Here is a 46756-nt window from a genome sequence, read left to right as displayed (position 1 = left end):
AGCAAGTCATGGAACGCCACCACGCCGACAAAATGCTCATCCCCGCCCTGCTCAACGCATCCCGGCCATAATCAACCGACTTTGCTTTGGCTCTGGTCCGGGAGGGCTGGTAGTCCCTTGTTCTGCAAGGGTAGCCGCTGGTCGGTTCGGTCCTGGACGGCCTGACATGGCCCTGGTGGCACCCGCTTGTGGCCCGTGGGGTGGCCCGGCAGCCTTGACTGTCAGTGGCAGAAGTGGCTCAGCGACGGTTACGAGATCGGCGGACTGCCCAGACCCCGCCAACAATCGCCGCAGCAGTTGGCAAGAGACAGAAGAGCGTCAGGACCAACAGGTGCCACGGCTTGAGAGCTCCCATGGCCGAGAGGATAGGCAGGGCTCCCCAACGCCGCTGCCCCTGCTGCGTGCCGGAGCGAGCGAGGTCGCAGCTGCTGCACCAGTCTGTGGAGCGCGTGTGACTAGTCGCGCGTGAGTCCTGGCGGAAGGGCGTCTTCGTCGGTCCCGACCCGGCGAGCGTTGACCAGCGGATTGCGGTGCAGGGCGGTAATCAGGGCGGCCGTGCCGCCGATGTCGGTCCATAGGTCGTCCCAGAGGGCGGAGACGAGCCAGGAGTGATCTGCAGGGAAGAACAGATCGGGCAATGGTCCTTCGCCGCGCATGTGACCGGTCCGCCAGGTGAGGGCTTGTTCGGGTCCTGCTTCGACCAGCAGGTAGGGCCAGTTCCAGTAGAGGGACACCTTCGGAGCGAGGGGGAAGACGATGTCGTGGGCGCCCGTGTCGAGATAGCCCAGCCACCAGGGCTGGTCAGGGGGTGTGCTGGGTGAGTACGTCGATCACAGCGCGTTCATGGGCTTGGACACTCACGCCGTCGGGCGGGTAGAAGGTGGCGTAGGCGTCGAACACCGGCGGTATCGCTGTGGTGATCGAGATACCTTCCGTGGTTTTACCAGCAATCCAGGCGACGTCGCCAGCCGTACCGATCCGCCAGCTTCGTCCGTCCTTGGTGACCTCCATGGGACCCATATAAGCCGATACGCCGATCGAGTGGGCCAATGTTCGGTAGGGACGGGCTGCTGGAATCGATCCCGACACCTTCGCGCCGCTTTCGCCCTGAGCGCCAGTTCAGCAGCCAAACGAGCGTCGCTGCCGGGCACTGTCCATGCCGTGCCCGGCAGCAGGCGACGGATCAGCCTCAGGTTGTGACGGCCAGACCCTGGCCTAACCGCCCGGCGGCCGCCAGTTCGTCGACGCCGAGGAAGCCTCCGACGATCTGCCGGACCGGTTCGTGGTGCCGGCGGGTCGCGTGCACGTACACGTTCATCGTCGTGGTCACGCTCGCATGCCCGGCCATCGTCCGCAGCGCCGCCAGGTCGACGCCCTCCGTGGCCAGCAGCGTCAGCAGCGAGTGCCGCAGCCCGGTGCATCGTCATCCGGCGCGGCAGACCCTTCTCGCGCGCCAGATCGCGGATCTTCACCCACCGGTCCGTGTAGAAGTCCTCGTACCGCCAGTGGTTGCCGCGCGGCGCCACGAACACGAACTGCCGCCCCGCCTCCCGGCTGGCGGCCGCCACCCGGTCGGCGACCATCCGCATCACCGACGCCGGCAGCGGCACCTCCCGGTAGCCCTGCTTCGTCTTCGGCTTGGGCTCGACCACCCACCGCCGGTTCACCTTTCGCAGGACCTGCACGATGGACACCGTGGAGCGGGCGACGTTCACCGCCCGGGGCGGCAGCGCTGACACCTCACCCCAGCGCAGACCGGTCGCCAGCTTGCACAGCAGCAGGTCCGCCGCCTCCGGGTCCACCTGGTACGCCGCCTCCAGGAACAGCCGGGCCTCGTCCGGGCTCTCCAGGATGTCCCGCTCGGCGCGCGGGCCCTCCGGCAGCGGCAGCCCGTCCATCGGGTTCGACGTCCGCATGGCGGGCTCGCCGTCCTCGCCGGGCCGGCACGCCGCCTTGAAGATCGGCACCACCGTCTCACCCCGGATGTTGGCGATCGTCTTCGCCGAGAGGCCAGCGTCGCGCAGGCCCTGCTGCCACTCGCGCATCTCCCGCCGGGTGATCTCGGCGATCGGCCGGTCGCCCTGCCGCGGGAAGACGTGCTTCTCCAGGCGCTCCCGGTACTTGCGCACCGTCTCCGGGTGCGGTTTCACCAGCTGGCCCAGCCACTCCTCGGCGTACGCCCGGAATGTCAGCACGCCCTCGGCCGGCTCGGGCGCCGGGGCGGCCACGCCGGCGGGCACCAGGTGCGCGAACCCGTGCTCGGCCAGCTGCTCCGGCGTCGGCCGATGGTTGCCGGCGGCGTCGACGAGTGCCTTGAACCGCTTGGCGTCCACCTGGTAGTCGAACTGCTGGCCGTCCCACTTGCCCGTGCCGCCGATGCGCCACTTCACCCGCCAGCGGGTGACCTTGCCGCCCTCGTACTGCCTCTTCTCGATCTGCGCCACCGTTCCTCCACGTGAACGCGGCGGCCTCGACCCGGTGTCCTGCGGGCTCCGCCGCCGACGCACCTATATGCGTAACGGTGGGACCGCAACCGGATCGCACGCCGGACACAAGATCGCGCCGTCCGCTGCAGCGGACGGCACGGTTCAGGGCCCGTGATCCCGTGGTGATCCCCTGGCGGCAAACAGCCCGAAAAACGATCAAGGCCGCTAACCTGAGTTCTGCCAGGTCAGCGGCCCAAAGCCTGTGTCGTTCGTACTGGTGTCCGAGGGGGGATTCGTACACGAATTTGCGGCACCCATGCTCAGCATGGGTGCTCATGCCGTGAGACTAGCAGCCGGCCCTTTGTGGAGAAGGGCCTTGGTCCACGCCTCCATTGTGTCGCCACATGATTCGCGTCAGCTGCCATCAGCTCGGCTGGTCACGGCGGAAGACCGAGGCGCTCGGCTGACCCCTTTCGCGTCACGTCACGCCACGGGAGCGGGGCGCGCCGAGACCGAGCGTGAGCCCCAACGACGTCCTTAGCCGGGAGGGTTCACAAAGCAGATCCAAACGTGCGGTCGGCCCACTCCGCGAAGCTGGTCCAACCAACCTCGGGGTGGGCGGCATGCAGCGCGGCGATGTCCACCTGATAGCCCGACCCATTCAAGAACGTCCACATCGCGTGCATGTCCGGATTGCCGATCTCGGCCAGCGGCACCCTCTCATGGCGCACTTCCCGTCCCAGCGCCGCGCTCAGCGCGGCCGCCATCTGGGCCGGCGTAGGGGCATCGCTGGCCAGCTCGATGCGCCGCCCGACATAGGGGGCGGGGTCGAGAAGCACCTGCGCGGCGAAGACGCCGAGGTCGGTGCGGGCAAGCTGCTGCAGCGGCCGATCCGCCGGCAGCGGCAGGTCGAGCAGCCCACTGCGAATGCGGTCCGCCCCGCCGAGGGCGTTGTCGAAGAAGTACACCGGCCCCAAGATCGTGTACGGGACGTCACCAGCAGCCCTCCAGCACGAGTCCCAGCTGGCTGAGTACCTGCCAGTACCGGTTGACCCAGTGCGGGTCGTACGCGGCGTGCGTGGTGTCCTCGGCGAACGGGATGCTGTCGGTCAGATCGTAGGGCTTGCCAGCGATGTGAGCGCGGATGCCGAAGTGCGACAGCGCGGTGAACAGTTGCTCGTGGAACGCGGCGACGGACAGGCCGGGCAGCGGGAAGGAGGCCGTCTGGCCGGCGAGGGTGTTGATGACAAGGCGGTGGTCGACGAAGTCGAAGTCGATGGCGAACATCAGGTCCCGGCCCATGGGTCGGGAGGTGATGCCGCGGCCGGTCAGATGGAACGGCACATGCCACCAGTGGTTGCGCGGTGGTGCCTGGTCCAGCCGGATCTTGCCGACGATCTGTGTGAACCGGTGGACGGTTTCCTTCGAGTCCGCCCAGGCGGACAGCGGGATCGGCGGGAACAACTCGGTCATCCGGACTCCTCCGACAGCTTGCCTTGCAGCACGGCCAATGCCGGCATCCTCCCCGATCCGATGGCCGTGCGGGCGCTAACCTTGCGTCTTGACGTCGCGCGCAATGTCGATGAACCCGCTTGTTCCGGGCTGGCCTAGGCCGACGCGCCGGACATGGCGCTGTCCTGTCGGCCGGCCGAAGCGCCGATGCTCGGCAACGTCAGACCGCGGCACCTTCCGCCCGGTAGGGCGCTGTTGGGCACTTGACGTGGCGGACGACAGATCCAGGCGGTACGCCATGGACAAGTGACGGAGGCGGGCTCGGTATCCGGCGGTTGGAGTTCCCGTGCGGGGCCCTGAGGAGGACAGGGCCCCGCATCTCATGGCTGGTTCTAGACGGATCGGAGGGTCAGCGGGTGCCTCTGTCGGCGTCGACGATGAGCTGTATCACGAGATCCGGGTGGCTGACCATGGCCACGTGGGAGGCGGCGACCTCGTCGGTCTGTGAGCCGGCCCGCTGGTATTCGTAGCGCTGCAGCGCGGGTGGAATGGCTTTGTCATCGGTGGCGATCAAGCCCCACGAAGGGATGGTGTGCCAGGCGGCGGCCTGGGTCAGGTCGGTGAAGCAGGCGGCGCTGAACGGCCGCTGCGTCGTCGCCATGATCTTGGTGGTCGATGCCGGCAGGTCGGCGGCGAAGACCTGGCGAAGCTTGTCGGCCTGGAGGTACAGGTCGGTGCCGGTGGTGCCGTCCGGGTTCGGGTACGGGACCGGGTTGAGGGCGGCCTGGATCTCGCTGCCGGGGTACTTGGTGATGAGCTGGCCGAGGGCCTCGCCGGTGTCGGGGACGAACGCGGCAACGTAGACGAGGGCTTTGACATTGGGGGCGCTGGCGGCGGCGTTGGTGATGACCGCGCCGCCGTAGGAGTGACCGACCAGGATGACCGGACCGTTGATGCTGTGCAGCAGGCTGGCGATGTAGGCGGCGTCGGTGGGCAGGCTGCGCAGCGGGGTCGCTGGTGCGATCACCGGGTAGCCACGCTCTTGCAGCCGTTCGACGACGCCGGCCCAGCTGGCGGTGGCGTCGGCGAAACCGCCGTGGACGAGCACGACGGTGGGTTTGGGGGGACGGGTGCGGTCGGCGGCGGCCGGGCTGGCCGCCATGGCCATCGCGGAGGTGGCGACCGCGGCGCTGACGCCGGCGACGAACGTACGCCGGGAGACGTTGGCGGGCATGAAGGCTCCTGACGTGGTGGTGATCAGTAGGTGGCCGATGCGACGGCTTGGCGGATGAGGTCGGCGACCGCGGCCGGCTGGGAGGCGTAGATGGCGTGGCTGCCGATCGCCTCGGCGGTGACGGCGCCGGCGCGGGTGGCCATCGCCCGCTGCGCGGCCGGCGGGATCATGTGGTCCTCGGTGGCGACCAGGTACCAGCTCGGCTTGTGCCGCCACGCCGGTTCGGTGACCGCACCGGCCAGTGCCTCGACGCCCCACGGCACCTGGGAGTCGGCCAGGAAGGCAGCCTCGTCGGCGGGCAGGTCACCGGCGAACGACGCGGGGAACTTGTCCCGGTCGAGGAACAGGAATCCGTCGCGGGGCGGCAGGATCGGCGGGACCGGGGCGCCGGGCGGCGGGTCGGCGATCAGGGTGTTGACCGACTCGCCCTTGTCTGGGGCGAACGCCGCGATGTAGACGAGTGCGGCTACCCGTTCATGAGCGCCCGCTTCGCTGATGACCGCGCCGCCGTAGGAGTGGCCGACCAGCACGGCCGGGCCGTCGAGCCCGTCGAGGATGTAGCGGGTCGCGGCGACGTCGCCTTCGAGTGAGAGGGTGGGGTTCTGCACGATCTTGACGGTGAAGCCGTCCCGGGTCAGCAGGCGATGCACGCCCTGCCAGCCTGATCCGTCGACGAAGCCGCCATGGACCAAGACCACATTGCGGATGGTTGGTGTGCTCATGGAATGCTCCCGAGTACCGGGGCGGGCGGATCGCCCGCCGCTTCGCATCCCATGCAAGCCGTAGCGCAGGTGCCGGAACAGGCAGAGCAGCAGGCAGAACTACTCGCCGCTGCCTGCTCCTATCGCTGCGGCTCTGGCCCGGCAGTGGTTGGCGCGGTCGTGCTGCGCGACCGACTCGTACAGGTCAGCCGCCTGTAGCAGGCTGGCTCGCGCTTGGGCGGCGTGGTCCTCGTCGTAGAGTTCCTCGCCGAGTATCCGCAACCACGCCGCCTGCCCCATGAAGACCTGCAGGCGGCCGAAGAGATCCACTGCGCGCAGCATCATCGGTATGGCTTCGTCGCGGCGGCCGACGCGTCCAAGGGCCCGGGCGGTGAGGCCGAGGACGTGCGGGAGTTCCGCTTCGGCGATCTCCGCTGACATGCCGGAGGCGGGATCTTCCACCAGTGCCAACGCACGCTGGTAGGCGGCAAGTGCTTCTGCCACGTCACCGAGGTCGAAGGCGATGGTGCCGCTGGCCAGCAGTGCCTGGTTGACGTCCCGCACGTTGCCAGCCTGATCGAGCAGAACGGCTGCTTGGCGTACCGCGGTCAGCGCGGCCTCGAGGTCGCCCACCCCGCGGTGGGCGGCCGCGATGTACGTCAGGGCCCATCCCTCCTGCCGGAGGTTGCCGGCCTGGCGGGCCAAGCTCAGCGCCCGCTGCGCATAACCCAGTGCGGTTGGCATGTCCTTGCGCCATGGCAAGGTGTGGGCCCAGGCAATGTGGTTGAGGAATTCGGCCTGAAGTCCGGCGTCGCCGAGCGCGACCGCCGAGTCGAATGCGAGCGTGAACACCTCGAGCCAGCGGGGCCAATGCACCCAGTGTTCGGCGAACCAGTGCAAGGCACTGGCGGCGCGAACCACGGCGTGGTGGTCCCCGTCGACCGCAGCGGCGCCGAGCGCCGGGAACCAGTGTTCCGCCTCGATGCGTATCCAGGCCTTGGCGTCCTCGGCCGAGGCGAAAACGGGACCCGCGGACTGGCCTGCGTCCGGACCGAACCATCGCCCGGCTGCGGTAACGGTCGCCAGCAGCCAAGAGACCATCTGCCGGCGGACGGCGATCACCATGTCGGCTGAGTCCTCTTGCTCAAGCCGCTGCTGCGCGTACAGCCGCACCAGGTCGTGGAAGCGATACCGGTCGCCCTCCGCGATCTCCATCAGGCCCAGATCGACCAGATCGTCGAGCTGGTCCTCGGCAACCGGCACGGCGACGCCGCCGAGCACCGCCGCCAGGGCTGCGCTGAAATCCGGGCCGGACACCAGCGCGGCGCGGCGAAACAACTGCCGCGCCGCGTCCGGCATTTGCTCGTACGACATGTCGAAGGCCGCCGCGACCTTCAGGTCACCCGCGCTGAGCTGATCCAGCCGCCGCTGATCGACCGACAACCGCGCGACCAGATCGCCCGTACTCCAGATCGGCCGCGATACCAGCCGGTTTCCCACGATGCGTACCGCCAGAGGCAGCCCACCCAGCAAATCCACCAGGCTCTGCACGTCGTGGTCATCCGGCACGTCCGCCCGCTCGGCGAGGATCCGCCTGAGCAACTCGGACGCGTCAGCCGCCGGCATCGGATCCAGATGAAGCCGGTGTACGCCTTCCAGCCCGGCCAGCAGACGGCGGCTGGTCACCAGGAGCTGGCTCTGCCCACCACCGGGTATCAGCGGGCGCACCTGTGCCTCTGACGTCGCATCGTCCACCACCACGAGCACACGCTTTTGCCGTAGCAACTGCCGGTAACGCCCAGCACGCTCGGCCGCATCCTCCGGAAGCTGCTGATCCCGCACGCCCAGCGCCCGAAGCACACGCGCCAGCATCTCGTCACTGCCGACCGGGCGCGCACTCATCCCCAGCGCATCGAGGAAGTACACCCCGCCGGGGAACCGGTCGCGCAGACGGTCCGCGGCCCGTACCACCAGGGTTGTCTTACCCAGCCCGGCGCCGCCGGAGATCACCCCGACATTGGACCGGCCACCCGACTCGTCCAACGCATCCACCAACCGGAAGATCCACGCCAGCTCGGCCGCCCGGCCGGTGAAATCCCCGATCGATCCCGGCAACTCGCACAGGCCAGGCGCGGCGGTCATGTACGCAGGCCGCGTACGCCCGACCTTGGCGAGCGCGACGAATTCGTCCCGGCGGACGCCGCCAAGCTTGAGCGCGTCGGCGATCAGCGCCACCGTCCGCCGCTGTGGCCCAAGCGCCCGCCCGCGTTCCATGTTGCTCAACGCCCGCACGCTCACACCAGATGCCTCAGCCAACTCCTCCAACGTCAGTCCGGCGGCGTGACGCGCCACACGAAGCGCCACCGCGAACGAACCCTCGCCACTCATTCCACCGTCATACACCGCCCGGTCACCCAAGGGGGCAGTCGCACGGTCAGATAACTGGTGCCCCTGACCGTTCAGGGTCAGCCAGACCGTCCGGTTCCACTTGGCCGCCGGTGATCCGTACGGTCCCGCAGCTCAAGTCCGCCTCCACGTGAGATGATCGAGAGAGGATCTGGTATTTCCCGCGTCCGAGCGCTCGGAAGCTTGGCGGCCCCTTCAGGGATGCAGCACCGCTTTGATCACGTCGTCGCGGCGGTCGAAGCGCTGGTAGAGCTGGGGCGCGTCGGTGAGGGCACCGTGGTGGGTGACGATGACACCGGGCCGGGCTCGTCCGGAGACGACGAGGTCGCGAAGGAGCAGGGTGTAACGGCGGTCGTGGGTACGGCCGAACCGGACGGCGACGCCTTTGCTGAACAGCGTTCCCCATGGCGCGACCAGGTCTTCGTGGGCGGTCGCGCCAGAGCGGGGCTGCAGGTCGGTATCCGGGTACACCCCGGCGACGCCGATCGAACCGGTTGGGTTCACCAGCCGGGCGGCGTCCGCGATCACCTGGTTGGGGCGTTCCTGGTCAGGGTGTTCGCGGTCGCGGGCCTGGAATCCGACCGCGTCGATGACCTTGTCGATCCCGTTCAGTTTTTCCTCGCCGAGCGGCAGCCCGGCCCGTGCCCGGTGTTCGCGGATCTGTTCGACGGGGTCGCCACGGCGAAAGTCGATCGGGACTGCGCCGACCTCGCCGGCCTTGTCGAGCCGGGCGTCCACCCCGTCCACGCAGTACACGACGCGGGCACCGAGGAGCAGCGCTGAGTACGCGCTGAGCAGCCCGATGGCGCCGGCGCCGAACACGGCCGCCGTGTCCCCGGCTTCGATCCCAGCGAGGGTGGCGGCGGCGTGCCAGCCGGTGACGAACGCGTCGGCGAGCAGGACGAAGTCGTCCTCGTGCGCGTCGCCAGGGTCGCCGGGCATCGGTACGCAGTTCGCATCCGCCCACGGCACGCGGAGTAGGTCGGCCTGGGCACCCGGGTAGGGGCCCATCCCGGCGTAGCCGTACGCGGCACCCACCCCTTCCGGTCGGGCCCGCAGGCAGGCCGCGGAGAGCCCTCGGGCGCACATTGCGCACGTGCCGCAGAACAGGTGCGTGGGGATCACCACCCGCATGCCCGGCCGGATCGTCTGCACGGCGTTGCCCACCTGCTCGACCACGCCCAGCGGTTCGTGGCCGAGCACCAGTCCGGGCGTGGCGCCCGTCCGCCCGTCGTACATGTGTAGATCCGTGCCGCACAGGGCGCTGGAGCTGATCCGCACCAGCGCGTCGGTCTCCGCCTCCAGCCCCGCGTCCGGCACCTCGCGTACGCCGACAGTCCGGACGTCCTCGTACACCACCGCTTTCACGTCTGCTTGCTCCAGTTCGTGATCCCGACCATCCGCCCCAACAAGATGGCGGCGACAATGACAACACCCACAGCGCGCGGCGGCGGGTAGGACTTCAGGCCGTGATCGGCTCCCGGTGGGGCTCGCTGATCATCATCATCATGTGCGCGGTCCACGGGGCGATGAGGCGTTTGTCGATCTCGCCCCGCACGTGCGGTAGAAGTTGGAGGTGTTCATGTGTTTGTCGAGGGCCGCCTGCTCAGTCCAGTTCTCGTACAGGAACATGACCGACGGGTCCTCGACCGACTGGTAGAGGTCGTAGCCCAGGCACCCGGGCTCGGCGCGGGTGATCGCGACCATCTCCAGGTGGCAGTCGCCAACCGCGGCCTCCTCGTCAGCCTTGATCGTGAAGAACGGCACGAGGGTCACCTGCGCCGGCGAGTTCCCGACCGGCCGTGGGCGGTCGAGCCGGGTGTCGGGTTCCGACAGCATCTGCATGCGCCACTGCGTGTACGGGGCGACGATCTCGCCCGCGACGGTCTCCGTGAGGCACTGCCGCACGTGTGTACTCGCCAGATGCGCGTCCAGGGCCTGCTCGTCCGCCCAGTTGCCGAGCACGTAGAACGCGGCCGGGTTGTTCTTCAGCGGTTGATAAGGCGGGAGCCCTGGCCGTTTACGGCCGGGAGGAACGCCGTCACGGACCGGGACGTTTCTGGTTCTCGATGTACTTTTTGACCACCGTGAGGGGCGCGCCGCCGCATGATCCGGCGAAGTACGAGGGCGACCACAGATGCTCGCCCCACAGGTACTTGCGCAGGTGTCCGGCGAACTCGCGGCGCAGGTATCGAGATGAGACGCCCTTGAGACTGTTGACCAGCCGCGACAGGGCGACGCTCGGCGGGTAGTGGACGAGCAGATGCACGTGGTCGTCCTCGCCGTTGAACTCCCGCAGTTCGGCGCCGAAGTCCCGGCACACCTCGGCCATGACCTGCTGGCAGCGGGTGAGGATCGGATCGGTGAGCGCCCCGCGCCGGTACTTCGTGGTAAAGACCAAGTGCGCGTGAAGGTTGTAGACAACCGAGCGTCCCCGGCGAACCTCCGGGTCTGGGGTCCATCGTGGTGACATAGACCAAAAGGTACGATGATGGTGTGAAGTTGGTGGTGCAGGTGAAACTCCTGCCGACGCCCGACGAGGCTGCGGCGCTGGAGGCGACCCTGGGCGCCTGCAACACGGCAGCATCCGACGTCGCAGTGATGGCACGGGAGATCGGCTGCTACCGCAACTACGACCTGCGCCGGCACGCCTACCACGGCATCAAGGACGACTACGGGCTCGGCGCGCAGGCCGCCCAGCACGTCATCAAGAAGGTCGCCGACGTCTACAAGACGCTCGCAGGCAACCTCAAGGCCGGCAACTATGGCAAGCCCGGATCGAAGCGCCGCCGCAAGGTCGAGACCAACCCGATCATGTTCCGCTGGGACGCCGCCCAGCCCTACGACGCAAGGATGCTGTCGTGGCGGCACGACGCCCGCGTCGTCTCCATCTGGACCGTGCAAGGGCGGCTCAAACAGGTCGCGTTCACCGGTTCCCCCGACCAGATTAAGGCCGTCGAAACCCATCCGGTCGGCGAGTCCGACCTGGTGCACCGGGACGGCATGTGGTTCCTGTACGCCACGGTTGAGGTGGACGAGCCGCAGGTCTATGAGCCGGACGGATTCCTCGGTGTCGACATGGGGATCGCGAACATCGCCTACGACTCCGACGACACCCGTTACGCCGGAACCAAGCTCAACGGCTACCGGCGCCGCCAGCAGCGGCTCAGGAAGCGGTTGCAGGAGAAAGACACCAAGTCGGCGAAACGGCTCCTGGCCCGCCGCCGCCGGAAGGAAACGCGGCACACCGCGAACATCAACCACACCATCGCCAAGAGCATCGTGACCGAGGCTGCACGCACCGGCCGCGGAATCGCCGTCGAGAAACTGACGGGGATCCGCGACCGGGTCCGGCTGAGGAAGCCCCAACGGGTCACGCTGCACTCGTGGGCGTTCCAGCAACTCGGCGCGTTCCTGGTCTACAAGGCGCGCCGGGCGGGTGTACCGCTGGTCCAGGTCGACCCCCGGTACACCTCCCAGACCTGTGCAGCTTGCGGGTATCGGGACAAACGGAACCGACCCAACCAGGAAACCTTCATCTGTCGGTCGTGTGGGGTCGTTGCCCACGCCGACCACAATGCGGCTCGCAACATCGCTTCGCGTGGTGTCGTGAGCTGGGGCGCAGTCAATCGCCCGCACGCGGCCTAGCCTGGCAGCCGGCGAGGACAGTGATCCGCAAGCCCGCCCATTCATGGGCGTGTAGTTGACCTGATGCACGTCGTAACTGACGTTGCCGCCCTCCTGCCGGGTCGCCTGCGTCAGCCGAAGAAGGGCGTCCTGGACGGCATCCGCGCGCCCGGGACCGGCGATCAACTGAGTCAGGACCGCCGCTTGGCGGGGCGATGCGGACGGCAACATACCCTCGCTTCGTCCGCGTTCGTTTCCGATCGCCATCGTCCCCCGTTTCCCGCCAGAGCATGCCCTCAGCGATATGGATCTCGTCGCACCGTACTGCCCCTTCTTGCCCGCGTTCGGGACTTTCCTCCAACGAAGCCCTTTGCGGCCAGCGTCCCGCCAGCGATCCGTCCATGGTTGAGTTTCTCCGGTCTCACCGGTCCGACGACGGGTGCCGTCATCCGTGGCCGGCGGATCACCCCTGTGGGGGCGAGACGAAGTCCTTGGAGCGGATCATGCCGAAGGACAGCACCCCGGCGACGATGGTGACAATCGCCGCGAGGAGCAGGATCTCGTTCAGGGCGCTGGCAAAACTGCCGCGCGCGATCTCGACGAGCAGGCCGCGCTGCTGTGGCGGGACGGTGGCGAACAATCGGCTCACGCTGCCGTTGCGCAGTGCCGCCGCGATGTCGGCGCTGTGTGGGGCGAGCGGGGTTCCAGCGACCTGGGTCTGCACCACGGTGGTCAGCCGGTTGGCGAACAGGGTGCCCAAGAGCCCGACGCCGGTAGCAAGGCCGACCTGCCGGAACGTCAGGTTGATACCCGAGGCCATCCCCGATCGACGTGTCTCCACGACCCCGACCGCGGTGGAGGCCAGCGGTGGGTTGACGAACCCGACGCCCACGCCGGCCATGATCAGCCCCGGGATCAGGTGTGTCCACGACGAGGCCGCGGTCAAGCCGCGCATGAGCAGCAGCCCGACGCCGACCAGCACCAGCCCTGGGCCGACGATGGTGCGGATCGGCACCTTCTCGCTCAGCCACCCCGCCACTGTGCTGGCGACCAGGACGCCGGCGGAGAGGACGAGCAGCCGCACGCCGGTCTGAAGCGCGCTGTAACCGAGCACGTTCTGCAGGTAGAGGACCACGTAGAGCAGCATGGCGAAGATGCTGAAGGAAAGGCCGAACGCGGCGATGTCGCCACCGACGAAGGTGGGCACCCGGAACAGCCGTAGCTCGAACATCGGGTGCGAACTGCGAGCCTCGACCAGCAGGAAGGCGATGAGCAGCACTGCGGCCGCGGCGAAGCATGCGATGACCTCCGCCCCCGTGAAACCACTGCGTCCCGCTTCGATGAGCGCGTAGATCAAGGCGGCCAGTGCCCCGGAGAAGATCGCAAAGCCCGGCCAGTCCGGGCGCTTGGCCTGCTCGTCGCGTGACTCGGCAACCCTCAGCATGGTCAGGGCCAGGGCGATGACACCGATGGGCACGTTGACGAAGAAGATCCACCGCCAGGACAGGCTCGACACCAGCACGCCGCCGATGATGGGACCGACGGCTGCGGCGAGCCCGGCCAGGGCGCCCCAGACGCCGAAGGCCACGCCGCGCTCGGGACCGCGGAACGCGTTGGCCAGCAGGGCCAGTGAGACGGAGAACATGATGGCCCCACCGACGCCCTGCAGGCCACGGGCCAGTTCGAGCATGAGCGGGGACTGCGCGATGCCGCAGAGCGCGGACGCGGCGGTGAAGACGACCACGCCGACCAGGTAGATGCGGCGGCGGCCGTACAGGTCCGCCAGGGACCCTGCGGTCAGCAGGAGTGCGGCCAGGGTCAGCGCGTAGGCGTCCACGACCCACTGCACGTCGGAGAAGGACGCCCCCAGCGACGCCTGGATGTCGGGCAGTGCCACGTTCACGATCGTCAGGTCGATCAACAGCATGAACGTGCCCACGCAGACCGCCGTGAGAGTCCACCATTTCGGGTCGGCTCCTGGATGTGGCGACCCGTGTGCCCCTGCGCTGGCGGCGCCGGTCCGGCTCGGCTCGGTCATAGCCGGGAGAGTACCGAGACCTGTAGCACTATATGCATCTTGGTGGGTATTTGGCCGCTTCGGGTGGTAGGCCCGGATAGAGTCCCCGCTGGCACGCTGTCCGCAAGCAGCACCTCCTGGTGAGGGACGAACTCCCTCACCAGGGGGTAGTAGAGGATGGCCCACGGTTGCCCTCAGTAGGCGGGCCAGGCCCGAGAGGAATGTGAGGAAGTAGGTGGCGACGCGGCACCCCGGATCCGCCATGAAACACCGGGAGCCCGTTGGCGGTTACGTCCTCTCGGAGGAGCCACTGGAACTCAATGCGGGCCGACCCACCATGCGGATTGAGGTCCGCAACACCGGCGACCGGCCGATCCAGATCGGCTCAGACTTCCACTTCTTCGATACGAACCGGAACCTTCCGTTCGACCGGGCGGCGCCCTTCGGTTGGCGGCTGGACATCCCCACCGGTACGCCGATCCGGTTCGAGCCGGGCGACCGGAAGACCGTCCAGCTCGTGCCGTACGCGGGCCGGCAACGGGCGTACAGATTCAACGGCCTGGTGAACGGCTGGACCGGCGTCGGCCCGGTCCCTGGTTATCAGCCGGACCACCCAGCGGCAATCCGGCGGGCCTGCAGTCGCGGCTTCAATTTCACCGCTGAGGCCGGCGGGGAGAAGCAGCCAGGCCTGGGCGGCGGGTCGGCATGGACCTCTACATCGAAATCGAGCGGGACCTATGCACCCTCAGCGACGAGGCCGTGTTCGGCGGCGGCAGCCTTTCGTCTTCACCAACTGCAAGACTGGTGCGGGGATCGACAAACTGATCTCGCTCATCCGATACCACGCCCTCTTCGACCTGCCCCAACCGGCCGACCTCGGCCAGCTGTCCGCCGGGCCACCGCCGGACGCCCCGGTCCACGCCTGATCTCCTTGGACGACATGCCGGAGCTGGCGCCGTACCGCGGCGAGCCGACCCAACTACCCAGCGCCGGAGTCAATCGGCTGCCAAATGACGCGGGGCTGACCTACCGGGTGCTAGGGCTGGAAACCGAACCGGTCCGTGCCCAGATGGGCAAATTCAGGGCGAGGGCCGTTCACACAACGCACAGCAGCAGGGGGCGGGCCCCGGCCGGAACGGTCGGCCAGGGCGTCCCGCCGGCAACTTAAGTGACGAACGAGTCGCGGTTTTTTCGTCTGGTCGAGCGCCTGGGACTCCGCGCGCCAGCCCGACGACGTCAGGAGGGCGAACGTCACGCGACCTGGCTGGAACTCTTCTTCGACCTGGTGTTCGTGCTGGCCCTGGCTGCCGTCGCCGGCCGGCTCGGATCCCACGCCTCACCCCGCACGCAGGATGCCGCCATCACGTTCGGCCTCTTCGCACTGGTGCAGTGGGCCTGGGTCGGCCAGGTCTTCCACGACAGCCGATACGACCCGGACGACGGCCCGCACCGGCTGATCGTGCTGGCTGCCATGGCCGGCGCCGGAGCGATCGCGGCCGGTGTCGGCGACGCTCCCGACACGCTGCTGCTGCCAGTCGGCTACCTCGTCGTGCGCGGGTCGCTGCTGGTGCAGTACCTGAGGGCACGAATAAGTAGCAGATCGGCCGGAGAGCTGACGACCGTCTACTTCACCGGCTTCGGCCTGGCCTGCCTGATGTGGCTCGCCTCGCTCGCCGCGCCCGCCCACATCCGGCCCGCGATCTGGATCACCGCATTCGGCATCGAACTGGTCACGCCCTGGCTCGGCATCCGCCGCCTCGCCCGGTTCCCGGTGGACACCTCTCACCTGCCGGAACGGATCGGGCAATTCACGATCATCCTGCTCGGCGTATCGCTGACTGACATGCTGGCGGCGCTGCGTGATCATCCACCGCCGCGCGCCATCGCAGCCGCGCTCGTCGCGTTCGTCATGCCAGCCTCGATCTGGTGGATCTACACCACCTTCGTCACGACCCGGCTGGCGCTGCCCCGACTACGCGGGGGTCAGGCCTACGCCTACCTGCACCTACCGTACGGCGCCGCTCTGCTCTTCCTCGGCTGGTCACTCGGCCAGATAGTACGACTGGCCGCATCTGGCGCACCGGTGCTCCCCCTCACCCTGCGGCTGCTGCTCGCCGCAGCGATCATCATCTGGATCCTCAGCGGCCTGGCACTGGGCTGGGTATCGCTGCGGTCCCTGCCCCGCCGACGGTTAGCTGCCGCACTGCCATGCGTCGCACTCGTCGCCGTCATTGTCGCCACGATCACCAGACCGGTAATCCTCCTAATCCTGCTCGCCGCCACCCTCGCCAGCTACGCCATCATCACCAACCGCCAGATCCGTGCCGCTGCCTCTTCCGTCCGAGAGCAACGCCCGTGAACGTCCAGCCGTCGGCGGACCTACCATGCCGTCAGCGTTGGCTGCTCTGCCTGCACGCGGCGGCAGCCCGTCGAGGACAACACGCACCTGTCTGGGGCGCGTGGCTGCGCCGCCGGCGCCGCGCCGCCGAGGCCAGGGCGCCGCTGCGCGGCGGCCGAGCGTTCGACACGCGGAGGTCGGGCACGGCGGTGCTGACGCCCGTGGCACGTACGGTCGCCACAGGCCCGTGGCGGAGAGCTCCACGGCGGTGGGCCGGATGGTGCGCTGCTGCCAGGCGTTGCCGCCGCGGGGCTGGGTCGCCGAGGCGTAAGGCTGGTTGATCCAGCCCGGGCTGGTCAAGGTGTCCGAGCGCAGCCAGGTCCAATGGCTTGCCGACGGTGACTTCGGACAGTTGCGGATCGTGGGTGCCGGCGGAGACGGCCACGGCCAGCAGGTCGGTGCCCCTGAGACTGGGGTCCGGGGAAGGGTTCGACCAGTGCCTGTCCCGGGCGCTGCTGGTTGCAGCGACAGGTCGAGTTTGGTCGGTGTGCCCTGGACTCCAGCAGGACCTTTGGTAGCTCGCGCCGATCGCGGTGCCATCGCTGTCACGTCGAGCAACGAGCGTGGTTACGCATTTGGGTCGGTTCTTTGCAATACTCAGTCGAAACCTTGCGACCATCAGTCGCCATCGCTACAGTGACGACTCACGCCACGCCTCCACGCCACCGGGGTCGACCTCGTCCTTGGGTGACTCGGGAAGCAGCACCACACCGCCGCGGTGACGGCCATCGCGGGACCCACCACTACGAACGCCCGTTCCCGAAGGGATGGACAGATGTCGCTACCGCACTACCGAAGGGCCGCGGTGGTAGCCCTCGCGGCCGGCCTGGGGCTCAGCCTCGCGGCGTGCTCCACCAAGAGCGACGACGGGTCGACCGACGCCAAGGGCAAAGTCACCATCACGGTCGACTGCATGCCGGTCGGCTCGCAGAAGGACCTGGTGAAGAACTGGAACGACGACGTAGCCGAGTTCCAGCGGCAGAACCCGACCATCACCATCAAGAGCGTGAGCGTCGGCGAGCAGTGCAACAACCCGCCGGACTTCACCGCCCGCCTCGCCGGCGGTACGGTGACGGACCTGTTCTACGGGTACATGACCGACCTGCAGCAGGTGCTCGACTCCGGCCAGGCGATGGACGTCACCGACTACGCCAACAAGAACACGGTCCCGACCTGGGACAGCATCGACCCGGCGCTCAAGGACGTCTTCACCGACAACGGCAAGCTCTACGCCATCCCGACGAAGAACTACTCGATGGGGCTGCTCTACAACAAGGCCTTGTTCCAGCAGGCCGGGCTCGACGTGAACAACCCGCCGAAGACCTGGTCCGACGTCCGGGCGGCCGCCAAGAAGATCGCCGCCCTCGGCAACGGCATCGCCGGGTACGCCGACTACAGCGCCGGCAACACCGGCGGCTGGCACTTCACCGCCGAGATGTACGCGCAGGGCGGCCAGATAGTGACGGCCGACGGCAAGAAGGCCGACTTCAACAACCCGATGGGCAAGCAGGTCCTGCAGAACCTCAAGGACATGCGGTACGGCGACAACAGCATGGGTCAGCGGCAGCTGCTCGGCTGGGGAGACCTGTTGACCCTCGCCGGCGCGGGCAAAGTCGGCATGTTCGTGGGCGCACCGGACGCCACCACCGCGATCGTGACCCAGTTCCAGGGCAAGTACCAGGACTGGGCGATGGCCCCGATGCCCGGCCAGGACGGCCCGGCGAAGGGGACCCTCGGCGGCGGCGAGGGCTACTTCTTCAAGAAGGGCCTGACCAAGGAGCAGGCCGAGGCCGGCCTGAAGTGGCTGGCGTTCGAGAAGCTGACCCCGGGCAAGGGCCAGTTCGACTACCTACGGGCCAAGCCGCAGAACCAGCCGGTCGGTCTCCCCCAGCCGACGCTGTTCGCCGTCGGCAGCGACGCGCAAAAGCAGGAACTGGAGCTCCGCAAGGCGAACGCGAACGTCCCGGTCGAGAACTTCACGGCCTTCGAGGCGAGCCCGGCCCCGATCAAGGGCGAGCCCCGCAACGCGCAGGCGATCTACGCGGTACTCGACGCCGCGATGTCAGGGGTGCTGACGAACCCGAACGCCAACGTCGACGCGCTGCTCAAGACGGCCGAATCCAAGGTCAACCAGCTCCTGGCCAGCAACGGATGAGCATACGGACGGGGCCGGCTCCCGGCCCCGCCCGTCGTCCGCAGGCCAACCGCCCCCACGTCCAGGAGCTCGCACATGGCTCTCACCACCGTTGCCGGCACCAGCCAGCAGCCCGGCAGCCGGCAGCCGCCTCCCGGTCGTCGCGCGCGTGCCCGCCTCGGTCGAAAGGTGCGGGACAACCTCACCGGACCCGCGTTCCTGATCGGGGCGATGCTCTGCTTCGCCCTCTTCGCCTGGTACCCGATGATCCGCGGCGTCGTCATGAGCTTCCAGCGGACCCGGCGGGGCGAGACCACCTGGGTCGGCTGGGACAACTACGTCCGCGTCGTCAACGACCCCAGCTTCTGGACGGCGTGGAAGAACACCCTCTACTTCACCCTGCTCGCGCTCATCCTCGGGTACGTGGTGCCGTTCGCCGTGGCGATCATGCTCAACGAGTTTCGCCACGCAAAGGGCTACCTGCGGGTTCTGGTCTACCTGCCGGTGATGCTGCCACCCGCGTCGGCGCTGTTCCTGTTCAAGTTCTACGTGTACGACCCGAGCGACGCCGGCCTGTTCAACGCCATCCTCGCGGCGCTGCACCTGCCGACGTCGGAGTGGATGCAGTCGTCGACGATGACCATGCCGGCGATGGTGATCGCGTCGACCTGGATGAACATGGGCGGCGCCGTGCTGATCTACCTGGCTGCGCTGCAGAACATCCCCGGTGAGCTGTACGAGGCGGCGGAGCTCGACGGGGCCGGGGTCTGGCGCCGGATCGTCAACGTGACCATCCCCCAGACCCGGCTGATCCTCACCCTGATGGCGATGCTGCAGATCGTCGCCACGATGCAGTTGTTCATCGAGCCGCTGATCCTCGCCAACGGCGCCGGCACGCAGGACTCCGCGACCTCGGTGGCGTACCTCATCTACCAGCACGGGTTCTTCCAGAACGACCTCAACGGCGCTGCGGCGCTCGGCGTGCTCATGCTGGTGGCGTTGGGCGGCTTCTCCGCCGTCTACGCGCGGCTGGCCGCACGACAGGACTAGGACGGGGTGACCATGGCACAGGACTCCGGGGGCCGTACCCTCATCTCCCCCGCCCAGCTGCGGCGGGGCCGCGGTAAGGTCGTCTACTGGATCTTGCTGGTCGCCGTCGTCGTGGGCTTCACGCTCGTCTTCCTCGGGCCGCTCTACTGGATGATGACGGGCGCGCTGAAGTCGGGCCAGGAGATCGCCCAGACTCCCCCGACACTGTTCCCCGAGGATCCGCGGCCGCAGAACTACGCCGACGCGTGGACCAACCTGAACCTCGCCAAGCTGCTGTTCAACACGTTCTACTACGCCACCGGGGCGCTGCTGTTCCAGCTCGTGCTCGACACCGCGGCGGCGTACGCCCTGTCGAAGCTGCGACCGGTGCTCGGCAACCTGATCCTCGGCCTGATGCTGGCCACGCTGATGATCCCGGCGATGGTGCTCATCGTCCCGCAGTACGTGACCGTGATCGAGCTGCCGATCCTGCACCTCAACCTGCTCGACTCGCCCTTCGCGATCTGGCTGCCGGCGGTGGCGAACGCCTTCAACATCTTCCTGCTGAAGCGCTTCTTCGACGCCATCCCCGAGGACCTGATGGCGGCGGCCACCATCGACGGCGCGGGGCCACTGCGGACGCTGTGGTCGATCGTCCTGCCGATCTCCCGTCCGATCCTGGGCGTGGTCTCCATCTTCGCGGTGACCGCGGTCTGGAAGGACTTCCTGTGGCCGAAACTGGTCATGCCCTCACCCGAAACCCGCACGGTGAGCGTCGGCATCTACGCGTTCTCCGCGGGCACCCCGATGAACGTGGTGGTCGCCGCCGCGGTCATCGCCGCCGTCCCCACGATCGTGTTCTTCCTGATCTTCCAGAAGAACATCATGTCCGGCCTCACCAGCGGCAGCCTCAAGGGCTGACCCAGGTCCGCGTCCCCTCGACGTGATGCCCGGCCACCACCACCCGACGTGGCGGCGGCCGACAGCACCGTACGCACGAGAAAGCAGGTAGTCCGTGGCGGAAATCCACGCCCCTCAAGCCACCAGGGCACGCGCACTTCCCACCGAATGGTGGCGTTCTGCCGTCATCTACCAGATCTACCCCCGCAGCTTCGCCGACAGCAACGGCGACGGCATCGGCGACCTCGGCGGCGTACGCGCGCACCTGGACCACCTCGAGGCGCTCGGGGTCGACGCCGTGTGGTTCAACCCCTGGTACGCGTCACCGCAGGCGGACGCTGGCTACGACGTGGCCGACTACCGGGCCATCGACCCGGTCTTCGGCACCCTGGCCGAGGCCGAGGAGCTGATCCGGGAGGCGCACGAGCGGGGCATCCGGATCATCGTCGACGTGGTGCCCAACCACTCCTCCACCGCCAGTCCCTGGTTCCTCGAGGCGCTGCGCATCGGACCGGGATCCGCCTCCCGCGACCTGTTCTGCTTCCGAGCAGGGCGGGGCGAGGACGGCGAACTGCCGCCGAACGAGTGGCAGTCCATCTTCGGCGGCCCCGCGTGGACCAGGACCAGCAACCCGGACGGCTCGCCCGGCGAGTGGTACCTGCACCTGTTCGCCGCCGAGCAACCCGACCTCAACTGGGAGAACCCCAAGGTCCGCGAGGAGTTCGAGGACGTCCTGCGGTTCTGGTTCGACCGCAGCGCCGACGGCATACGCATCGACTCCGCCGCGCTGCTGATGAAGGATCCGGCGCTGACCGACTTCGATCACACCGACCCACCGTTCCCCCACCCCTACACCGACCGGGACGAGGTGCACGCGGTGTACCGGTCGTGGCGGGCGATCGCGGACAGCTACCCCGAGCCGCGCGCCCTGATCGGCGAGGTGTGGCTGCCCGACGCGGACCGGTTCGCAGCCTACCTGCGCCCCGACGAGCTGCACACCGCCTTCAACTTCGCCTTCCTCGGCTGCCCGTGGGAACCGGACGCGCTGCGCCAGGTCATCGACGAGACGCTGGCCGTGCACGCCCCGGTCGGCGCGCCGCCGACCTGGGTGCTGTCCAACCACGACGTGCCACGGCACGTCACCCGCTACGGTCGCGCCGACACGTCGTTCAACCTCGAATACCGGCAGCTCGGCGCACCCACCGACCGGACGCTGGGCCTGCGCCGGGCCCGCGCCGCCATCCTGCTCACCCTCGCCCTGCCCGGCTCGGCCTACCTCTACCAGGGCGAGGAGCTCGGCCTGGAAGAGGTGGAGGACATTCCCGAGGCGCTGCGGCAGGATCCGATGTTCCTGCGCACCCAGGGCGAGAACCTCGGCCGCGACGGCTGCCGGGTGCCGGTCCCCTGGTCGGGCCAGGAGCCACCCTTCGGCTTCAGCCCACCCGACGCGCGGGAGCCCTGGCTGCCGCAACCGCCGGCGTGGCGGGACCGGACGGTCGCGGCGCAGACCGGCGATCCGGACTCGATGCTGGAGCTGTATCGGCGGGCGCTGGCCTGCCGGCGCGGCGAACCGGCGCTCGGGGACGGTCCGTTCACATGGTTACCGGCGCCCGAGTCCGTCCTCGCCTTCAGCCGGGGCCCGCAGGGCCGCTTCGTCTGCGTCGTCAACCTGTCGGACCGGGCCACCGAACTGCCCATGGCCGGGACGGTGCTGCTCAGCAGCGGTCCCTTGGACGGAACCCAGCTGCCCCCGGACACCGCCGCCTGGGTATCGAATTGCTGAACTGCCATGAGGGTGTCGCCAGGACTCCTGGCGGCACCCTCATGAACCCCATTACGCGGAGTAGATCTCGACCTCGGACAGCTGGCCCGCCGGCCAGCCGCTGTTGGCCGTCACGTTCAGCCGCACGTACCGGACGATGGTGTTGGCGAAGGTCACGGTGACGGTGTTGGCGGTGGCCGGGTTGAACGTGTACCCGGCCGAGCCGACGATCGTGTCGAAGGCCGAGCCGTCAGTGCTGGCGAGGATCGAGAGCGTCCGGGTGCGCGTCGCCCAGGCGGACGAGGGCGGCAGCTTCATGATGAGCAGGCCGATCCCCGACGCGGAACCGAGATCGACCTGCCACCACTGTGGAAAGGTGTTGTTCACGCTCTCCCAATAGGTGTTTGCGTCGCCGTCGACCGAGTTCCCGGATCCGTAGACCTGATTGTGGCCGCTCTCCGAGGTCGACTTTCCGCGAGCCAGGTTCGTGTTGGCCGCCGGGTCGGTCGTCTGCGTCACGGCGTTGGACGCGGGCGATACGTTGCCCGCGGCATCCTGCGCGGTGACCGTGAAGGTGTACGCCGTGCCGGGGTTGAGTCCGCTCACCGTGTAGGACCTCGCCGAGGTGGTCGCGACAACCGCTCCACTCCGGCGTACCTGGTAGCCGATCACACCGACGTTGTCCGTCGACGCGGACCAGGCCAACGACACGAACCTGGGCGTGCAGCGACGACGCCCGCAGCGCCAGCGCGACCGCCGCCGGGTACCCCGGTCGGGTCGGTTACTAGGGGTTGACGGTGATGGTGAAGGTGGACGTGGTGTTGCGGATGTTCTGGTAGTTGTTCCGGAAGGTCAGGTTGTTGAAGGTCGCCGACCCGACCGCCGGTCCCTGTCCCGACTCTGGCATCTCGTTGGCCCAGATACCGAACCCGGACTTGGCGTCGAACGCGTCGCCGCTGCGCTGGGCACCGGAGATGGTGATGTTCGTGAAGACGGTGTCGGTGACTGGGGTCTGCTCCGGGTACTTGGTCTGGAACATGATTCCGTGGTAGGTCGGGTCGACGATGTCGACGTCGCTGATCCGGATGCCGCGGAACTCCTTCGAGGCGGCGAAGAGCCAGATACCGGGGAAGGTCTGGGCGCCCCAGAAATGGCCGCCCGACCGGACGATCGAGGCGTTCTGTATCCGGGTCGGTGTGGTGCCGAATCCGACAAACGGGTAGCCGAAGTCGAGCGAGCTGACGGTGATGCCGGCGTACGTCAGCTGGTCCGCGATGTAGAGGTTGCGGAAGGTGTTGTTGGAGCCGCCGTAGACCGCGATGCCGGCCGCCCGCCAGGTAAGCGTGGCGGTCAGGTTCTCGAAGATGTTGTTGTTGTTCCCGACCGAGGCGCCCTGGTCGGTGGCGGAGAACAGCGCGAACGCGTCGTCGCCGTTGCCCCGGCCCTCGTTGTTGCTGACCAGGACGTTGGTGGTGCCGTTGGTGAAGTTCACCGCGTCGGCGAAGGTGTTGCGGAACCGGGAGTTCTTGATGGTGACGTTGTCGTTGTGCACGCCCCAGTACGCGCACACGGTGTGCTCGACCCAGACGTCATCGATGGTCAGGTTCGAGTTGTTCATCAGTTCGCCCCACACCTTGCCGGGGCCGTCGATGCGGGAGGTGTAGTTGCCGAAGAACGCCAGGTGCTTGAACGACGAGCCGTTGGCGGTGCTCTGCACCGCGAAGCCGGCGTCGGTGTTCTCCTGGCCCGGCGGGGTCTGGAACCTCGTGTACCAGACGCCGGCGCCGACCACCTGGACCGGCTTGCCGTACACCTGGAGCTTCTGGGCGGTGTCGTATGTGCCCGGCGGCAGGTAGACGCCCACCTTGGTGCCGGTGGTGTCCATGCGGACGGCGTCGAGGGCGTTCTGCACGTCCTGGTGGCTGAAGCCGGTGGGGACGACGTACCGGCTCGGGTCCGGGTTGGCGATCGGTGACACCTGCTCCAGGTTGACGAAGTCGATCGCGTACTGGGAGGTGTTGGCCGCGTCCTTCTGCAGCCGGATGGTGCTGCCCTGCGGGACGCTGCTGTCGAGCAGGATGTTGGCCTCGTCGTAGATGTGGCGCGGGCTGCCGGCCCCCGGCGAGTTGCCCGGGGAGGCTTCGGCGCCGTAGAGCCACATGTACTTGGAGCTGAGCGGGATCGCCTTGTGGAAGGCACCGTTGACGTAGATGTTCAAGGTGGTGTTGATCCCGCCCCCACCGGCCGCGTCCGGGATGGAGAACCGGACCACCAGCGTGTTCGTGGGCGCCCGGGTGGTCCACTGCACGTAGCTGCCGGTGCTGTTCAGGGTGACGGCCTTGCGGCCGGACGCCTCGCCGGCCAGGTCGCCGATCGTCCGGTTCGGACCGACGAGCTGGGCGCCGCCGCCGACCGCGCCGTCCTCGGCCTCGTACATGTCGTACGGCAGGTTGGCGCCGCGGCCGGCGTACAGCGAGGTGGTGCTGGTGTTGTTGCCCTGCTTGACGGGCAGTTCGTAGGGGTCGGCGGCGAGTACCACCTGCACGGTGTACCTGCCGTTGGCCGCCGTCCAGGTGCCCAGCGACACTGGCGCCGCGGTCGCGCCGGCCGCGATCGTTCCGGTGACAGCGCCACTCAGGGTCGCCACCGTGGTGTTGTTCGCGTCGATCACCTTCAGGGTGATGCTGTGCGAGCCGGAGCCGGACGCGATGGTGCCCTGGTTCTTGACGGCGACGGAGAAGGTGACCGTGTTGCCGGCCGAGGGCGTGCTCGGCGACCAGGTCACCGAGGCCGCCACCAGGTCGGAGCTTTGCACCGGGGTGACCACGAGGTTGGTGCTGCTGGTCAGGCTGTTGTTGGCGTCGCTGAGCTCGATGACGGAGTTGGCCTCGTCGACCTTCGCGGTGAGCTGATAACTGCCGGCGTCCCTCGTACCGATGCTCGTCGAGACCGTGGTGGCGGCGCCGACGGCCAGCGCGGCGACCGAGGCCGTGCCCACCTTGGTGGTGCCGAGGTAGAAGTTGACGTCGGTCGCGCCGGCCGAGGCGGTACCGGTGTTCGCCACGGTCGCCGAGACGGTCACCGCGTCGGTCTCCACCGGGGCGGACGGGCTCCACGAGACGCCGGTCACCTGCAGGTCCGGGTTGGGGGCCGGGGTGCCGATGACCTGGAACTCGGCTACCTGCCCGCCGGGGGCACCAGTGTTGCTGGCAATCTGCAGCCGTACGTCGGCGACCCGCCCGTTTACCGGGATCGTCACGGCGTTGCCCGAGGACGGGTTGAAGGTGTAGTTCAGGGCGGCGGCCAGGGTCGTGAAGGAGCTTGAACTTTGCTCCCGCCCGAGGACCTGGATGTTCTGGGTCCGGGTCGCCCACGCCGGGTCGGGGTTGAGCTTGACCACGATGGAGTCGACGTCGGCGTTGGCGCCCAGGCTGACGGTGAGAATGCCCGGGAATCCGGCGCTCTCGTAGTAGGTGGTCAGATCGTTGTCGTTGGCGTTGGCCGGCACATAGATGTAGGTGTTCGGGGAGCCGGTGATCGGCTTTCCAGCCGCCAGGTTAGTTCCGCCATCGCCGCTCCCGGCGCGGGTCACCGTGTTGCTGGCGGCGGACGTGTTGCCGGCGGCGTCCTTCGCCTTGACGTAGTACGACACCGTCGTCGTGTCGGGCTGGCTGTCGGTGTACGAGAGGGTCGAGCCGTTGACGCTGGCGCGCAGGGTGCCGTTGGCGTAGATGTCGTAGCCGGTCACGCCGACGTTGTCGCTCGAGGCACCCCAGGCGAGCCGGATCTGGCCGGAGGCGGGCTGGGTGTAGGTGAGGTTGCTCGGCGCCGTGGGGGCGGTGGTGTCGCCGCCGTGGCCGGTACGCGTCACCGTGTTGCTGTTGGCGGACTGGTTCCCGGCCGCGTCCCGGGCCCGCACGTAGTAGCTCACCGTGGCGCTGTCCGGCTGGCTGTCCGTGTAGGTCAGCGCTGTCCCGGGCACGCTGGTGAGCAGGTTACCGTTGAGGTAGATGTCGTAGTTGGTGACGCCGGCGTTGTCGGTCGACGCGTTCCAGGTCAGCCGGATCTGCCCGCTGGTCGGCTCGGTGTAGGCGAGATTGGTGGGCGCGGTGGGGGCCTGGGTGTCACCGGTGCCCGGGCCGTAGACCTCCAGCTCGCCCAGTTGCGCGGCCGGCCAGCCGGTGTTCGCGGTGAAGTTCAACCGCACGTACCGGGTCGTGGTGGCGTTGACGCTGATGGTCACCGTGCTGCCGCTGGCCGGATCGAAGGTGTACGCGGCGGAGCCCACGATGTCGGTGAAGCTGGAACCGTTGGTGCTGCCCTGCACGCTGAGCGTCTGCGTACGCGTCGACCAGCCTGAGGTGGGCAGCTTGAGCACCAGCCGGTTCACGCTGACCGAGGCGGCGAGATCGACCTGGATCCACTGCGGGAAGGCGTTGTTCGCGCTCTCCCAGTACGTGGCCGGGTTGCCGTCGTTGGCCCGGCTCGCGGCGTAGACGTCGGAGTGGCTGCTCTCCGTCATAGTTCTGCCTTGGGCGAGGTTGCCGGTCGAGGTGGTCGTGCCGTACACCTCGAGCTCGGAGAGCTGTCCGGCCGGCCAGCCGGTGTTGGCGGTGATGTTGAGGCGGACGAAGCGGGTGTTGGTCGCCGGGAAGTTGATGGTGACGGTGTTGCTCGACGCCGGGTTGAACGTGTAGGTGGCGGAGGTGACGACCGTCGCGTAGCCGGTGCCGTCGAGGCTCCCCTGGACGGCCAGGGTCTGGGTCCGGCTGCCCCAGCCGCTCGGCAGCCGCAACACGGCCTGGTCGATGCTGGTGGACGACCCGAGGTCGACCTGGACCCACTGCGGAAAAGCGTTGTTCGCACTCTCCCAATAGGTCGCCGGGTTGCCGTCGGTGATGTTGCTCGAGGAGTAGACGCCGGTGGAGCTGCTGGCCGAGGTGGCCTTGCCGGCGGCGAGGTTGGACCCGCCGGCCGCCTGGGCCGACAGGGCCGGCGCGGAGGCCACGGTCAGGGCCGTGACGGCGACTGCCACGAGCAGCCGGTGCATTGTTCTCATGTGCGACCTCAATCTTCCGCGGGGGACGCGTTCGCGGCGTGGCGGGGACTGCGCCGCGAGAGGCAGGGCAGGGTCGCTCACATCGGTACCGCGCGAGGCGGCCCGATCGGCGCTGCCGAAGCCGCACCGGTCGAGCCTCCTCCCGTGGAGAACGAGAGGAGCGACGGTAGGAACGGACGTAACGCCGGCAAGAATCGTAGAGATCGTTGCAAATTCTTGCGGTGTCAGGAAGGTTACCGAGGTGCTCCGCCTCGGTCAATGGGGCCGGACGGCTATTTATTGACGGGTTTCGCTGCCAACCCGATCGTGCAAGTAGTTGCACTGGCATGCACTATGATTGCGCTCGTGACACGCAGGTTGGCGGAAGTGGCCAGGTACGTCGGGGTCAGCGAGGCGACCGTGAGCCGGGTGCTGAATGGCAAACCCGGCATCTCGGATGCGACCCGGGCCTCGGTGCTGACGGCCCTCGACGTGCTCGGGTACGAGCGACCCTCGAAGCTGCGCGGCGAACGAGGCCGTCTGGTCGGGCTCGTGCTACCCGAGCTGCAGAACCCGATCTTCCCCGCGTTCGCCGAGGTCGTCGGCGAGGCGCTGGCCAAACGAGGGCTCACCCCGGTCCTCTGCACCCGCACGGTGGACGGCCTGTCCGAAGCGGACTACGTCGACATGCTGCTCGACCAGCAGGTGTCCGGCGTGATCTTCGCAGGGGGCAACTACGCCCAGGCCGCCGCGGAACACGGCCACTACCAGCGGCTGCTCGACCGCCGGCTACCGGTCGTGCTCGTCAACGCCGGCATCAGCGACATCAAGTTCCCCACCGTGGCGACGGACGACGCCCACGCCGTCGACCAGGCGTACGCCCACCTGACCACGCTCGGCCACGAGCGGATCGGGCTCATCCTCGGTCCACGCGACCACGTGCCCTCGTCACGCAAGCTGGCCGCGTTCCAACGGTTGACCGGGGCGGTCGACGACCAGGACGACGACACCGACGACACCCCCGGCGGTGGCCTCATCAAGCGGACGATCTTCTCCATGGAAGGCGGACACGCGGCCGCGACACGCCTGATCAAGCGCGGCGCCACGGCGCTCATCTGCGCCTCCGACGTCATCGCGCTGGGTGCCATCCGGGCCGTCCGACGGCTCGGGATGAGCGTCCCGCAGGATGTGTCGATCGTGGGCTACGACGATTCGCCGTTCATGGCCTGCACCGACCCGCCGCTGACCACCATCCGGCAACCGATCGACGCGATGGGCCAGTCCGCCGTGAAACTGCTCCTCAGCGAGATCGCCGGCAACGCCGTCCCGACCGACGAGCTGGTCTTTGAGCCCGAGCTCGTCGTGCGGGGTTCCACCGGAGCCGCGCCCAGCGTGCCGTCGGCCCCGCCGGCCAGGCGACGTACTCGCCGCACGGCGACCGCGTAGCCCGCGCCGTCACGCGGTCGTCAGGGCCGCCCGGCTGCCCGGATCGGCATCCGGCAGGGCGGCGGGCGGACGCAGGGTCACCGTTCGCCCGCGAGCCCCATCTGCTACCCGAACATCACCACGCGGACGGCGGTGGTGGCGGAACCACCGGTGGACGGTCGCCGCAGGGGATGGGAGGTACTCGAACCTGCGGCGGTAGAGAGGCCGGGAGGTCACCGCCGTTCAAATTTCCGCGATGTCCCGCGAGGCTGACTCCTCGTCTTCAAAGATGTGAGGAGGTGGCCATATCCACGAGTCCCCGACCGCCCCGTCCGTCATCGAGGATTGGCTTCGTCGTCCGTCACCATGACCGGTCCTAAACAGAAGAGGCTCGGCCGGCATGGGTTGACCGGGGAAGGGCCTTGTCGTCCGTAATGGGAGGGGCGGCCAGCGCCGGAGGGGGTGACGGCATGGATGAGGAGGCGCGCGAGCAGGGACTGCTGAGCGCCCTGACCACTGAGCACTTCGTGCTCCAGACCTCGCGCAGCGCCACGATCACCGAGTCCGTCGGGCGGGCGACTGTGTTCCTATCACTGCTGTCCGCCTCGCTGATCGGGCTGGGCTTCGTCTCCAGCAGCGGGCACCTGATCAAGCCGTACCTCGGCGCGGTGCTGCCGACCCTGGTCATCACCGGGCTGCTCAGCTTCGCCCGGCTGGTGGAGAACATGGTGGAGAATGCGCTGAATCTCAAGCGCATCCAGCGTATCCGCGCCTACTACCACCGCCAGTTCGCCGGCGAGCACGACTTCTTTGCCGACGCGGTGACCGGCGGCGGCGACGTGCGGGCGATCGCGGTGGCGGTCGGCGGCAGTTCCTCTCGCTGGGACCTGCTACTGACCACGGCGGCCATGGTGGGCGCCGTCAACGCACTGCTGATCGGCCTGGGCGCGACCCTGCTGACCGGATTGGCCAGCGGATCCGTCGCATTGGCGATCGCGGTCGGTGTGGTGGTCGCACTGGTCGCCTTCGCCGCACAACTCCTGTACATCAGGCGGGCCTCGCTCTAGCTGAGCGGCTGATCATTGCTGGGCCGAGCACGACGCTGCCTGGGCTTGAGGGCTTGGCGCTCGGGTACGCCGACGCGGCACGTCGGTTCTCGACCGAGCACGTTTACGCCTAGGCCGATCCGGTACTCGCTCCTTGACTGCACCTAGTCAGGGCGCCCGGCGCAGTCAACGTGCGGATATCCGACGTCGCCCCGTGGCCAACATGGCAGAAACGAACATCCCAGCCAGTAGGGAAGGAAACCACATGAATGGCCGACCGAACATCGTCCTCGTACACGGCGCATGGGCCGACGGCTCCTGCTGGAGCGGTGTTATCGAGCGCCTACAGGCCGCTGGCTACCACGTGACGGCCCCGCAGTTCCCCCTGACCGCGACGGCCGATGATGTCGCCCGGCTACGCCAAGTCCTGACCTTGCAGAACGGCCCAACGATCGTGGCCGGTCACTCCTACGGTGGCCAGATCATGACCGCCCTCGGTGCCGACGCGCCGAACGCGGTCGGGCTGGTGTATATCGCGGCTTTTGGGCTGGACCAAGGTGAATCGCTTGGAGCGCTGCTGTCGCAGGGACCCACACCACCGGCGCTGGCGCACCTGTTCACCGACAAGCAGGGCTTCACATGGCAGCAGCAGGACGACTTCGTCCAGCACTTCGCGGCCGACGTCGACCCGGTCCGGGCCAAGGTGATGCACGCCGTACAGCAGCCAACTGCCAGCTCAACCTTCACGGACGCGATGGGCGTTCCGGCCTGGAAATCGCTACCGTCCTGGTACCTCATCGCCACCCAGGACCAAGCGATCCCGCCGGACGCGCAGCGCATGTTCGCCAACCGCATGGGCGCGACCACCAGCGAAGTCACTTCCAGCCACCTCCCGATGGTCTCGCACCCCGACGAAACGGCACAGCTCATCAAGACGGCAGCCGAAGCCCGGACCGCAATGCCGGCAGGTCAAGCAGGCAGACGACAACGGTGAGCCACAAGCAGCGCTGGAGCCCGCTGGGGTGGGTATGGGGCCGGGGCGCGGCGCCCGGGGTAACACAGAACCCGGCCCGCACCGCCGGCCGTGCGGTCGACGTCGGGCCTCCCAAGCGGCGGATCTTGTTCGCCGCCCTGGCGGTCCGACACGGATCGCCCGGTGCCGCTCGAAACGATCACTCGCCGAGTCTGAGGTGAGGATCCGCCAGCGGACGCGTGCAGCTCGCTCTACGTACACGTCATGCACCTTCGGCGAGCGTTGGCTGCTCTGCCTGTGGACGCGGCAGTCGGGCCGGGGCGTCAACGGGTACCGGTCGGTGCCAATCCTGAGTGGACAGATTTGCACCGGTTCGGTCGGCTGATGAACGCGATCATGGAACGCTGGCCGATGATGAGCGACCAGTCGAACTGGCGGGTGTATCCCTCGAACGTCACCAGGACCTCGCTGGCCGGTCTTACGGGTTTGGGCTACGCCCGCCTAAGTTCGAGCACAGGAATGGTGCGGACTCCAGCAGTTTGGCGTGCGTACTCGGCAAAGCCTGGGTAGCGCCGCGCTTGCTCGGCGTAGATTCGATCGCGTTCGGCGCCGGTCAACTCCCGGACGGTCACCTTGTATGTCTCGGTTCCGCGCTCGACATTGCCGGCGCCAGCGGCGGCCAAGTTGTGGTACCAGTCCGGGTTGGTAGGTGCTCCACCCTTGGTTGCGAAGACGTAGATGATGCCCGGCTCGGTGTCGTGCGGGAGGTACATCGTCGGGTTGACATACTCCCGCCCGCTCTTGCGGCCGCGGTGATGCAACAAGACCAGCGGAGCGCCCTCGAAGTTCCCGCCAACCCTGCCCTCGTTCGCTCGGAACTCCGCGATGGTCTTCGCGTTCCAGTCGAGCGTGTCGCTCATGTCCAACTCCAGTCGTTCACGATCTCTGGGTATGCGCTGGGACCGGGTGAAAGAGGGCCGGGCGGCCATTCCCGGCGATCATGCCTCTGACCTGGTGCTTCATGGTAGCCAGGCCCTCATCGCCGAACTGGGTGGAGACGAGCAACCCGGCCGGCTACAACACCTGTGCGTCGGCGTCCATTGCTCAGATCGCGTCCAGCTCAGCGAGGGCGTCGGGCGGCAGGGCCAGGGCCGCGCCGGCGATGTTCTCGCGCACATGGGCGACCGACGAGGTGCCCGGGCTCAGCATAATGCTCGGCGAGTGCTGCAGCAGCCAGGACTGGGCGACCGCCATCGAGATCGCGCTACCCGCTGGGCGACGACCCGGCCCGGCCGGTGCCGGAGGTGACCTTCGCGTTTTCGGAAACTCGCCGAGACGGTCACCGCACAGCCGCAGACCAGGCGACCAGCCGGGCCCACCCCTACACAGTTCAGCCACAGATGTCGTGAGTGGCCGAGTCTCACTAGCCGCGCCATCGTTAGTCGCCTATATCGAGGTTGACGGTTGTAGCATGTGTGGGGAGGGGTCCTGATGCAGTACGCGCCGGAAGTCGACGGCCCCGACCTGCTCGGCTGGTGGATACGGCAGCCGAACCAGCGAGGCCGCCACCGGCCGCGGCGCCCGACAACATCACCTCCACCCGGCATCCGCTTCGCCTTCTACGGCCGGATGTCCACCGTCGACTTCCAGGACCGGGCGTCATCGTGCCGCTGGCAGCGCAACTACGCCGAAGACCTTGTCGCCGGCCACGGTCGGATCGTGGCCGAGTTCTTCGACGAGGGTGTCTCCCGCCGGATCGCTTGGCCGGACCGACCGCAGGCAGCACGGCTGCTCGCCGCTCTGGCGGATCCGGCGCGTGGGTTTGACGCGATCGTCGTGGGCGAGTACGAACGCGCCTTCCACAGCCAGCAACTCGAACAGCTGACCCCCACCCTGCTCAGGCATGGTGTGCAGCTGTGGCTGCCGGAGACCTATGGGCCGGTGGACTTCGACAACCCCCGACAACTGGCGCTTCTGGACCTGCTGGGCGTGCACTCCCAACGGGAAGTGTCCCGAGCCCGGCACCGCACCACCGCGGCCATGCGTGCCCAAGCCGAACTCCAAGGCCGGCACCTCGGCGGCCGGCCACCCTACGGCTACCGGCTCGTCGACGCCGGCCCCCATCCGAACCGCGCCCACGCCGCCTGGGGGCGGCGCCTGCACCGCCTGGAACCCGACCCGGCGACCGCACCCTGGGTGAGGTGGATCTTCGAGCAGCGGCTCGCCGGCTACAGCGTGGCCAGCATCGCCCGCGCCCTCAACGACAACGGCGTGCCGTGCCCGTCCGGCGCCGACCCGGCGCGTAACCGGCACCGCAACGGCCACCAATGGGTGCTGACCACCGTCGCGGCGATCCTGGCCAACCCCCGCTACACCGGCCGCCAGGTCTGGAACCGGCAACGCACCGACCACGACGACCTCACGCCCGATGGGACCCTCGCACGGCACCGCGTGGTCCAGCGCTGGAACGCCGCCCCGCACTGGGTCATCTCCCGCCAGATCGCCCACCCGCCGCTGGTCACCGAGGAGCAGTTCGTCGCGGCCCAGGCGATCCACACCGCGCCGACGCCAGCCGATGGCGCTCCTCACCACTACCTCCTGGCCGGCCTCGTGTGCTGCGGCGTCTGCGGCCGCATCATGGACTCGCACTGGGTCCATGGCCGTCCTGGATACCGCTGCCGCCACGGCCACACCAGCAGCCGCACCAAGACCTCACCACGGCCGAAGATCCTCTACATCCGCGAAGACCACCTGCTCGACCGCATCCAGCACGACCGCGGACTACACCGTACCCACCCCGCGCTGCGCAGCCCCGACCCGGAAAAGCTCACCGCCTGCCTGCGCACCAACAACATGGTCATCGTGTGTGACCACCGCGCCTGGACCGTCGAAGCCGAGACCGCGGTCTACACGCTCAACCCGCAGGAAAGCGGCCTCGCCGTCACAGCAAAAATCCCCGCCCAACGGGACGGGGATCACGCAAAACACGAAGAACCATCACGCTTCATGTGGAAATAACGTGTCCGAGGGATTCGTACACGAATTTGCGGCACCCATGCTCAGCATGGGTGCTCATGCCGTAATCCTATAGCAGTCAACGGGCACTGTGGAGAAGCAGCCGCTGGCCGGGGTGGTCATCATCGCTGCTCGCTGCGGCCATCACCCCGGTCGGCGCGCCGCGAGCGGCGTGAGGGCTGCCACGAGGTGCACTACTCGAGCAGGTCTCGGATGTCGGCGGCGGTCAGCTGCGCGGAGGCGAAATCACCGTCGTCGAGGACGCTGCCGAACAGTTCGGCCTTGCGGGCCTTGAGCGCCATCACTTTCTCCTCGATCGTGTCCTTGGCGACCAGCCGGTACACCATCACGTTGCGGGTCTGCCCGATGCGGTGCACGCGGTCCACGGCCTGCGCCTCTGTGGCGGGGTTCCACCAGGGGTCGAGCAGGATGCAGTAGTCGGCCTCGGTCAGGTTCAGCCCGAAACCGCCGGCCTTGAGGCTGATGAGGAACACCGGTGCCGTGCCGTTTTTGAACTCGGCGAGCACCGTCGACCGGTCGCGGGTGGCCCCGTCGAGGTAGCAGCAGCGGATGCCCGCTGCTTCCAACCGCTGCCGGGCGGCGTCCAGGAAGCGGGTGAACTGGCTGAACACCAGAGTCCGGTGGCCTTCGGCGACGAGATCGTTGACCTGCTCGGCCAGCTCGTCCAGTTTCGTTGACGGCACAGCACGGTGTTTCGGGTCGACCAGGGCGACGTCGAGGCTGGCCTGCCGCAGCAGGGTCAGTGACCGGAAGATCTCGAACCGGTGCTGCTGCAGGTCGCCGAGCAGACGGAGCACCTTCTGCCGCTCCCGCTGCAGGTATGTCTGGTACACCTTGCGGTGTTTCGGGTTGAGGTCCAGCTCGATGACCTGTTCCTGCTTGTCCGGCAGGTCGACGGCCACGTCGGCTTTGCGGCGGCGCAACATCAGCGGCCGGATCCGCCGTCGTAGCTGGGCGAGCCGTTCCGCGTCGTGGGCCTTCTCGATCGGATTGCGGTAGTGATCAGTGAACCGGTCCGCGCGGGGGAACAGGCCAGGCGCGGTGATGGACAACAGCGACCACAGTTCGAGGAGGTTGTTCTCCATCGGCGTGCCAGTGATGGCGAGCTTGAACGATGCCGGGAGTTGCTTCGCGCAGCGGTATCCCTGCGAGTGGGGGTTCTTGACGAACTGGGCCTCGTCGAGGATCAGCCCGGCCCAGTCGAGGGCCTCGTAGTCTTCGAACTCGAGTCGGAACAGGGTGTAGGAGGTGACCACCAGATCCGCACCGCGGACCGCGTCGGCGAGGGTCGCGTTGCGACGCGCGCGGGTCTGGGTGATGGTGGTGGCGACGAGGTCTGGTGTGAACCGGCTCGCTTCGCTCGCCCAGTTGTGCACGACGCTGGCGGGGGCGACGACCAGGAACGGCGCCCGTGGACCGCCGGTCTCCCGGACGCGGCAGATCAGGGTCAATGCCTGCAGGGTCTTGCCCAGGCCCATGTCGTCGGCGAGGACCCCGCCGAGTCGGTGCTCGTGCAGGGCGGCCAGCCACCGGAACCCGTCCTGCTGGTACGGCCGTAGCGTGGCCTTCAGCCCCGATGGGATCCGATGCTCGACGCGGCTGCCCGCGTCGGACAGTGAGCGCACCGCCTCCTGCCAGGCGGCGGCCTGGCCGGTAACCTCGCCGAGCTCGGCCAACTCCTGCCACAGCCCGGCCTGGAAGCGCCCGACCCGCAGCACCCCGGGCGGCGGGTCGTCCAGCGCGCGGGACTCGGCGATCAGGTCGCGCAGCTGGCGGAACTCGGCACGGTCGAGGCTGAAGTACGTGCCGCTGGTAGCCGCTGTAGTAGTGCCGGTCCTCGGCTGCCGTGGACAGCGCCAGGATCTCCTTGAGGAGCTGCCAGTGCCGCTGCACCCGCCTCGGCTGCCCGTACCAGGCGTAACTGAGATTCGACCAGGAGATCCCCGACCGCACCCACCCGCTGCGACCTGGCACCACAGGGCGCAGGGCGATCCGCCACAACGATTCCGCGCCGGCCTGCCCGGCAGCCGCGACGAGATCGAACTGCAACCCGACGCCGGCCCGGGCCGACTCCGGATCGGCGGAAGGCTCGGGCGCCGTACCGACCAGCGGGGACAGCGCGGTCTCCCACGTCGGCGGTGGCGCCGCGGCCCGCGGGCGGGGCACACCTCGGGCCGACACGACGGCGAGGATCAACGCGGCCGGATGGGCGCAGCCCGGATCGTCACCGCAGCTACACGATCCCTGCACCGCCGTGATGTCGCCACTCGGATCGGTGGACGCGATGGCGGTCACCGTGCCGGGCAGCTCGCCGCGGAGCCGGGCATGAGCCTGCCCGGCCTGCGGATCCCACTGCACGTCGATCAGCTCGCCGCGATTGAGGTGGGCCCGTGCCTGGACGAACAACCGTGTGCCCACCGCCACGCGCACGGACTCCTCGTCCTCGGTCAGCAGCAGCCGTGCCAAGGTCACCTCCACGACCTCTGGCCCGGGCAGCCGCGAGCGTATCCTTCCGCAAGGTGGGCAGTGCCCAGCGCCACCCGGTCCGTCCGCCCCGTCGGCTCGGGCACCAACGGGCCGCGGCCCGGGATGGCCGACCGGAGGCTGCCGACGGCCAGCGCGAGAAGTCGAACCCGCGCGGGCGGCGGCAGTCCGGTCCCCGGGTAAGGCGGCCACCTGGCAGGCGCCCGGCCGCCCGTGTGGTGATCGGCAGTCGGGTAGTTCGCCCTTGGCGATGACCGTCAGGCCGCAGGCCGAGCCCGGGAGGTCAGATGGCCGGCAGGTCGATGTCGTGCCAGCCGGCGACGCCACTCACACGTACGATCGGGGCAGGAGGTAGAGACATGGCCAGCGGCAGTGGTGCACCGCCTGGGTCGCGGTATGTGGACCAGCGGCACTTCGTGGTCGCCGCCACCCTGTCCGACCTGCGCGGTCCGGTTCGCGGTGTGGTGACGCTCGATCGATGGCTGGACTGGTCCGGCGACAGCACCTACGACCTCGACGACGCCGGTGATCTGCAGCTGATGTACCAGACGGTACTAAACCAGGCCAATTCGGTCGACGACTTGCGCCGGTGGCTGCACGGTCCCACGCTGCGCCGTTTATGGCCGAGCTTGTGGCTCCCGGCCCGACTGCGGGCGTTGTGGCAGGCACGCTTTCCCGAGCTGAGCACGCCGCCGCAGACGCTGGCCGGGTAAGAGTGGATCAGGTTCACCTCCGCTTGGCGGAGATCGGCCTGCGGGTCGCTGCCCGCTACGGATTCGCATTGGCCGGCGGCTACGCCGTGCAGGCCCACGGCATCCTGGACCGCCCGAGCGAGGACATCGACCTGTTCACGGCGTGGGAGCGCCGTGACGAGTTCGCCGCAGCAGTGGACGCCGTGATCGACGGCTACCGCGCCGGCGGGTATTCCGTCGAGGTGACGCAGCAGTTCGACACCTTCGCCCGGCTCGCGGTCACCGATCCCGCTCAACCTGACCATCCGTACAAGGTCGAACTCGCGGCCAACTGGCGCGCGTTGCCACCGGTGATGATGGACGTCGGGCCGGTGCTGCACGCCGACGACGTCGTCGCGGGCAAAATGTCCGCCCTCTATACCCGCGCCGAACCCCGAGACTTCCTGGACATCGACGCGGCCCTCATGACCGGCCGCTACACCCGGAACCGGTTGTGCGAGCTGGCCGAACAATCCGACGCGGGATTCGACCGGCGCGTCCTCGCGGACCTGTTCGGCATGTTGGAACGCTATCCGGACCGGCGTTTCGCCGCCTACGGCGCCGACCCCACTCACATCGGCGAGATGCGCAAACGCTTCGCACAGTGGCGCGATGAACTTACCGCCAACCTGCCCTAGCGCACGAAGCAAGCGGGCATGATGGCCACCCGCCCCCACCAGGCGGTGACCCGCATCAGATTCGCTGAACACCACGCAGCCCGCCTGGGTCGTCGCGGGCGTTCTGGTGTGATGTACCGGTGAGCGCAGGGAACGAGAATGAGCTGACTGTGCTGGTGGACCGGTTGCGGCGGGATCGCCGTCGTGACCCGTACGCGGGCCGGCAGGCCTACTCGCAGGCGGCGCGTGAGGTCGCGGACCGCTGCGCCCGGCTGATCGACGCGGGTGACGCGGCGGTCGCGGTGCCGGTGCTGCGCAAGGCAGTCGATCGGATGACGACCGCCTTGATGTACATGGACAGCTCCTCCGGAGTCCTCGGCAACGACCTCGCCTATCTGATGGCGCTCTACGCCCGGGCGTGCCGGGCCGCGCCGCCACGACCCGCTGGCCTGGCCGCGTGGCTGGTCCGGCTCGTCTGCGACGGCCCTGGCTGGCCGGACGTGATCCTGCGCGAGTGGGCGCCGGCTCTCGGGGCGAAAGGCCTGGCCGCGGTGGCCCGCTTGGTCGAGCAGCGTGCCGCGGTGGCGGATCCGGACAACTGGCACCAGCAGTGGACGGTACGGCACCTACGCGAGCAGCTCGCCGAGGTCTCCGGCGACGTGGACCGGTACGTGGCCGTGCTGGCGGAACACCTGGTCAGCGCCGACCAGTACGAGCGCGTCGTACGGGTGCTGGCCGAGGCGGGACGGCCCGCCGACGCGATCGGCTGGGCCCGACGCGGACTCGCCGAACATCCCACCGGCCATCAATCCGCGCGGCTGCGTGACCTGCTGGTGGGGCTGCTGATCGAGACCGGCGATCCGCGGGCCGCGGTGGCCGAGCGTCGGGCTGCGTTCGACAAGCAGCCGACCATCGACAACCTCCGGTCACTGCTGGCGACGGTGGCCGAGACCGACCGCGACGAAACCCACACCGAGTGGGCGCTGACCGTGGTGCGCGACCGCGTCGCCCAGCAGCCCGGCTATCTGCCTCACCTGATCGACGCGCTGCACCACACCGGCCGTGATGATGAGGCCTGGCACACCGGGCTCGCACGCCTGGACGAGTTGCCCGCCCGGCAACGCGTCGAACTCCTGCACCGTCGGCAACAGGGCCATCCGGCCGACGTACGCGAGCCCTACCGGGCACTCGTCAACGCCCATCTGCTGGACTCGCATGACAAGCGCCGCTACGACACAGCCATCGCGCTGCTGCGCCATCTGCGTGACGCGTACGCGGCCACCGGCGAAACCGACCAGTTCGCCAAATACCTGGACGAGTTGCGTGGACGGCACCGGGGCTGGCCGGCGTTCCTGGCCAAGCTCGACGCCGCCCGCCTCCACCCTGGCCGGTAGAGTGCCCGCCCGTGGCAGTCCGCATCGACATCGACGCGTTCCGGGAATCCGTCCCCACCACGGTGGCCGAGGCCGCGGCACGGCTGCTGAGTAACGGCAGCGTCGGCGAACTCGAACCGGCCGGCGGCGGCGTCCAAGCCGTCGTCCACAGCCACGACGGCGTCTTCCAACCCTGGATCGGCATCGTCGGCGGCCTCTTCACCACCGACTGCGACTGCGGAACCGTCGGCGACGACTTCTGCGCCCACGCTGTCGCGACCGCACTCACCGCATTCCGCGCCGGCACCGCCTTCTCGGGCGCCGCGACCCCACCTGGCGCCACCCCTGCTGAGCACGCCCACTATCTCCAAGCCGTGCGGCGGCTCTCCCCTCGACAACTGGCAAACCTCGTCGCGGAACACGCCCTGCGGGACCGCCTCTTCGCCACCCAGCTACTCGCCGAAGCCGGTCTCCTCGACACCACCGACCACACCGGCCTGCACGACGCCCGCGCCGCCATCCGCGACGCCTCCAATGCGACCACCGGCAGGTGGCAGATCTCCGACGTCGAAGCCGCCGGCCATCAGCTGGCCGCCGAAATTGAGATTCTCTGCGCCCGGCCCGCCACCACCGCCATGCTCGATCTCGTCGAAGAAGCCATCCTCGTCTGGGACGACCTCTCCGGACACCTCCGCGACGCCTATCACATCACCCGTACCGAACCCGAGGAGATCACCGAACCGCTCGTCGACGCCCACCATGACCTGTGCGAACGCCTCGACCTCGACGCGGAGGAGATCGGCCATCGATTGACGCGGCTCATCGAACGCTGCCACCACGACACCATCGACATCGACACCTATACCGACATCCTCGGCGAACACGCCAGGACGATCACCCGCCCCAGCCACTGGTAACGGCGATCGCTCTCGCACCCGACGCGCCACAGCTGCCGGCCGAGCGGAGCTGTCCCATCGGGATGCCGGACACCATCACCGACGCTGATCAGCACCCTCCAGGTCTGTCACGCGAATCTGCCGCCGCTCCCGCCGCGCGACCACCGACCGTTAGCCGGCCTCCATTTGAAGGGCCCGCCGCACCGTTGAGCCAACAAATGTTGCGAGTGGCCGAGTCCCACGAACCGTCGCATCGTTATTCATCAATATCGAGATGGATGGCTGTAACGCCGTGTGTGGAGAGGGTCCTGATGCAATACGCGCCGAAGGTGTCCTGCCTGAGCCTCCCGCCGCGTTCACATACACCGGAAGACGCAACGGGGCACGCCGCCCCACATCCGAACATTTCGCGCAGCGCCTGGCAGCCGCATGACCGCGGGGCGCGGCCGCCAGAGAACGGGGGCCGGCCCATACAGGCCGACTCCCGTCAGGTGCAAGCGCGGTTCAGCGGGACGGCCACGCAGTCACTTCACCCGCCGTGGAAGGCATAGACGTACGCCTGCACGCCGGATGAGTCCGGGATGTGCCGTACCAGGGCGAACACACTCCAGTAGTCGCTCCTGCCAACACCGAATTTCTGGAACCGCTGATCCGGACCGATCTGCCAGCCGAGCTCCGAGATGAATGCGGATCTGCCGATGTGAGCGCGACGGTTGACCGGTTGACAGAAATCAAGCTGGAGAGTGTCGGATCTGCCGGATGCCGTTCGTAGCGTATGCAGAGACGGACGTCGGGTCCGGGGACGATCAGAGGGAGCGGACATGCCTGAGTACCTCATCTACTTCAACCAGCAGTGGGTGGGTGACCACACCGAGGAGTGGTTCCGCGGGCGCGGTCCACTCGCCAGGGCGGTTGTTGATGAGATCAAGACCGCCGGGGCATTCGTCTTCGCCGGGGGCCTGGAGGAAGAGGACGGCCTAGTCTTCAACGCAGACGCCACAAGCGGTGCGGTGGTCTTCACCGACGGGCCCTATGTCGAGAGCAAGGAGTTCCTGGGTGGCCTGACCATCGTGGACGTGCCGGATGAGGCGACCGCCCGGATGTGGGCCGGCAAAATCGCGGAGGCATGCGGCTGGCCGCAGGAGGTTCGCCGGTTCAAGCCGCGGCGCGTCTTGCAGGGATGAGATCGTCACTCGTCGGCTGAGGCTTGAGCCGAGGCGTGGCCGGCACCGGGGCGACGTCGCTGCTGCGGTATCGGCAAGGATTCGACCAGGCACGGGGGCGGCCAGAAAAGTGCCGCCCCCGGAGCCGGCCGACGAAAGCGCTTCGCCGTACTCATCTGCCGCGGACAAGGCGCGCACTGGCCGTCTATGCTCGTCACTGTCCGTGTGCCTGCCCGTTCCGCCATTGAGACGTGTCCGTCGCGTGCTCAAGCGCGAGCTGGCTCTTCGTGTCGGGTTGGCCTCGCTGCGGCGCGCCACTTGGTCAACTACGCGGTTCGGTTCGGGCTCCTATACTCGCCCGATGATCGAGGGATGGTCGATTGTCCCGGTTCGGGCGGCGGTGGAAGCTGCCGGCCCGAATGCTGAGGTCGTGCATGGTGATGGGGTCACCTTTGCGTATGGGGCCGACGCTCTGGTCGTGATCGCCGACGCCGGAGACCGGCCTCAGGGCAACGCTGTCGACAACGCGAACACGCTGATGCTGCGGGAGCCTTTGCCCAGCGAGGCGACTCAGTGGATAGATTCGAAGAACAAGTCCGGCCAGCCACTTCTGGGCTTTGTCAAGATGGCCGATGGCTGCCTGGCTCTCGGTGAGCTCTACCAAGCCTGCAGCATCTACGGCGGGACGGACCCGTCCACCGGAGAGCAGGGCTCCCTCACGTTTGCGAGGCTGGCCTGGGACAAGCGGCTTCCTCCCGACCTGCTGGACAAGGTGCTACCGACGCCGACACTGCCGGTACCCGGCATCGACTGGCTGGACGATGTGCCGCAGGACCTGACCCGGGCACTGCGGTCCTTTCTGATTGGTTGGTACGCCGACGTGCCGATGCCACCCGCTCCACCCCCACGCGCGGCCATGACGCTTCCGCCCCCGTTGCTGGCCTTCCACGACATCGCCGCCGGCCGCGAGGAACTCCTCGGCCGACAGGACTTCATCGAGCCGCTCGACAAGATCGAGTACCTCGAAGACGAGCCCCTAGTGGTCTTCGCGGCCGAGAACCAGGGCGTCTGGGTCGCATCGATCGACCCCACCGACGACGATCCGGTCGTTTGGTACGACGGCGGCCCGGAGCGGCTGCGCGAGCGGGAACGCCTCAGCGGTTTCCTGCTCCAGTTCGCCCTCAACGAAGCGGTGAACACCTCACCGTTCAGCGGCTTCGCCACGATCACCCCGGAGGTGCTGGACCGGTTCGTCGAGGACCTGGTTCCCGTCCCGCTGCAGCCGATGCATGTACCTGGCGACCCGACGCGCCATTGGGTGGCTCCCGGACTGGTCGCCATGGCCGCCGACTACGGCGAGAGTGGTATCTGGCTAAGCGTCGGCAGCCGGCAACGCTCGGCCCTGCGGCCCCTACGCTCACGCCTCGACTGGGAACACTTCAACGGCTAACCAACGAGATCTCTCCGGTCCCGGCACGCCGACTGCGGAGAGATTAGGCACGTACCGCTGGTCGGCGGTCTACCCAAGACCAAGTGCGCACATCTGCCGCGAATAACGCGCGCATCGGCTGCGGCACGGCGGGGACCGTTCGTACGGCCGCGCGCACCAGTTCGAGCAGTCAGGGGCCGTTGGCCCTGGTCCCTCCACAAGCCCCGTCCTGCCCGGAGCGTCGCGCGCTAGCCTGCCGCGCATGATCTACCGCGTCGGGGACGTGCTGCGGATCTCCTGCCCGTTCACGCCGACGGTCGTGACCGGCGTCGACGAGGCATACGTCAGCGTCCGCTGGCCGTGGTGGGAGATTGACCCGGACGCGGAAGGCGTGCGCTGGAACGGCGAGGTTGCCCTGGGCCGCGCCGATCCGGACGAGCTGTACATGTCCGACCCGCCCTCGCCCCGCCTAGCCCCCGGCGATACCTGCCGGGTCGGTATCCCGGCGCGGATCATCCACGTCATCGAGGTTCACGAGTACGAACCGCCGCAGGAGACGGGCTGGTTGCCCCGCCCGAGCCTGAGTCTGCTCGTCCTGCGCGCCGGTGAGGCTCCGGATGCGGCAGCGGAGTTCCAGGGCACGAGCATCGAGCCCGATGGCGGTGTTCCGTTCACGCTCGAACTGGTCTTCAGGCCGTATGCCTTCCTGGAGGTCGGCGATGATGTTGCCGATGCCGCTGGTCGTGCACGGCGCTTCGATGGCCCGTGGACCTGGGCCGCTTATGACGGCGCGGGGGGAGTGCCGGCCTGGCCCCTGGCCCTACTGATCGGCGGGGCGGATCCGGCGGCAGTCGCGGCCGCGACCGCTACCGGTTCGCACGAGGCCGAAGTCACCCGCTGGCGCCGAGCGGCCGGCTTGCAAGACGACGCCCAGTCCCGCTGAGCAGACCACTGCCGCCTACAGCTACCAGCGGCCGGCCAGGTGTCCCGATCTGCCGCAATCCGCTGGTCGCGGCTGTCCGCGGCTGGTCCGGAGCGGGAAGGTGCCGCCTTGTAGGTTGCTTCGGGGCCCTGGCGGTCTCGTCGTAGGTTTGATCGGGTCGCCTGTCAATCTCTACTGTCGCGCCGTGGATGTGGACTGGAACGCAGAGCTGGTCGACCAACTTGAGTGGCACTGGCGGCATCAGCTTCGGGCACGGCTGGACGGGCTGACCGATGACGAGTACTTCTGGCAGCCGGTCCCGGGCTCCTGGACCCTCAGCCAGCGCGGCCAGAGTGCTGCGCCGACGTCGATCGGCGCAGGCGAATTCACCTTGGACTACGCCAGCCCGCCACACGACCGCGCGCCGGTCACCACGATCGCCTGGCGGCTGACGCACCTCATCGACGTGTTCGGGCCACCGACCGCACCCCACTTCGATGGCTCGCCTGCTGGTCACCGGGCCGTTGCATACCCGGGCACCGCGGAGGCAGCACTGCGCCAGCTCGACGACGGGCACGATGCGTGGATCCGCGATGTCCGCCACCTCGGCGCAGCCGGATTAGCTCAGCCGCAAGGCGCCATCTCACCGCCGGAGTACGCGGATGCACCGATGGCGAAGCTCGTCCTGCACGTACACCGCGAGGTCATTCACCACGGCGCCGAGATATCGCTGCTGCGGGACCTCTATCTATGGAAAGGCAGCGGAGGTCACCTCTGACGTCCCGTGGTCGTTCCAATCTGGTGCACGCTCATGCCGCGATCCGCGCTCTGCAGCGTCACGGCTGGTGACCGGTTAGGCATCCGCTCCTGCCGAGAACAGTGCACTCGGTCATGGTGATGAGCGTGCGCCGCAGCTCTACCGCTGTGCCCGGGCCTTCGCTCAGGTGTGGCCGAGGCCGGTGTTGTCTGGCTTGCGGGCTGAGCTTCGGTCGTGCGGTGGACTACGCGGATGGCGAAGGTTCGCCGCAGGTTGGGCAGCGACCCCTGTCCGTGCCGGGTGGACGGCGGCCCGGCGACAGCCGACCCCGTGCTACTAGGGCCAGCAGTACCAGCATCGGTCCGATCACGGCTACCAGCACCGACGCTACGACCATGGCCGACCACGCCGGAATCACGGCCCGGCCGGGGCCGGAGTCGTCAAACACCGCGCCGAGCGGGTTCACCGCGAGCATCCCGATCGGTGTGAGCAGGATCAGCATCGCCCAGGCGCTGCGGTAATCGCGCCGGGCGGCCAGGCCGAGCGCGAGCAGCAGCGCACCGATCAGCAGCGTCACCGCAGCGGCCGGCAAGGCAGATCTGCTGAGATCGAAGTAGCCGGTGTAATAGGTCAGGTCGGGCGCGGTGTCGATGGCGACCGGCAGGGTCGCCGCGGTGGCGGCGATCGGCATCAGCCGGACCCACCAGGGGTGCCGACCGGCCACGCCGAGCGCGACGACACCGAGCACGATCTGGGGCAGCAGCACCGCCAGCGGCGGGCGGGGCAATCCGGTCAGCGTCGCGGCCGGCACGATGCCGGCCGTCACCAGTACGGCCAGGCCGACCGTCCAGCGCAACCACCGCCCGCTCGCCGCGACGTGCACCACGGCGGCGAGCAACCAGGCCGCCCATGCCGCGGCGGCGAGCGACTGGAACGGCCCGACGTGCGAAAACCAGGGCTGCCTGGGGGCGAGCACCTCGAAGACCATCGACCCGGTGGCGAACACGGTCGCCGTCATCAGCGCGAGCAGGCCGGCGAGCCGGAAGCCGGGGCCGAGTCCCTGTGCGATCCGTAGGTGCTGCTGCAGGCCACCGGCCGCGACGTCCGCAATGTCGGCCGGCGAGGGTCTCTTCCGGCCGGGCGCGGCCAGGGACAGGTAGGTATCCATCAGCTCCGAACCGCGCTCTCGCCGATAGTTGGCCGGATAGAACAGCGCCGTCCAGCGCGCATAGCGGCGTTCCAGCCCGGTCACGGCAGTGCCCCCTTCGTCATGTTCGCCAGGGCTGTCGTGTCGGCTCTTCACCGGGCTCATGCGAGTCCTCCACTCAGGCGAGGCGAGGTCGTGGTGGCGCGCAGCCGGGTGGTCGCCGCTTCGACGTTGCGGCGCATGCGTTCGGTCTCGGCGGCCAGCAACGCGCCGCCCGGCTCGGTGAGCCGGTAGTAACGGCGCAGCCGGCCGTCGACGATTTCCTCGTGATCGACGGCGACCAGGTCCGCGTCGACCAGCCGGTCGAGCGCGCCGTAGAGCGTGCCAGGCCGCAACGAGATGCGGTTGTCGGAAAGCCGGGCCACCTCAGCGATCAAGCCGTACCCGTGCACCGGTTCGCCGGCCAGGGCGGTGAGGATCAGGAATGTGGGTTCGCGTAGCGGGGTTTCCATGCGAGCAATATATCGGCTGCGAAGGTATAGCAAAACAGTGCCGTCGCGGCCACCTGCGAGTGCACTCCGCGCCGAGCAATGCGCCGACAGCAAGATCCAGGCGCGCTCATCTGCCGCGATCCGCGCGCTACGCGGCGTCACGAAGTGCTGACTCGACCGGCACACGCACATGCCGAATTGAGTAGGTTGCCGGGATCTGGTCGAGGCCGCTGGGCCGTGCCGTTGCATGGGGATTGTTTGGCGGTCAGCGGTCAGCGGACGGCGTCGGTGAGTCGGGTGGTGAGGTCTCGGATGTGTGCGATGAGTTCGGGTGGTTGGTGGATTTGGAAGCGGAAGCCGAACGATGCGACGTAGATGGCGAGTTCGTCGAGGGAGTTGGATCCGGTGTGCAGGAGGCAGGTGTGCGGGTCGACGGCTTCGATGACGCCGACGGTGGGCGGGATCCGTTCGGCGGCGGTCTCGGCCGGGGCGTGGAGGGTGATCCGGGCCTGGTAGCGGTAGGGGGCGGTGGAGACGCCGTGGGTGAGGTAGCCGGCGAGGTTGACGTCGGGTGCCGGTCGGGGGGTGAAGCGAGGGCCGGTCGGAATGCGGGGATGAATTCGGTCGACCCGGTAGGTGCGCCAGTCGCGCCGGTCGGTGTCCCAGCCGACCAGGTACCAGCGCCGGCCGGTGTGGACCAGTCGGTGTGGTTCGGTGTCGCGTATCGAGTCGGTGCCGTCGTGGCTGCGGTAGTCGAAGCGGAGCCGCTCGTGCTCGCGGCAGGCGGCGGCGACGGCGGTCAGCACGTCCGGGTCCACGGTGGGGCCGGTGGCGGGGACCGTGACGGTGACCGACTGCAGCAGGTTGACACGGTGCCGTACCCGCGAGGGCAGTACCTGTTCGAGCTTGGCCAGTGCGCGTAGCGAGGCTTCCTCGATGCCGGTGACCGTGCCGCTGGCGGCGGTACGTAGCCCGATGGCGACGGCGACGGCCTCCTCGTCGTCGAGCAGCAGCGGCGGGAGCTTCGTCCCGGCGCCGAGCCGGTAACCGGCCGCGCCGGGGGTGGCGTGCACCGGGTAGCCGAGGTCGCGCAGTTTCTGGATGTCACGCCGCACGGTCCGCACGTCGACCTCAAGGCGCTG

At 68.4% G+C, this 46756-nt stretch carries 37 protein-coding genes and 2 pseudogenes; 19 read left to right on the top strand and 20 right to left on the bottom strand.

Annotated features, from left to right (window positions below):
• Nucleotides 1-455 precede the first annotated feature (455 nt).
• The 11 genes and pseudogenes from ACFYM6_RS33080 to tnpA form a co-directional block, all read right to left on the bottom strand.
• Nucleotides 456-734 (bottom strand): hypothetical protein, encoded by a 279-nt coding sequence (locus ACFYM6_RS33080; RefSeq protein ID WP_387281394.1) that lies wholly within the window; start codon nt 732-734, stop codon nt 456-458.
• Between the two features lie 455 nt (nt 735-1189).
• A complete protein-coding gene (locus ACFYM6_RS33075; protein ID WP_387281397.1) occupies nt 1190-1357 on the bottom strand; it encodes a hypothetical protein in 168 nt (55 codons plus the stop codon).
• Nucleotides 1358-2081: 724 nt separating this feature from the next.
• Nucleotides 2082-2129: pseudogene (locus ACFYM6_RS33070) on the bottom strand (hypothetical protein); the annotation flags it as partial.
• A gap of 848 nt (nt 2130-2977) precedes the next feature.
• Nucleotides 2978-3403, bottom strand: a complete 426-nt coding sequence (locus ACFYM6_RS33065; RefSeq protein ID WP_387281393.1) for an NmrA family NAD(P)-binding protein — start codon at nt 3401-3403, stop codon at nt 2978-2980.
• Nucleotides 3404-3419: 16 nt separating this feature from the next.
• Nucleotides 3420-3899 (bottom strand): DUF5996 family protein, encoded by a 480-nt coding sequence (locus ACFYM6_RS33060; RefSeq protein ID WP_387281392.1) that lies wholly within the window; start codon nt 3897-3899, stop codon nt 3420-3422.
• A 388-nt stretch (nt 3900-4287) separates the two neighbouring features.
• Nucleotides 4288-5112, bottom strand: a complete 825-nt coding sequence (locus tag ACFYM6_RS33055; protein ID WP_387281391.1) for an alpha/beta fold hydrolase — start codon at nt 5110-5112, stop codon at nt 4288-4290.
• A 23-nt stretch (nt 5113-5135) separates the two neighbouring features.
• Nucleotides 5136-5834 (bottom strand): alpha/beta fold hydrolase, encoded by a 699-nt coding sequence (locus ACFYM6_RS33050; protein WP_387281390.1) that lies wholly within the window; start codon nt 5832-5834, stop codon nt 5136-5138.
• Between the two features lie 99 nt (nt 5835-5933).
• Nucleotides 5934-8201: an ATP-binding protein gene (locus ACFYM6_RS33045; protein ID WP_387281389.1), complete on the bottom strand. Its 2268-nt coding sequence runs from the start codon at nt 8199-8201 to the stop codon at nt 5934-5936.
• A gap of 213 nt (nt 8202-8414) precedes the next feature.
• The gene (locus ACFYM6_RS33040) at nt 8415-9587 is read right to left on the bottom strand and encodes an alcohol dehydrogenase catalytic domain-containing protein (RefSeq protein ID WP_387281388.1); all 1173 of its coding nucleotides are present in this window, start codon (nt 9585-9587) and stop codon (nt 8415-8417) included.
• Between the two features lie 138 nt (nt 9588-9725).
• Entirely contained in the window at nt 9726-10358 is a 633-nt protein-coding gene (locus ACFYM6_RS33035; RefSeq protein ID WP_387281396.1) for a putative quinol monooxygenase, read from the bottom strand.
• The gene (gene tnpA, locus ACFYM6_RS33030; protein ID WP_387281387.1) at nt 10261-10692 is read right to left on the bottom strand and encodes an IS200/IS605 family transposase; all 432 of its coding nucleotides are present in this window, start codon (nt 10690-10692) and stop codon (nt 10261-10263) included. Before tnpA ends, ACFYM6_RS33035 begins: the two co-directional genes overlap by 98 nt.
• A gap of 23 nt (nt 10693-10715) precedes the next feature.
• Between tnpA and ACFYM6_RS33025 the strand changes: the two genes are divergently transcribed.
• A complete protein-coding gene (locus ACFYM6_RS33025; RefSeq protein WP_387281386.1) occupies nt 10716-11867 on the top strand; it encodes an RNA-guided endonuclease InsQ/TnpB family protein in 1152 nt (383 codons plus the stop codon).
• Nucleotides 11868-12309: 442 nt separating this feature from the next.
• Here ACFYM6_RS33025 and ACFYM6_RS33020 read toward each other — a convergent pair whose 3' ends face one another.
• Entirely contained in the window at nt 12310-13884 is a 1575-nt protein-coding gene (locus ACFYM6_RS33020) for an MFS transporter (RefSeq protein WP_387281385.1), read from the bottom strand.
• A 241-nt stretch (nt 13885-14125) separates the two neighbouring features.
• Between ACFYM6_RS33020 and ureB the strand changes: the two are divergent.
• The 6 genes and pseudogenes from ureB to ACFYM6_RS32990 all read left to right on the top strand — a co-directional run.
• A pseudogene (gene ureB, locus ACFYM6_RS33015) lies at nt 14126-14434 on the top strand (urease subunit beta); the annotation flags it as partial.
• A 597-nt stretch (nt 14435-15031) separates the two neighbouring features.
• Nucleotides 15032-16222, top strand: coding sequence for a low temperature requirement protein A (locus ACFYM6_RS33010; RefSeq protein WP_387281384.1), 1191 nt, complete (start codon nt 15032-15034; stop codon nt 16220-16222).
• A gap of 814 nt (nt 16223-17036) precedes the next feature.
• Complete coding sequence (locus ACFYM6_RS33005; protein WP_387281383.1) at nt 17037-18416, top strand: ABC transporter substrate-binding protein; 1380 nt, start codon at nt 17037-17039, stop codon at nt 18414-18416.
• Nucleotides 18417-18491: 75 nt separating this feature from the next.
• Complete coding sequence (locus ACFYM6_RS33000; protein WP_387281382.1) at nt 18492-19445, top strand: carbohydrate ABC transporter permease; 954 nt, start codon at nt 18492-18494, stop codon at nt 19443-19445.
• Between the two features lie 12 nt (nt 19446-19457).
• Nucleotides 19458-20345, top strand: coding sequence for a carbohydrate ABC transporter permease (locus ACFYM6_RS32995; RefSeq protein ID WP_387281381.1), 888 nt, complete (start codon nt 19458-19460; stop codon nt 20343-20345).
• A gap of 94 nt (nt 20346-20439) precedes the next feature.
• The gene (locus tag ACFYM6_RS32990; protein WP_387281380.1) at nt 20440-22107 is read left to right on the top strand and encodes a glycoside hydrolase family 13 protein; all 1668 of its coding nucleotides are present in this window, start codon (nt 20440-20442) and stop codon (nt 22105-22107) included.
• Nucleotides 22108-22158: 51 nt separating this feature from the next.
• Here the strand turns inward: ACFYM6_RS32990 and ACFYM6_RS32985 are convergent, their stop codons facing one another.
• Nucleotides 22159-22797, bottom strand: a complete 639-nt coding sequence (locus ACFYM6_RS32985; protein ID WP_387281378.1) for a discoidin domain-containing protein — start codon at nt 22795-22797, stop codon at nt 22159-22161.
• A 73-nt stretch (nt 22798-22870) separates the two neighbouring features.
• Nucleotides 22871-27136, bottom strand: a complete 4266-nt coding sequence (locus ACFYM6_RS32980; protein WP_387281395.1) for a discoidin domain-containing protein — start codon at nt 27134-27136, stop codon at nt 22871-22873.
• 354 nt (nt 27137-27490) lie between these two features.
• On the opposite strand from ACFYM6_RS32980, the gene ACFYM6_RS32975 reads away from it, so the two are divergent.
• The 3 genes from ACFYM6_RS32975 (at nt 27491) to ACFYM6_RS32965 (ending at nt 30589) form a co-directional block, all read left to right on the top strand.
• Nucleotides 27491-28570 (top strand): LacI family DNA-binding transcriptional regulator, encoded by a 1080-nt coding sequence (locus ACFYM6_RS32975; protein WP_387281377.1) that lies wholly within the window; start codon nt 27491-27493, stop codon nt 28568-28570.
• 449 nt (nt 28571-29019) lie between these two features.
• A complete protein-coding gene (locus tag ACFYM6_RS32970; protein WP_387281376.1) occupies nt 29020-29616 on the top strand; it encodes a hypothetical protein in 597 nt (198 codons plus the stop codon).
• Nucleotides 29617-29818: 202 nt separating this feature from the next.
• Nucleotides 29819-30589: an alpha/beta fold hydrolase gene (locus ACFYM6_RS32965; RefSeq protein ID WP_387281375.1), complete on the top strand. Its 771-nt coding sequence runs from the start codon at nt 29819-29821 to the stop codon at nt 30587-30589.
• 470 nt (nt 30590-31059) lie between these two features.
• Here ACFYM6_RS32965 and ACFYM6_RS32960 read toward each other — a convergent pair whose 3' ends face one another.
• The gene (locus tag ACFYM6_RS32960; protein WP_387281374.1) at nt 31060-31488 is read right to left on the bottom strand and encodes a nitroreductase family deazaflavin-dependent oxidoreductase; all 429 of its coding nucleotides are present in this window, start codon (nt 31486-31488) and stop codon (nt 31060-31062) included.
• Nucleotides 31489-31672: 184 nt separating this feature from the next.
• Nucleotides 31673-31822, bottom strand: coding sequence for a hypothetical protein (locus ACFYM6_RS32955; protein WP_387281373.1), 150 nt, complete (start codon nt 31820-31822; stop codon nt 31673-31675).
• Between the two features lie 237 nt (nt 31823-32059).
• Here ACFYM6_RS32955 and ACFYM6_RS32950 point away from each other — a divergent pair, with 237 nt between their 5' ends.
• On the top strand, nt 32060-33586 hold the full coding sequence (locus tag ACFYM6_RS32950) for a recombinase family protein (protein ID WP_387281372.1): 1527 nt from the start codon (nt 32060-32062) through the stop codon (nt 33584-33586).
• Nucleotides 33587-33777: 191 nt separating this feature from the next.
• Here ACFYM6_RS32950 and ACFYM6_RS32945 read toward each other — a convergent pair whose 3' ends face one another.
• Entirely contained in the window at nt 33778-35322 is a 1545-nt protein-coding gene (locus ACFYM6_RS32945) for a DEAD/DEAH box helicase (RefSeq protein ID WP_387281371.1), read from the bottom strand.
• A gap of 1164 nt (nt 35323-36486) precedes the next feature.
• Here ACFYM6_RS32945 and ACFYM6_RS32940 point away from each other — a divergent pair.
• The 8 genes from ACFYM6_RS32940 (at nt 36487) to ACFYM6_RS32905 (ending at nt 43997) form a co-directional block, all read left to right on the top strand.
• On the top strand, nt 36487-36801 hold the full coding sequence (locus ACFYM6_RS32940; RefSeq protein WP_387281370.1) for a hypothetical protein: 315 nt from the start codon (nt 36487-36489) through the stop codon (nt 36799-36801).
• Nucleotides 36802-36803: 2 nt separating this feature from the next.
• Nucleotides 36804-37457: a nucleotidyl transferase AbiEii/AbiGii toxin family protein gene (locus ACFYM6_RS32935; protein ID WP_387281369.1), complete on the top strand. Its 654-nt coding sequence runs from the start codon at nt 36804-36806 to the stop codon at nt 37455-37457.
• Between the two features lie 119 nt (nt 37458-37576).
• A complete protein-coding gene (locus ACFYM6_RS32930) occupies nt 37577-38830 on the top strand; it encodes a hypothetical protein (RefSeq protein ID WP_387281368.1) in 1254 nt (417 codons plus the stop codon).
• Nucleotides 38831-38892: 62 nt separating this feature from the next.
• Nucleotides 38893-39726, top strand: a complete 834-nt coding sequence (locus ACFYM6_RS32925; RefSeq protein ID WP_387281367.1) for a hypothetical protein — start codon at nt 38893-38895, stop codon at nt 39724-39726.
• A gap of 800 nt (nt 39727-40526) precedes the next feature.
• Complete coding sequence (locus ACFYM6_RS32920; RefSeq protein WP_387281366.1) at nt 40527-40889, top strand: YciI family protein; 363 nt, start codon at nt 40527-40529, stop codon at nt 40887-40889.
• Between the two features lie 340 nt (nt 40890-41229).
• Complete coding sequence (locus ACFYM6_RS32915) at nt 41230-42318, top strand: hypothetical protein (RefSeq protein WP_387281365.1); 1089 nt, start codon at nt 41230-41232, stop codon at nt 42316-42318.
• A 241-nt stretch (nt 42319-42559) separates the two neighbouring features.
• Nucleotides 42560-43240: a hypothetical protein gene (locus ACFYM6_RS32910; protein WP_387281364.1), complete on the top strand. Its 681-nt coding sequence runs from the start codon at nt 42560-42562 to the stop codon at nt 43238-43240.
• 184 nt (nt 43241-43424) lie between these two features.
• Nucleotides 43425-43997 (top strand): DinB family protein, encoded by a 573-nt coding sequence (locus ACFYM6_RS32905; protein WP_387281363.1) that lies wholly within the window; start codon nt 43425-43427, stop codon nt 43995-43997.
• 223 nt (nt 43998-44220) lie between these two features.
• Here ACFYM6_RS32905 and ACFYM6_RS32900 read toward each other — a convergent pair whose 3' ends face one another.
• From ACFYM6_RS32900 to ACFYM6_RS32890, 3 genes are all read right to left on the bottom strand, one after another.
• Nucleotides 44221-45288 (bottom strand): hypothetical protein, encoded by a 1068-nt coding sequence (locus tag ACFYM6_RS32900; RefSeq protein ID WP_387281362.1) that lies wholly within the window; start codon nt 45286-45288, stop codon nt 44221-44223.
• Nucleotides 45285-45635 carry a PadR family transcriptional regulator gene (locus ACFYM6_RS32895; RefSeq protein WP_387281361.1) on the bottom strand — a complete coding sequence of 117 codons (351 nt, stop codon included), beginning with the start codon at nt 45633-45635 and terminating at the stop codon, nt 45285-45287. The genes ACFYM6_RS32900 and ACFYM6_RS32895 overlap by 4 nt, the downstream gene beginning before the upstream one ends.
• A gap of 251 nt (nt 45636-45886) precedes the next feature.
• A partial coding sequence (locus tag ACFYM6_RS32890) for a helix-turn-helix transcriptional regulator (protein WP_387281360.1) occupies nt 45887-46756 on the bottom strand: 870 nt, incomplete at its 5' end.

The sequence above is a fragment of the Micromonospora sp. NPDC006431 genome (genome assembly GCF_042870725.1).
Taxonomy (GTDB): Bacteria; Actinomycetota; Actinomycetes; order Mycobacteriales; family Micromonosporaceae; genus Micromonospora.
This window is presented reverse-complemented; position numbering and strand designations above follow the sequence as displayed.

What these genes read in the sequence shown, in the direction of transcription:
- ACFYM6_RS32910 (WP_387281364.1), top strand. Translation starts at nt 42,560, where the DNA reads ATGATCTACCGCGTCGGGGACGTGCTGCGGATCTCCTGCCCGTTCACG.
- ACFYM6_RS33000 (WP_387281382.1), top strand. Translation starts at nt 18,492, where the DNA reads ATGGCTCTCACCACCGTTGCCGGCACCAGCCAGCAGCCCGGCAGCCGG.
- ACFYM6_RS32960 (WP_387281374.1), bottom strand. Translation starts at nt 31,488, where the DNA reads ATGAGCGACACGCTCGACTGGAACGCGAAGACCATCGCGGAGTTCCGA.
- ACFYM6_RS32965 (WP_387281375.1), top strand. Translation starts at nt 29,819, where the DNA reads ATGGCAGAAACGAACATCCCAGCCAGTAGGGAAGGAAACCACATGAAT.
- ACFYM6_RS32915 (WP_387281365.1), top strand. Translation starts at nt 41,230, where the DNA reads ATGATCGAGGGATGGTCGATTGTCCCGGTTCGGGCGGCGGTGGAAGCT.
- ACFYM6_RS33045 (WP_387281389.1), bottom strand. Translation starts at nt 8,201, where the DNA reads ATGAGTGGCGAGGGTTCGTTCGCGGTGGCGCTTCGTGTGGCGCGTCAC.
- ACFYM6_RS32980 (WP_387281395.1), bottom strand. Translation starts at nt 27,136, where the DNA reads ATGCACCGGCTGCTCGTGGCAGTCGCCGTCACGGCCCTGACCGTGGCC.
- ACFYM6_RS33020 (WP_387281385.1), bottom strand. Translation starts at nt 13,884, where the DNA reads ATGACCGAGCCGAGCCGGACCGGCGCCGCCAGCGCAGGGGCACACGGG.
- ACFYM6_RS32970 (WP_387281376.1), top strand. Translation starts at nt 29,020, where the DNA reads ATGGATGAGGAGGCGCGCGAGCAGGGACTGCTGAGCGCCCTGACCACT.
- ACFYM6_RS33050 (WP_387281390.1), bottom strand. Translation starts at nt 5,834, where the DNA reads ATGAGCACACCAACCATCCGCAATGTGGTCTTGGTCCATGGCGGCTTC.
- ACFYM6_RS32955 (WP_387281373.1), bottom strand. Translation starts at nt 31,822, where the DNA reads ATGGCGGTCGCCCAGTCCTGGCTGCTGCAGCACTCGCCGAGCATTATG.
- ACFYM6_RS32895 (WP_387281361.1), bottom strand. Translation starts at nt 45,635, where the DNA reads ATGGAAACCCCGCTACGCGAACCCACATTCCTGATCCTCACCGCCCTG.
- ACFYM6_RS32995 (WP_387281381.1), top strand. Translation starts at nt 19,458, where the DNA reads ATGGCACAGGACTCCGGGGGCCGTACCCTCATCTCCCCCGCCCAGCTG.
- ACFYM6_RS32920 (WP_387281366.1), top strand. Translation starts at nt 40,527, where the DNA reads ATGCCTGAGTACCTCATCTACTTCAACCAGCAGTGGGTGGGTGACCAC.
- tnpA (WP_387281387.1), bottom strand. Translation starts at nt 10,692, where the DNA reads ATGTCACCACGATGGACCCCAGACCCGGAGGTTCGCCGGGGACGCTCG.
- ACFYM6_RS32950 (WP_387281372.1), top strand. Translation starts at nt 32,060, where the DNA reads ATGCAGTACGCGCCGGAAGTCGACGGCCCCGACCTGCTCGGCTGGTGG.
- ACFYM6_RS33055 (WP_387281391.1), bottom strand. Translation starts at nt 5,112, where the DNA reads ATGCCCGCCAACGTCTCCCGGCGTACGTTCGTCGCCGGCGTCAGCGCC.
- ACFYM6_RS33005 (WP_387281383.1), top strand. Translation starts at nt 17,037, where the DNA reads ATGTCGCTACCGCACTACCGAAGGGCCGCGGTGGTAGCCCTCGCGGCC.
- ACFYM6_RS32900 (WP_387281362.1), bottom strand. Translation starts at nt 45,288, where the DNA reads ATGAGCCCGGTGAAGAGCCGACACGACAGCCCTGGCGAACATGACGAA.
- ACFYM6_RS33060 (WP_387281392.1), bottom strand. Translation starts at nt 3,899, where the DNA reads ATGACCGAGTTGTTCCCGCCGATCCCGCTGTCCGCCTGGGCGGACTCG.